Below are 52,825 nucleotides of genomic sequence, written 5' to 3'. Positions count from 1 at the left end.
TGTTTAGTTTTCAAAGATCACTTTATCGCTCTTTAGGCGACTTAAACATCTTAACATTTTCTTTCGAATGTTGTCAATGTTTTTTTAAAAGTTTTTTTCGTTGTTGTTTCGAATTAACGTGACAACGTTTAATAATATAACACCTATAAAAACAAAATACAATACCTAAATTTAAATTCTTTTTATTCAGATAGTTTATAGCAGATTCCAATAAATAAATGATGTCCTTATTCTTTTAAAAAGATACATCAAATCATAAAAAAACTGGCTAAAAGTATTCCTTTAGCCAGTTAATTATAAAATCTTATTTATGTCTCATTAATGGGAACAGTAGAACGTCACGGATTGAAGGAGAATTAGTTAGCAACATAACTAATCGATCAATACCTATTCCAAGACCACCAGTTGGTGGCATACCATGTTCTAATGCTTCGATGTAATCATCATCCATCATATGTGCTTCATCATTACCAAGCTCACGTTCTTTTAGCTGTGCTTCAAAACGTTCTTTTTGGTCAATTGGATCATTTAACTCTGTAAATGCGTTAGCATGTTCACGCGCCACAATAAATAACTCAAAACGATCAGTAAAACGTGGATCGTCAGCATTCTTTTTCGCTAGCGGTGAAATTTCAACAGGGTGACCATAAATAAATGTAGGTTGAATTAATGTTTCTTCAACTTTTTGTTCAAAGAATTCGTTAATAATATGACCAACAGACATATTCTCGTTAATTTCAACATTATGTTCTTTAGCATATTCTCTTGCTTGCTCAACTGACATCTCTGGCCAGAAATCTACTCCACAAGCTTCTTTAATCGCATCTACCATATGAAGTCGAGTCCATTTTGGCTCTAGGTTCACCGTATACTCACCATAAGGAATAGTTGTAGTACCTAATACTTCTTTAGCAATATGAGCGATTAGATTCTCAGTAAGTTCCATGATATCAGCATAATCAGCATAAGCTTCATATAATTCAATCATCGTAAACTCTGGGTTATGGCGAGTAGAAATACCTTCATTACGGAATACTCGACCAATTTCATAAACTTTTTCAAGTCCACCTACAATTAGTCGTTTTAAGTGTAGCTCAATTGCAATACGCATATATAATTCCATATCAAGCGCGTTATGATGAGTGATAAATGGTCTTGCAGAAGCTCCTCCTGCAATAGCATGTAACATAGGAGTTTCAACTTCTAAATAACCTTGGCTATCTAAATAACGTCTCATAGATTGGATAATTTTACTGCGAGCAATAAATGTTTGTCGGCTGTCCATATTCATTAAATCTAAATATCTTTGACGGTAACGTTGCTCAACATCTTGTAAACCATGGAATTTATCAGGAAGTGGCAATAACGCTTTTGAAAGGAATGTATATTCTTTAACTTTAATAGATAATTCCCCTACATTCGTTTTGAATACCACACCAGTAACACCTACAATATCACCTAAATCAGTAATATCAAAGATTTCATATTGTTCTTCGCCTACAGCATCTTTACGTACATAAATTTGAACTTGTCCATTTAAATCTTGAACATGTGCAAATCCAGCTTTACCTTTACCACGTTTAGTCATTACTCGACCTGCAAATGAAACAACAATTGCTTTTTCTTCTAATTCTTCCTTAGAAAACTGGTCAAATTGTGCTAATAGATCACTTGAAGAATGTGTGCGCACAAACTTCTTACCGAATGGATCGATACCTTTTCCTTCAAGTGTTTTTAATTTCTCCCTACGTATAAGGGCTTGATCATTTAATTCTTCGTGACTCATTTTCTCAACTCCACGTCATTATTCAATAAATATTTAAATACAATATGATTTTAATAGAAAAACTGCCAGTAATTCGATCTGGCAGTTTTGTTTACTATAACTTATTATATTTTGTCAAGTTAAACCTGTCAAACTTACAAAGCTTGAGCAGCTTTCATTTTTACTTCCACTTCATTAACGTATGTTGTTAATACTTCGACCATTTGAGCACGAGTACTAACTTCATTAATTTGATTACGGACTAATGCAGTACCTTTCAAGCCTTTTAAATACCATGCAGCATGTTTTCTCATTTCCATTACAGCTACATGTTCATTTTTCAAATTAATTAATCGATCTAAATGCAATAAACATACATCAATTTTTTCACGCGGTTCTGGTTCTGGCATTAACACTCCAGATTCCAAATATTTAACTGTACGATAAATCATCCATGGATTCCCTAATGCAGCTCGGCCAATCATTACGCCATCACAGCCTGTTTCGTCTAACATACGCTTGGCATCTTGAGGAGTCTCTACATCGCCATTACCGATTACCGGAATCGAAACCTGATTTTTAACTTCTTTAATCCAACTCCAATCAGATTTCCCTTCATACATTTGATATCGCGTTCTTCCGTGGATTGCAACTGCTTTTCCACCTGCTGCTTCAACTGCTTTTGCATTATCTACTACATAAATATGATCATCATCCCATCCAAGACGCATTTTAACGGTAACTGGTTTACTTACATTCTGTGCTACAGCATATACCATTTCATGAATTTTATTAGGGTCTAAAAGCCATTTAGCTCCTGCGTCTACTTTTGTAATCTTAGGAACAGGACATCCCATATTAATATCAATAATATCTGCATTCGTATTTTCGTCAACGTACTTAGCAGCTTCAACTAATGTTGATTTTTCACCACCAAAAATTTGTAAGCTTAATGGCTTTTCACGTTCATCCATATAAAGCATATTTAATGTCCTTTTATTATTGAGGAGAATAGCTTTATCACTTATCATTTCTGCGCATACTAAGCCTGCACCAAATTCTTTTACAATTAAGCGGAAAGCAGAGTTACAAACTCCGGCCATCGGTGCTAATACGACGGGATTCTTCATCTCGATGTCACCAATTTTCAGCACATCCCATCCTCCTTCTAATACAATTTAAATCTATATTGATAATTCCTCGACACTCACCTTTAATTGTTTTGCACATTCATGCAAAAACTGTTCTGTTGGCATACGATTTCCTCGCTCAACTTCACCTAACACTGAAACAGAAACTCCAAGGTTTTTTGCAAAGCCTTCTTGGGTATAACCTTTTAATTTTCTAAAAGCCCTAATCCGTCTACCCCACTTTTCAGCTTCCATAATCGAACTCCTTTATCCTCTAAAAATTTAGTTTCAACCTTAATTGTTTGGTTAATTTCTTTTAAGGGGATTAATACAAAGCTTCTTTCAAACATTCTTGGGTGTGGTATTCTTAGGTGCTCAACTTCTATATCTTCGTGATTATAGAGTAAAATGTCAAGGTCTATTGTTCTTGGACCCCAACGCAACTCCCTTTTTCTACCAAGAAAATGTTCAATTCCTTGTGTAACATCAAGTAATTGGTGTGGTGTCAAATTGGTAGAAATTTTAATAACAAGATTTAGAAATGGATCTTGGTCAACGTATCCTACTGGGTCTGTTTCATAGATAGAAGATATTTGTTCTACTTGAATATCGGGATGATTCGCTAATTCCCTAATTGCCTTTGTAAGAAAACCTTCTCGATCGCCTATATTCGTTCCTAAACTTAGAAATGCTTCATTTTTCATATGCGACCTCTTGTTATTTCAACTGCTACAAAATCATAATGTCCTGGTATTGGTGGATCTGGTTTTACGACTTTTACAGTACATTGTTGAATTAAATTGTATGTAGTTAATATTTGTTTGGCAATTTCTTCAGCTACTGATTCAACTAAATCATAAGACTGACCTTGAACTACTTCTTGGCAGGTTTTAAATAAGTCTGCGTAACTTACTGAATACGCCAAATCATCCGTTTCTCCTGCTTTTTTTGTGTCTAATTCGACAATTAAATCAACATTAAATCGTTGCCCTAATGTTTTCTCCTCTTTAAATACACCATGGTATCCATAAAATCTCATACCTGTTACATAAATTTTATCCATTTTTTACTCCTATCTTTAACATCGCATCCATCATTTTAGTCATACGAGAAATCGCTAATACATCGTGTACTCGCACGATTTCACAGCCTTTCGTAATACCTAAACAGACTGTAGCCCCTGTACCTTCCATTCGTTCATGTACTTCAGTTCCAAGAACCTCCCCAATGAACCTTTTTCGAGAAGTACCAAGTAACACTGGGTAATCCAATGCTTTGATTTGCTCCATTTGGTTTAAAACTTCTAAATTCTGCTCAGCTGATTTCGCAAAACCAACACCTGGATCTAATATAATCATTTCGTCCTTAACGCCTGCACGTTTTGCAATCTGAATACTTTCTACTAAATCACAGACGAGATCGCTCATTAAACTATAATAGTTTTCATCTGTTCGATTGTGCATTAAGCAAATAGGTACATTGTACGCTGCAGCCACCTCAGCAATTTTGGGATCTTTCTTTGCTCCCCACACATCATTAATGATTGTGGCTCCTGCTTCAACTGCTTGCTTTGCTACTTCAGATTTATATGTATCAATTGAAATTGGGACATCAATTTCTTTAGCTAGCGCTGTAATAATTGGAACTACTCTTCTTAACTCTTCTTCTACATCAACTGTGGCAGCACCTGGTCTTGTCGATTCCCCACCAACATCGATAATTTTTGCTCCATCAGCAATTAACTTCTTTGCATGTTGAATTGCTAATTCAATTTCGTTGTATCGACCACCATCAGAAAATGAGTCCGGAGTTACGTTTAATATCCCCATCACAATTGTTTCATTTTGAATTGGTAATGAGTAATTTCCACAAATCAAAGGTTTCGTTGCTCTTCTCACACTTGTTCACTTCTTTCCATTTCATTCATGCTTAATAAGGTTTTTCGGTAAAGCCTATAATCCTTTTGCAATTCCTTTATTACACTATTTTCACTAACATTAAAGATGCGCTCACCAATTGTAGTAATTGGAATAATCTCTTGAATTGAGTTTGAAATAAATATTTCATCTGCATTTAGCAGCTGTTGCTCCGTGTAGAAGCCCTCTTCAACCGTAATTCCTTTTAATTTAGCCCAATGAATTACAAACTGTCGGGTGATCCCATTTAAGATTCCTGTATCAACATGTGGTGTATATAATCGGTCTTGTTTAATAAAGAAGAGATTTGAAACGATACCTTCTGAAAGAAACCCATCTTTGTTTAAAAAGATTCCTTCTATTCTTGGTGAGTTACCAATCTCTTTTTTCCCGATTATATTATTTAAATAATGATGAGACTTTAATCGCTCTTTTCCTTCAGGAGAGTTTCGAGGGGTATTTAGTATTACCCCTTCTTTCTCTAAAATATTACTTTCATGCATAGGTTTAATAAAAATGATTGTATTTGGATTCGAATATACACCAGTGTATAAGCCTATTTCACCGTCACCCGCTGAAACATTCAAACGGATATACGCATCTTGTAAGTCATTTAATTCAATTAACTGATTTAAAATCGTTTGTATTTCCTCATCTAGCAAATTCCACTCGATATTTAGGTTTAATAACGATTTTCTTAAACGCTTTAAATGATCAAATAATAAAAATGGATGCCCATTGTAAATCCGAAAAGTTTCAAATACTCCTAAACCATATAAAAAGCCATGATCAAACGGAGAAATTTTCACTTCATGATCATTCAAGAATTCTCCATTAAAATATAGTTTCATACTGTACTCCTAGCCGGTTTGTATGCTTGTAAAAAGTTTCTAAGCATTTCTTTACCGAATTGAGACATAATCGATTCCGGATGAAATTGTACTCCTTCAATCGGCAATGTCTTATGTTTTAAAGCCATAATTTCTCCTTCATTCGTCCAAGCTGTTATTTCAAGCTCCTCAGGGAATGTTTCTTTTTTAACGATTAAAGAGTGATAACGTGTCACGTCAATCGGCGAAGGTAAGTCATTAAACAATCCTAATCCTTCATGCGTTATTGCCGATGTTTTTCCGTGCATTAAGCGTTCTGCACGAACTACGTCACCTCCAAATACTTGAGCGATTGATTGGTGTCCTAAGCATACACCCAAAATTGGAATTTTCCCGGCAAAGTGTTCAATTGCTTTTAAACTAATTCCAGCTTCATTTGGTGTACAAGGTCCTGGTGAAATCATCAAATAAGATGGGGCTAATGCTTCGATTTCTTCTAAAGTTATTTCATCATTTCGTTTAACAATTAACTCTTCACCTAATTCGCCTAAATATTGAACTAGATTATAGGTAAATGAATCATAGTTATCAATCATTAATATCATTTTACATTCCCACCCAACTTTGCTTTTTCTTCACTTACTTTCTTAGCTGTCCATAAAGCTTGAGCTTTCTTCAGGCTTTCTAAATACTCATGTTTTGGATTAGAATCAATAACAATACCAGCACCAGCTTGTACAAATGCTTGCTGGTCTTTTGTAATCATTGTTCGAATCGTTATGTTTAACTCCATATCTCCAGTAAAGCTAATCCATCCTACAGAACCTGTATAAATGCCACGCTTGGTTGGCTCTAGTTCTTCAATAATTTCCATCGTGCGGATTTTTGGTGCTCCTGTTATTGTTCCCCCGGGAAATACTGCCTTTAATAAATCAAATGAATCTTTATTCTTTTGTAACTCACCTCTTACATTAGAAACAAGGTGCATTACATGCGAATACTTTTCGATTACTAATAGTTCGTCTACTTCAACAGTGCCATATTCGCATACTCTTCCTAAATCATTGCGCTCTAAATCAACTAACATAATGTGCTCAGCTTGTTCTTTTTCATTTGAACGTAGTTCTTCCATCAGTTGTTGTTCTTCTTCAACTGTTTTACCGCGAGATCTTGTACCAGCTATTGGTCTTGTCCAAACTTCTTGATCACGTTTTGCTACTAATAGCTCCGGTGAGCAACTAACAATTTGAAACTCGTCAAAATCTAAATAGGACATATAAGGTGAAGGATTTATTTCTCTAAGCTGTTCATATATATACAGTGGATCTGTTACCAGCGTCTCAGATTGTAGTACAGATAAATTCACCTGGAATACATCCCCTGCACTAATATATTCTTTAACATTTCCTACAGCATCCGTAAATTTTTGTTCAGACATGTAAATCGTTTTTTCAATCTCTTCGGTAGAAGTTCTTCTAGATAAATCGATTTGTTCTATTTCACTAATGAAGAATTCTTCTAAAGAGTTTAGTTGTTCTTGTGCCTTAACAGCATTATTCACTTCATCGACAACGATAAAATATAATTGATTTTCTTCATGGTCATAAATAACAACTTCATGGAAAATTAATAAATAAACATCTGGAATATTGTAGACATCCTCAGCCATTGATGGTAAGTCTTCAATATAATGGTTACAGTCATATGTGAAATAACCAATTGCTCCACCTTGAAATGGTGGAAGGTCATTTCTTTTTTTTGCAGTGTATTTAGAAAGATATTCTTTTGCTAAATCAATTGGATTTCCTTCATACTCCACTTTCCCCGAGCTAACTTCGACCGTTAATTTATTACCTTTCCCATATAACTTCGCAACAGGATTAGATGCCATAATTGAATACCTACCGTCACGACCACTTTCAAGAAGTACAGCATTCTTTTTCTCTTTTGCCGTTTCTACAAAGTATTTAAAAAAAGGTGTAGTATAATTGATAACTTTTGAAAAGATTTCATAATTCACGTGAATATCCCCCTCTGATAGCACTTCTTTTTTCATTTTACACAAAAAGTAAGAAGTATACATCAAAGCATTTTATGGAAATACAAAAAACCCCTTTGCAGATTGCAAAGGGATTTTAAAATTACTCAAATTGGTATAATGCTGTACTTAAATAACGTTCTCCATTACTTGGAATAATCGCAAGTACTTTTTTACCTTTTCCAAGTTTTTTTGCAACTTGTAATGCAGCACTAATTGCAGCTCCAGAAGAAATACCAACAAGTATACCTTCTTCTTTTGCTACTTTTCTAGCTGTTTCCATTGCATCATCATTTTTGATTTGAACGATTTCATCATAAATATCCGTGTTTAATGTTTCAGGTATAAAACCTGCTCCAATACCTTGAATTTTATGCGGACCTGGTTTACCACCTGATAAAACAGGAGAGTCTTCAGGTTCAACTGCAACAATACTAATTCCAGGGTAAGCTTCTTTTAAAACAGCTCCCGCACCAGAGATTGTTCCTCCTGTACCAACTCCTGAAATAAATGCATCAAGTTGGTCTCCCATTTGTTCAACAATTTCAGGACCAGTTGTTAAACGGTGGACTTCAGGATTTGCAAGATTATTAAACTGTTGTGGAACGAAATAACCATTTTCCTTTGCTAATTCATCTGCTTTACGAATTGCTCCTCCCATTCCTTCAGGGCCTGGAGTTAGAACTAATTCTGCGCCATAGGCACGTAATAAGTTTCGTCTCTCAATACTCATTGTTTCTGGCATTACCAGAATCGATTTATAGCCTTTAGCCGCTGCTACCATCGCTAATCCAATACCAGTATTTCCACTAGTTGGTTCAATAATTGTATCACCTGGTTTTATTAAACCTTTTTTCTCTGAATCCTCAATCATCGCAAGAGCAATACGATCTTTGACACTGCTACCAGGATTCATAAATTCTAGTTTTAAGTATACTTCCGCGCTGTCCTCATCTACTAATCTGTTAAGTTTTACAATTGGAGTTCTTCCGATTAATTCATAAACTGAATTTGCAACTTTCATTCCATCCACTCCTAATCCCTAGTATATTGACCTGTTTAATATACATTATGTAAAAAACAAAAGAATCTGTCAATTACTTTCTCTTATACATAACTTGTATGAAATTCATAATAAATTATGAAAAGAAAGCTCGACAAATTCCTTCAACTTTCACCTACAATTTGTTAATTAGTTCTTTTAATTGTTCTTCTGAATAATGATAAGGTTGATTACAGAAATGACATGTTACTTCTGCTTCTCCATCCTCTTCTAATATTAATTGTAATTCTTGTTTACCAATACTTAAAAGAGCACCCTCAATTCTCTCTCTTGAGCATTGACATTGGAACTTTACATCCATCGTTTCTAAAACTTTCACTTCTTCTTTTCCTAACACTTCATATAAAATTTCTTCTGGAGTTAGGCCTTCCTCAATCAGTTTAGAAACTGGTTTAATCGTTTTTAAACGATTTTCAATTTGAGTGATACATTCTTCACTTGCACCAGGTAAAATTTGAATAATAAATCCACCACTTGCTAAGATTGAATGATCCGGGTTTACTAATACACCAACACCTACAGATGAAGGAGTTTGCTCAGATACAGCAAAATAGTAAGTAAAGTCTTCTCCAAGTTCACCTGAAACAATAGGTACTGAACCTGTGAAAGGTTCTCTCATACCAATATCTTTAACGACTGAGATTGTACCTACAGTACCAACAGCTCTAGCTACATCAATTTTTCCATGCTTATTAAGTTCAGTTTGTACATGCGGATTTTGTACATATCCTCGCACTTCACCTTTGGCATTACTATCGACTAAAATATGACCAATTGGGCCATTACCTTCAACTTTTAAAGTTAATTTTTCATCGCCTTTTAACATAGCACCCATCATCGTAGCAGCAGTTAGTGTACGGCCTAATGCAGCAGAAGCATTTGACCAAGTATCATGACGTTCTTGTGCTTCTTTTACAATATTTGTTGATCTAACGCTGTATGCACGGACTTCACCGTTAAAAGCTAATGCTTTTACTAAATAATCTTTCATATTGTACCCCTTTTTATGAATTTCGTTTATAAATTAAATGTAGACCTTTTAAGGTTAAATATGGATCCATGACATCAATAATATCTGATTCCTTAGATATTAATGCTGCAAGTCCACCTGTTGCTATAACAGTAGGTTCTACTTTCGCTTGAGCTTTCATTCGTTTTACAATCCCTTCAACTTGACCTACATAACCATATAGGATTCCAACCTGCATTGCTTCTACAGTTGTGCGGCCGACAATATTTGAAGGTCTTGAAAGCTCTATACGAGGCAGTTTTGAAGCCTTTGTATATAGAGCCTCTGTTGAAATGTTGATACCTGGTGCAATTGCTCCACCGATGTAATTTTTATTTTCATCTATATAACAATATGTAGTAGCCGTTCCAAAATCTACAATAATCAGCGGGCTTCCGTATTGTGCAATTCCTGCAACCGCATTAACAATTCGGTCCGCACCCACTTCTTTCGGATTATCATATTTTATGTTTAAACCTGTTTTTATACCAGGACCTACGATTAGTGGCTTTTGTTTAAAGTATTTTGTTGCCATTCTTTCCAATGAGAACATAATCGGTGGGACGACTGAAGAAATAATAACCGCATGAAATTCATCAAATCCAATACCCGCATATTCAAGTAATGAACCAATGACCATACCATACTCATCTTCCGTCTTATAACGATTCGTCTCAATTCTCCAATGATGTATTAACTCATCTTCTTGGTAAACACCTAAAACAGTATTTGTATTTCCTACATCGATTACAAATAACATATAATCCACCGTCTCTCCATTTCAAAAATAAAACATTTATTTTATATTTTTTGTCTCAATTACATTTTTTAACCACTTTAAAAGTAATGATAACATAAGTTGATAGTAGTTTAAAAATAGATGCTTTCTGCCGTGCATATAGGTACACATTGATGCACTAAAACACTTCGATGAACTGATTTCCTCAATAGACAAGATCCTATTTTTCACCAATAAACAAAAGAAAGAGTGTCTAGAAAGACACTCTTAATTTTTATTCTGTGATTTTAGGCTCAGTTGGCTCATCATTCTTTTTAGATATGTTGACTTTAACCTCATCTTTTGAAGTTGGAGATGTAGGAAGAGTGCCTTGTTCCCAAAGACTCTTAATGCCTTTTGCATCTAAAGTTTCAACTTCTAATAATGTGTTAGCAAGCAAGTCTAATTTATCGCGATGCGTCTTAATAATATCAGTTGCTTTTGCATAACACTCTTTAATGATTGTTTGGATCTCTACATCGATCTCATAAGCAATTTTATCACTATAATTTTGTTCATTATTAAAGTCTCTACCAAGGAATACATTTCCTCCTTGAGATTGACCAAACTGTAATGGACCTAGTTTATCGCTCATACCGAACTCAGTAACCATACGACGAGCAATACCTGTTGCACGTTGGAAGTCATTATGAGCTCCTGTACTTACTTCACCAAATACCACTTCTTCAGCAACACGTCCACCAAGTAGACCTGTAATTTTATCAAGTAATTCCGGTTTTGTCATAAAGTAACGATCTTCTTTTGGAAGCATTACTGCATAACCACCAGCTTGACCACGAGGTACAATTGTTACTTTATGAACCATTTCAGCCTCATCTAACACTTGGCCAATAACCGTGTGTCCAGCTTCATGGAACGCAACAATTTTTCGTTCTTTTTCAGATATAACTTTATTCTTCTTAGCAGGACCCGCAATTACACGGTCAGTTGCTTCGTCAATATCAAGCATATCGATTTTCTTTTTATCACGTCGAGCCGCAACTAATGCCGCTTCGTTTAATAAATTCTCTAAATCAGCACCAGAGAAACCAGGAGTTCTTTGAGCAATCGCTTTTAAGTCTACCTCTGGTGATAATGGTTTATTTCTTGAATGAACTTTTAATACTGCTTCACGTCCTACTACATCAGGACGATCTACCGTAATCTGTCTGTCAAATCGACCTGGTCGTAATAACGCTGGGTCTAGAACATCAGCACGGTTTGTTGCAGCGATGATGATGATACCTTCGTTAGCACCGAAGCCATCCATTTCAACAAGTAACTGGTTTAATGTTTGTTCACGCTCATCGTGACCTCCACCTAATCCAGCACCACGTTGACGACCTACAGCATCAATTTCATCTATAAATATGATACAAGGAGCGTTTTTCTTCGCATTTTCAAATAAATCACGAACACGAGAAGCACCGACCCCTACAAACATCTCAACGAAATCAGAACCACTGATTGAGAAGAATGGAACTCCAGCTTCTCCTGCAACAGCTCTTGCTAATAATGTTTTACCTGTTCCAGGAGGTCCTACTAATAGTACCCCTTTAGGAATTCTTGCACCTAATTCAGAAAATTTACGAGGATCCTTCAAGAACTCTACTACTTCAACAAGTTCTTGCTTCTCTTCATCTGCACCTGCAACATCTTTAAATCGCACTTTCTTTTTCTCGTCATTATAAAGTCTAGCTTTGCTCTTCCCAAAGTTCATAACACGGCTTCCGCCACCTTGTGCCTGATTCATTAAGAAGAAGAACAGAATGAAAATAATAACAAATGGAATAAGTGAAGTGAAGATTTGCACCCACGCACTTGTTGTTTCAGCTGGATTCCAATTAGCCTTTATTTTATAGTCAGCAACTGCTTTGTTAACTATTTTTGTCGTTTCGTCACTAATTGGTACTTGAGTTTGGAAAGATTCGCCTTTTTTTACATCTGTAAAGTGACCTCTTACTATGTACACTCCATTTTTAGGTTGGATAGATGTTAAACTGCTAACATCTCCTTTTTGTAACTTAGTATAAAATGTATCGTAACTTACTTTCTTAACTTGAGATTCTGGCCCATTAAAATATGTAACAACACCAATCACAACTAAGAAGATTAATATGTAAAAGACTGTATTACGGAAAATTCGATTCAATTCCAAACCTCCTCTCTTTCAATTTAATTACTTTATATAGTAGCATAGTTATACCATGTAAACAAACGAATAAAACTTGACTTATTTCGTGTAAACTTCAGGCTTTAAAACGCCAACATACGGCAGATTTCGATAACGCTCAATATAATCTAAACCATATCCTACTACGAAAGCATCTGGTACTTCGAAACCAACTAAATCAGCCTCAATATTTGCTTTACGTCCGCTTGGCTTATCTAATAAAGTAACGATTTTAACCGAATTAGCTTTGCGATGTTTAAATAGTTCAACTAAATAATTTAAAGTTAGACCACTATCAATAATATCTTCTAGAATGATTACATCTCTTCCTTCTACAGAAGTATTTAAATCTTTTACAATTTTTACTTCACCAGAAGAAACTGTGCTATGTCCGTAACTAGAAACATCCATAAAATCAATTTCGATATATGTATCAATATGCTTGATAAGATCAGACATGAACGGAAGAGCTCCCTTTAAAACACCCACTACTAGTGGAAAACGGTCTTTGTACTCTTCAGTTAGTACTGCACCTAATTCTACTACTTTTTGTTGTATTGCCTCTTCACTTACTAATACTTCTTGAATGTCTTGTTTCATTTTTTCCTCCTAGAAACTCTTAGAAACCACCTGTATTGCAATGAGTGACTCATCTGTCGAAAAATTTCTTTCAAATGCAGATTTCTTTACGAAAGGTACCCATAATATATTATTTTGACTATCCGTAATTATTGGCCATTCATCACGTAATGATTGTTTCATTTTTTCATCAATAAATATATCTTTTAACTTTTTTGACCCATTCATACCCTTTAATGACATTCGATCACCATTCTTTCGATTCCGTACAATGAGTGGAAAAGAAACATCCTTGATAGAACAAATAAACGTGTCTTTTTTTGGTTCATAACTTTTTAATTCAACTTTTATTGAAAAACCATTTGGTAGTTCGTAAACACCAGGCCCATTAATAGAAATAGTATAATCCTTCACATTCAATTGTTCGAATGTAAACGTGCATTCATTATATGAGCGTGTGACAAAAAGTCCTTCAGGTAAATGCTGCTCCCACGTGGATTTTTCATTTCGTAATAAAGTCAGAATTGAATTAAGATGCCCTTGTGTCAAGCCTTTAGGGATATATAGGTAGACATATTCTAATATTAGTTGAATACATCTCCTTTGTAAAGATATAGGCATATTTAAAAACTGTTTAACATCAATAGTGACTGCTTGCTTTTCTTTATTTTTAATAACTGTATTCATTGCGTCTTCAGTTAATTCCATTAAATATAGTTCATCTTCTAATTGCTGTCTGCTAAACTGCTGGAATCTTTTGTGTGCAGTTGGATTTTCTTCAAAAATAAAAGGTAGAATATGATGTCTAAATCGATTTCTTGTGTATGCATCTTTATCATTACTTGGATCTTTTCGAGGAATAATACCTTGTTCGAGACAATATGTAGTTAATGCTTGTTTTCTTAAATCTAAAAATGGACGAATAATTTCGCCCGTACTAAAAGATCTCTTTTCCCTAATCCCAGCGTAACCGATCTGCGAACTACCTCTTGTTAACCTCATCAAAATCGTTTCAACTTGGTCTTCTCCATGATGACCTAACGCTAAATAGTTCGCTTCGTATTTCTTCATCGTTTCATCAAAAAAACGATATCGACATTCCCTTGCCGCCAATTGACCACTTAATCCCGTTTCATCGATATATTGATTTACGTTTATACTTCTACCTTCAAATTTAACGTTATTTTGGAGGCACCAGTTCTTAACATATTCCAAATCATCTAGAGATTCTTGTCCTCTAAACATATGGTCTACATGTGCGATTATAATCGAAAACCCATAGTCTTCTCTAATTGATAATAAAGAGTGAGCTAACGCCATTGAATCTGGACCTCCAGAAACACCGATCACAATTACACTATTTCTAATAATATTGTTTTGTTTTAGAAATTCCTTTAATTGATTAATTACCATTTATCTATACTCCTAAATGAAAGTAAAATTCATATATATATGTTACCATTCACACTATTGGAGTACTATAATTTACATTTGATAATAAAAATATAATGCATAAGCCAAGCCCATTAATATGAGAATGGTCGATGTTTCGAACCAATGAATCCTTTTCTTCTTTTGCTTTACTTGGACATTGTTCCTTGATCTTGTCTGTGTCGATTGATTAGATTTTTGATTCTGACTAGTTGAATTTCTAGATTGATTTGCTGGCTGACTATGTTTGTTTGATTGTGATGTTTGATTAGCTGTCTGATTTTGCTTTTTTGATTGCCTTGTTTGATTCATTGAATTTGTTTGTGCTGTAGTAGTTTGAACCTTTTTACTCTTCTTCTTTTTTGTAGCATTTATCAATTGCTCATACATTAATAGAGCCTGTTTCATGGCATTTGCACTAACATACTCACCTTTTAAACCTTTCATTAGAAACTCTTTATATGGAATAAGGGTTTGCGTTTGACTAATTACTTGTTCCAATTGTTTTATACCTAGTCCATTTTTTAAAAATTGCTTTTTACAATGCAAGTGGATAAAAATCATCGTAACAGCAAATAAGTCATAGGAAACTTCTGCTTTTCTAGAACCTAAGCCCCAGTAGCCACGATCAAAGAACTCCGTAAACTCTTTAACAGCACGGCCAATTTGAGTAACCCCTCCAAAATCGATCCACTGGATTTTATTCGGCTCTTTCGTAACTAGTAAATTGTCTGTTTTTAAATCTCCAAAAATATAGCCCTTATGGTGCAATTTATCTAACAATGATAAAACTTGTATGATAAAAATACTACTCCATTCCATTCCGTTTCTTTCAATAAATTTTGGTAAACTTACACCATTTACGTATTCCATAACATAGTAATAGTAGCATTCATTTGTACCTGGATTTATATAGTCATCTACATCGATAAAAGAAGGCCCAAGGAATGAATCCTGGACCTGTGTGATTTTTTTTAAAACATTTACTTCATTCGTGATATTAGTAGAATCTTTACTTAGTTTAATAGCAACATCTCCAGTTTTTCCAGAAGCTAGATAAACTGTTCCATTTGCTCCATTTCCAAGTAAACTCTTAATTTCGTATTTGTTTTTATTCCACTTTCCAGTAATGTGAGTCCCAGGCGCTAAATTAATCTGCCCATTCAATTGATTGTTCATCATCACCATTAATACCTCTATTGTAGTTTTGTTCATTAAAATAGTTTAAAGCCTCACGTAAAGCAGGACCAGTTGGTGTCATACCACCCATCGTTAACTTAGGAAAAATTGTATTTAGTTTTTCTAATTTAGGTGTCCAATCTAATAATTTGTCTACATCATCGTGTTTCCCAGGAAATATGAATAATGAGTAGGCATTTTCTCCTGTTCTTGAGTTTAAACTAATTTGTAAATCAAATAATGATTCCTTAACAGTTTCTAGCTTGTCTTTCATACTAGCACTCGTATCTACTAAAATAATAACTTCTAACCCTACAGTTTCACCGATGTCCTCTACAACCTCATATACCTCTTCTCGCTTTGAAGGAGGGAGTGATTCAATCGAATTGCTATTGCCTAAAATTTGCTTTAATTCTTTATTAACAAATCCTTGAATTGTTTGTGTCATCGCTTTTCTAGTAACCATTTGGACTGTTTGAGAAAGTTGCTTTGTATAAACGACTTGGCTAATTCCCCCACCTGCTCTAGCAATCTCCTCGATTTCCTTTAAACCGTCGCCACTTTGTACATTTTCATCTAATATTCCAATTACATTTACAGTAATACCATATTCTTGTGCCAGGCTTGAAACAGCTAACGGATCTTCACCATGGTTAGAATATCCATCAGTTATTAGTAGAATTTGTTTTAACTTTCCTTTATACATAGAAAATCCCCTCCGCGTAAAAGTTGTTACCATTTTGTCCAATTACGGGAGGGGATAAACCTTTATTTATTTTATTTTACTATGCCATCGCACTATATGATGAGATAGACGACCATTCTGGCAAGTTTCGTTTAACAACCGCAACCACGACCGTCATATCATCATTAATATCACCTGTATTCGAACGAATTACTTCCTCCAGTAACAGCTCTGCTACTGATTGTGGATCATCTGTTTCAAATTCACTTATTTTACGTTTCATCCACATTTCGTAATTTTCAACATGTTTTGGTCCTTCAAAAATACCATCACTCATCATAATTAATAAGTCTCCAGCTTTTAATTGCTCACTTACTACTTCTACATCAAATTCATCAATAATCCCGATTGGCAAATTACTCCCTTCAATCTTAATAACTTGCTTGCCTCGTTTCACAAAACTTGGCGACGAACCAATTTTTAAGAACTTTGCTGAAGCATCGTGTAAATCAACCATTGCTAAATCCAATGTAGCAAACACTTCCTCAGTAGTACGTAAAGATAGAATCGAGTTAATCGATTTAATAGCGACTGTTTCTTCAATACCTGAGTTTAATATTTTTTGAAGTAGTTTTAGTGTCTCATTACTTTCAATATGTGCTCGCTCTCCATTTCCCATTCCATCACTAATTGCAATAGCATGCTTTCCTGCTCCTACATCCATTATTTTAAATGCATCTCCTGAAATAAAGCCTCCACCTTTAGCTGCAGTTGCAACCCCGGTTTCAATAACAAAGGCTTTATCTGATCCAAAAGTAACTAAGTAATTACCTCCATTTGGTATTGTAGCTGCCTCTTCTTTTAATACAACAATTGTCTCTTTTAAAATATCTGATAGAATCGGCGCGATTAACTTTTGGCATTCACCATACTCGTTTTCAAACGGTATTAATATATCTATATCAATATTACCTTGCTCTAAGTTATAAATTTCTACTTGGCTAACGTCAATTCCAAAGTTTAATAAAGCCTGTAAGATTTGATCTTCCTGTAATTGATGGTTTTCTTTTTCTCGTTGAATTTCTTTTGCAAAATCGACCATAACTTTTGAAACCCCGCGCAATTGCTCTGCCACTAATCTTCTACTTTCTTGCACTTGTTTTTTAAGTCTTTGATTTGCACGGAAGTAGAAAACCTCTTGCTTCATCAAATCTGCCATTTTTGAAGAACGTTGGCAATATTTTTCCCACTCTCTCATAAATTGGCCATTTTTAATGAGCTGATCCTTTTCAACTAAATGCATCATATTTTCCATGTATTGATATGTTCGGTCTCCGTTGTTTGACCAGCAATGGTCCTTTTTCATACAACTATTACAGCACTTGTTTGAAATACTACAAATGAACAGTTCTTCATCAGTTAATTCGTCTTCAATTTGTGCATACTGACTAGGCTGTGAAAAACTTGCAGATAAAGCTTCAAACACGTTTGAAAATTGAGTAATTCGATTAGCTGTCAAATCTCTGATTTTACGCAAGTATTGTTGTTGATCTGTAGAGTGTTCTTCTGTTCCCGGTACTAGTTTAGCCAATTGTTTTAGTAGGAATGATGGGGTAATTAAGAATAAGACAATCGCAATCACAGATTCAATGATTGAAAAAATGATATCTGACTGTTTCTCAGCATAAAAGCTGATTAGGCATGTCCCTATTAATAGTCCGGCTGCCGCACCTAATCTTTTTCCTTCTTTAAGAAGGCCACCAAGTAGGCCAGAGAATGCTAATAGACTCATTTGATATAGACTTGAAACACTGGCTAGACTTAGTATAAGACCCGTTACAACTCCTACTGTACAACCGACCGTTCCACCCGCTACAAAGGCAAATAGCAAGACAATATATCTAGTAACGATATGCTGAATAGATAAATCTTGAATATACCAATCAGTTGTCCCCGTCACAACCGAAGCTAAAAGAATAACTAAACATACGATTTCTTCAACACCTAAAAGCTGTTTTCTTTTAGGAACCGCAAGTAAAGGTACACTTTGGAAAAAGATCATCGTTAAAATAAAACTCAACCCTGCTTCAACTGAAGCCATCAAAACATCATACATCAGAACTTCTTGTTGAAAAGCATATGCAATTAATAGGTGACTAATAAATACGGATAAAAAAACTTGAAAAGGTACAAGACCTATATAATGTCTCTTAACTCTAGCGAAGAATATATTAAGGATAAAAAATAGGATAATTGTGGCGAATGCATAACTAACCGTTTCAACTGACACAGTTAATGAACCGATCATAAGAGCAACAAAGGCTATTCCTGTTCGCTCGCGCTTCATCATATAAACTGAGGCAAAAAACGGTAATACAAACGGGAGTATATGAGATAGTATCAACGCTCGTCCTAATAAAAATCCCGTTAAAAAGATTAGTAGCCCAAAGTCAAAGAATGCTCGCTCTAATTTGGATTTAATTGATTTAGAAGATTGCCGAAATACTGATTGAAATCCATTCGTAGGGACCAAGCTTGCTGAAGAATTAGAAGATCCTCTTTGTAGTTTCGTCATATTTCCACCTCATCCGATTTGGTTTATTGAACATATTTTAACTTGTCCAATTGAAGGAATATGTCAAAATGACAAAGGCAAAAAAAAGTTTTCTTCGACGGAAAAAGCATCTACGTACAACTGTTTTACAAAATATGAGGAAAGCTTGCAGCATAATTTCTCTAATAGGGTAAAAGAAACGCAATTATTAAATTTTATGTCAATCGAAATTCAGAATAAAGAGAGAACAGTTGGAATGAAGAATAGGATTAAGAGGATGGATACATGTTCCTAGAAAAAAGTTTATGTAAAATGTTAGGTGAGATGACCATTCACTTCATCCAATATAATTTCCAATATCTAATACTGATGCGCTAGAACTATCTTTGATCGAAAGCGCTTGAAGGACTTAAATCCAAAAGCGTTTCTTTTTATGACTTTTGTATGATTCGTTATTTATTCAAGAAACCATTTGACTCGTAATATGCAAAACAATTGAATACTTCATTTTGCCAGTTTTATAACGTTTTTATTACTCGGTTAAATTTTGGAATATCAATTTCTTTTACTTCTTAGTAGAACGATTCGATTGCTTCTTTCGTTTTAAGAATATCCTTCGATTCATTTTCTTTACCCTTTTACTGGTTTCCACTAACGCTTCATGAACAACAGCTTCAAATGAAAGGCTCATGCCCATGATGACAATTTATTCCCTTGAAATCTGACAAACCTTCTAATTGCTGTCATATGAGATACCCCGAAAATCTCGCTCGTTTCATTAAAACTTTACTTTAAATCGCTATGATCGATTGAGCCTTTTTTATAGCTGGAGACAAACGAATTGCTTTCTAAAGAAGAGCTTACCACATTTACAACCATAACAACGTCTTATATACCAACTCTCAGGGCAAAAAAAAAAACGCCTAGCCTCTCTTAAAGAGACTAAACGTTTTTGTATGACCCGTACGGGATTCGAACCCGTGTTACCGCCGTGAAAGGGCGGTGTCTTAACCACTTGACCAACGGGCCGTTAAAGGGAATGGTAGCGGCGGAGGGAGTCGAACCCACGACCTCACGGGTATGAACCGTACGCTCTAGCCAGCTGAGCTACACCGCCATTATCTTTAAACGACAAGATTTATAATATCATGGTACTAATTTATCGTCAACAGTTTTTTTAAATGTTATTTTATTATTTTTTCATACAAAAACGCACCCCATCAAAGAGTGCGTGTTCTATATACCTATTTATGTCCTGACAAGGTAGGAAATTAGCCTCGACGAGCTCCACGACCACCACGTTTAGATTCTGTGTTACGTTTTAATGAAGCTAGACGATCTTCACTGTCTTTTAAAAATTTACTCATTTTTTGATCAAATGTTTCTTTAACCGGACGTTGATCTGAACGGTTTTGATTTTTTCCACGGTTTCCACCACCGCCGCCTCCATATGAAGGTCTGCTTTGACGAGGTCTTTGCTCACGCTCTCCCTCTTTTACTGGTGGACGTTCTTTCGCTTTTTTAATTGAAAGGCCGATTTTACCGTCTTTTTCAACATTGATTACTTTTACTTCTACTTCATCGCCAACTTTTAAATGTTCATTAATATCTTTAACATAGTTGTCAGCTACTTCACTAATGTGAACAAGTCCAGTTACTCCTTCTGGTAACTCAACAAAAGCACCAAAATTTGTAATTCCTGTAACTTTCCCACTAACTTTGCTGCCTACCTCAATTGACATAAAAAAAATGCTCCTCCTTAAAAATGTTTAACTGGATTTACTATATTATATAAAATTATAAAAACAAGTGTCAATGAAACGATAATTACTTGATATTTGGAAAAATTATTTCTCCCTTTTTAGAAAAAAATAAATTCTTTCTAGCTAACTCAATAATATATTGATCATCGTTTAATTGTTCAATCATACGCTTCGAATCTTCTACCGAACTCTTTGTTTTCTTTAGATCAGCCTTTGCTAGTTTCAATTGTTTTACTTTAGTTGAATATACATGTTGTTGTGTTTCTAAATGAGACTGTAATAAAAAAAATAGGGGGACAGTTAAAAAGCAGAATAATGAAATACGCACTAAAAACTTTTTAAAACTCCTTCTCCTAGGCTTAACACTACGCTCCTCAACTAAAGTAATATTTTGTTTATCTTGAACTTGTCTAGTTAAATCCAACTTTCTCGCATGTTCCACCTATTTCTTCCTCCTATCTAAAAGGTTCTTTACTTTTTTAATAGTAGTAAGGAAGATATTCTTGAATTTTCCGAAAACTCCTTTAAATTGCATTAAATAGTTTTTGACTCGTTTTGGCACAAAAAACCAACATACTCTGCCGAAAAACAAAAGAATTGATAGTACAACGTTGTAAACTAAACGGATTAGTCGAATAAGGAGTCCATAAATAAACAAAAGAATAATGATTATTACCTGAATAATCCACTTTATAGGTTTTACAATAAATATTACGATTAACTTGACAATAATGCGGTAAAGGCTAATAACCAGCTTAATAACAAGTTCTAATAATTTTTTATAAATCGTTCGAAAAAGACTTTGATATGCCGCATAACCACATAATAAGGCTAATAGTAAATAAAACCTGAGTGCACCTTCATTAACTAAGTATAATACATAAAAAACTAATAGAGCCTGAAAAACCCAAAATAAAATATCAGTTGCAAATACAATCAATCGATTACGAGTACCTCGATATAAAAAACGATGGTATGTATCTAGTGCCATACCAAGATATGCACCCATACCAACCATCGCTATCATTGAGTAGAACTGAACGTTTAAGCTCATTTAAATAGCTTGCTAAAGATTCCTTTAGCTTTCCCTGAATTGTATTCGTCAATATAACAAAGTTCATTAATCTTTCCCTTTATTGCTACATGACCTTTTTCTACATCGAGGTTTTTCATTTGTAAATTATGACCTTTAATATGCAAAAAACCTAAAGCTGTTTCTAATAGAAACTCTTCACTATCAAAGCTCTCAACCTGTTTAACTCCAGTAATTTCAAGATATCTTCTACTTTTTAACGATAAATCTTGCTCGATTATTTGGCTTGTATTTTTGGCATTTAGCTCATACGGATTATTCATACTAGTCCCTCCATTTACATAAACTGTACCTCTAGTAAATCGATTCCTAATACAGTGTTATTTGTACAAGTATATGAAGGGACAACTTTTTTAGAACAAGCTATCTGACAGTTTTTCCTCACTTATGATCGTATACATTGAATCTGCTTCTTCTTTTCGAACGGTCTCTTTAAGTAAATTAATTTTTGCTGTAACAATTTTCTGTCCGAAACGAATTTTTAATTCATCATTTACTTTAACTTCTGTTGATGCTTTTGCAACTGTTCCGTTAATCGTTATTCTTCCTTGGTCAGCTACTTCTTTAGCAAGAGTACGACGCTTAATAATTCTCGATACTTTTAAAAATTTATCAAGTCTCATAATTTATTCTCCTCAATTCTCATTCAATTAGACATTATTCATATTTTTTAGCTTCATTCCATATCTCATCCATTTCATCAAGAGATACATCAGAAAATGTCTTATTTATTTCACGAAGTCTTGATTCAATATATTGAAAACGATTTGTAAATTTCATATTAGTTTTTAAAATCGCCTCTTCAGGGTTTACATCAATAAAACGTGCTAAATTAACAATACTAAATAACAAATCACCAAGTTCCGCTTCCATTTTAGATTGATCATTCAATTTGATGGCATCAAGAACTTCGGTTAACTCTTCCTTAACCTTATCTACCACTGGCGGTAGTTCCTTCCAGTCAAACCCTACTTTCGCAGCTTTGCCTTGCAGTTTCTCTGCTTTTAATAATCCTGAAAGATCCTTTGGTATGCCTGAAAGAACCGACTCAACTACATGTCCTTTTTCAGCTTGTTTTAATTCTTGCCAATTTTTTAATACGTCTTCCTCATCATTCACATGAACTGTTGAAAATACATGCGGGTGACGATAGATTAACTTACTCACTAATCCTTGAATTACGTCTTGGATTGAGAAGTAACCTTCATCTTCTCCGATTTGGGCGTGTAACATGACTTGAAGTAATACATCTCCAAGCTCTTCAATAATATGATCGTCATCTTCTTCATCGATTGCTTCAAGTAGCTCATAAGCCTCTTCTAATAAATACTTCTTCAGCGATTCATGGGTTTGCTTTTGATCCCATGGACATCCATTAGGGCCTCTTAGGGTTGCAATGACTGAGCGAAGTGTTTCAAATTGATGATATAGATCCTCTTCATTTTTAACTGGCGGTACATAAACACTTGTCAAATTATTGATGGATGTATCACGATCCAACTCAAACAATGGTACTCTTCTTATTATTTCATGCGAACTACCTGCTGCTGTAACAATTACGACTTCATAATCATCGGGAAGCTGCTCCATTAGCTTTAATTTCGCATGTGAGGCAGTCATTTGATCGTAAACTTGGCAAATGATTAAATGCTGTCTAAATGTAATCGATTCCTCTTCTAAGTCTGTTGCATCAACAAACTGGAAGCCTTCGATTGGATCAATCTTCAAACTAGTAAACATTGCATCTAGAAAGCTTTGTCCACCTTTGATATCTAGCTGAATATTGCCTTTTTCTGCAAGCTCTATTAAAAGCTGAACAGTTTTTTCCGCTACAAGTGGGTGGCCTGGAACAGCATATGTAATTGCCGCATTTTCAGAGGCTTTCACCAATAGTTGAACAATTTCTTGATAAACCTCTTCAAAGCGATCATGTTTTTCATATATTTCATCGAATGACAGGAATGTTAATCCTTCTGTTTCTAATTCACTTATAACAGGGTGGTCTTTTGTACGTAAATAAAGATTGTCAGTTTTTTGTAACAATTTATAAATACCAAACGGAAGCTGATTAAGGTCACCTGCTCCTAAACCTAAAACTGTAATCTTGTTCATTTTGATCCTCCTGTTCTTTTAAGAAAGCCATTTCTGCAGTTTTTTGCTTTTAACGATTGAGCATAGCTCTTCTACTGTAAATAACTTAATTTTTATTAACACAACCGCAAATACGATTGCACCTACAACCGCTGAAGATAGTGCCTCGACTAACATTCTTAAACGGAGCGGATTAATAAACATTGCATATTTTTCAAAAATGTACTCATAACCATATACACAACCATACATAATGGCTACAGATACTAGTAATTTTCCAATAAACTGAACGTCAAAAAATGTTACTTTTGACAATTTATATATATAAGCTAAGTTCAAAATCGTAACAATAATTAAAGCAGATACTGTTGAATAAGCTGCTCCTTTTGATCCAATTTGCTCCATTAAAATAACATTTCCAATAAATTTAACACATCCTCCAGCAATTACATTTAAAGCCGGGATTAAACTTTTACCTAATCCTTGCGCGATTGAAGATGTCGTAATTGATACACCTGCAAAGAAAATCGATATACATAAAACAGCAAGGACATCCGTCCCTAAATCATTTCGATAAAGCATTATATTGGTTGGATGAATAATTGAAATTAAACCAATTGTGGCTGCTGCACCTACTACAATACTTACTCTAATGGCACCTGAGATTCGATTATTAATAGAAAGATGTTCTTTGCGAACTAATTCACTAGATAAGTACGGAATTAAAGCAAGTGAAAACGATGAAGCAATGACAGAGCCTAATTGAATTAGCGGAAATCCACGGTCATATATACCCTTTACTAGCTTAGCACCTTCAACATGATATCCATATTGTACTAGTAACGGATAAAAAGTGAGTGAATCGATAAACTGAATGAATACAAGTACTAAGCTACTTAAGCTTAGTAAGATCCCTTGATACAAAATTGTTTTTAATTCTAAACGATAGGTTTTTAGTAAACCGAATGATGGTATGGTTAATCCAGAGCCACGAAAAGAAACCCAATAAAAGAAGTACATTATCGCTGCTATACTACCTAGTATCGAACCTGAAACAGCCCCTGCACCTACAATATAAAGATTGTCGGTCGTTTGCATTAAATAAAGAGATAAGACTAAAATCGTAATAACTCGGATTAATTGCTCAATCACCTGACTAACTGAAGTAGGTCCCATATCACCTAAACCTTGATAATATCCTCGAAATGCTGAAGTTATTGGAACAAATAAAAAGCCAACACTAACAACACGGATTAACATCGCTAGGTGATCATCACGCATAAACTTTGCTATACTATTACTTCCTATGTATAAAGTAAAGAAACACAACAACCCAATGACTAACAACATCATAAATGTTGCATAAACCAATTCTTTAGCCCCTTTGTCATCTTTTTTCGCCAATCTTTCAGCAACATAAGACGATAAAACTAATGGAAAGCCATATGTAGAAAAAGCTAGAGCAATCGCGTAGACTGGATATACCTGTTGGTAAATATAATAACCTAAATCGCCGGCAATATTTTGATACGGAATTTTATAAAACGCACTTAATACTTTCGATAATAATGATGCTATCGTTATGAACAATGCCCCTTGTAGGGCTGCTTTTTGCTTGGCTTTTTGCAAAAGGATAACAACTCCTTTGTTAGACGGTTCACCCTTTAATGTATTACATAATTAGGGCTTATGTAAAGAGTTGCCAAAAGAAAAACCCTCCCTTTCCCAAATTTGGCAAGTAGTGGTTTTGTTTAAAGGTGTATCCTGTCGTTAATAGCCTCAAAAAACAAAGACCAGTTAAGGTATTATTCCTCACTGGTCCATGTTTACTTCATATATGATTATTGCTCCATTTGTCTAGCTAAGAAATTAGTAGCAGTATCGATCGCTTTCTTTTCAACTTCGGAAATAGTTTTATCTTTTGAAAAGATAACAACAGCTCCAATTGGATCCCCACTTGCGATGACTGCTCCTACTGCATAGGATTGATATTTTTCAATTACACTTTCGATAAATGAAGCTTCCCCAGGATCGCTAACTACTTTTGAGTTACGCTCTGCCATCGTTTTCTCGATAATATCACCAATGTTTTTGTTTAAGTATTCTTTTTTGGAAGCCCCTGCAACTGCTACAACAGAATCTCGGTCACTTATTATGACAGTATGTCCAAGTGTGTCGTAAAGTGCATCAGCGTATTCCTTCGCAAAATCGCTTAATTCACTAATTGGTGAATATTTCTTTAAAATGACTTCTCCATCTCGGTCCACAAATATTTCTAATGGGTCACCTTCACGAATCCGTAAAGTTCTCCTAATTTCTTTTGGTATTACTACTCGACCTAAATCGTCAATTCGACGAACAATACCTGTTGCTTTCATACTTGTAAAGCGCCTCCTCACTTACTTGCATGTCTACGTTGATGAAAGATATCCGAGTGACAATGAGGTAAGGTCACCCTTAATTAATGATAGTATCCTACACAACGAAAGTTCTATACAAAATAAGTGAGATTTTTTAACACCTTTACTAAAAATATAGTACTATAAGCACTTTTTGGTAACTTATAAATACTTTATCGCAATATTAAAGCAGCCATTCAGATTATGTTCCTAAGCATTTACGCTCTCTTTTTTAACGTTCTTTAACCCATTAATTAAACCTTCTAGTGTAGTAAGCCAGTCAGCTGGATTTTTTCCTTTAACGTCTAGTGTTACTTTTAATTTTGATCCATCCATTCCTAAGCCAATACCTCGACCGAATGAGTTACATAGTTGGAACAACTTCCCGCCATCGATATTAGCACTTGCCTTTTCAGAAAAATAGACACTTACTTCTGATTTAACTTGTTTAATCAGTTCAATCTTCTCTGCAATAGCTAAAAGTTTAATATGAGCAACTTGACATAGATAGCCAACTTCTAGCGGGAAATCACCAAAACGATCCATTAATTCATCTTGTAAATCATTTAATTCTTCAAAAGTTTCAATACGTCTAAATTGCTTGTACATCTCAATTTTTTGCTTACTATCTTGAATATACGTATCAGGTAAATAAGCATCTACTTCAATGTCAATTTCAATTGAAATGGTATCTTCTTTCTTAACGCCTCTACGCTGCTCAATTGCATCTTTTAACATTTGAGAATATAAATCAAAACCAACCGAATCAATAAATCCGTGCTGTTGTGCACCTAGTAAATTCCCTGCACCTCGTATTGATAAGTCACGCATAGCGATTTTGAAACCTGAACCTAGTTCTGTAAATTCTTTAATTGCTTGCAGACGCTTCTCGGCAACCTCAGTCAACACTTTATCTTGTTTATATGTGAAGTAAGCATATGCCACTCTATTCGAACGTCCTACGCGCCCTCTTAATTGATAAAGAGTTGATAGCCCCATTCGATCTGCATCATATACAATCAATGTATTAACATTAGGAATATCTACACCTGTTTCGATAATCGTCGTGCTGACTAATACGTCATATTGGCCATCTAAAAAGGCATACATAACTGATTCTAGTTCCCCTTCATTCATTCGACCATGAGCTACAGCTACTTTTGCATCTGGTACAAGCATTGAAATCTGTTCAGCCATACGTTCAATATCTTCCACTCGATTATATAAGAAATAAATTTGTCCATCTCGAGCAAGCTCTCTTTCAATCGCTTCCCTCACTAATGCAGCATTATATTCAACTACATATGTCTGAACTGGAAAACGATTTTCTGGCGGTGTTTCAATAACTGATAAATCTCTTACTCCTAGCATCGACATATGCAATGTACGAGGTATTGGAGTTGCTGTTAACGTTAAAACGTCTATATTTGCTTTTAGTTGTTTTATTTTTTCTTTATGGGATACACCGAATCTTTGCTCTTCATCAATAATTAAAAGTCCTAAATCTTTATATACAATATCTTTTGATAATAGACGATGTGTTCCAACTACTATATCGACAGAACCTTCTTTTAAGCCTTTCATCGTTTCAAGCTGCTGCTTGCGAGTTCGGAAACGATTTAACAGACCGATATTAATTGGATGATCTTGAAACCTCTCTCTTAATGTTTCGAAATGCTGCTGTGCCAAAATTGTAGTAGGAACTAGTATAGCAACTTGCTTACCTTCAACAATTGCTTTAAAAGCCGCTCGAATAGCTACTTCTGTTTTTCCGTATCCTACATCACCGCAAAGCAGTCGATCCATTGGACGTTCTCTTTCCATATCCTTTTTAATTTCTTGAATTGATCTAAGTTGATCGTCAGTTTCCTGATAAGGGAATGAAGCTTCAAATTCTTGTTGTTCGAGTCCATCAGGTGAAAATGCATAGCCTTTTGATGCTTCGCGTTCTGCATAAAGCTTAATTAAGTCATCAGCTATATCTTGAACTGAACCTTCAACCTTCTTCTTAACTTTTTTCCAATCAGTCCCACCAAGCTTATAAATCTTTGGCTCTTTACCTTCAGATCCAACATACTTTTGTACTTGATCAATTTGTTCAATCGGTACGAATAATTTATCATCACCATGATATCGAATATGTAAATAATCTTTATGAATTCCATTAATCTCTAGTGTTTCAATTCCTAAAAATTTACCAATACCATGATTTACATGAACAACATAATCTCCAACTTTTAATTCTGAGTAATTTTTTATTCGTTCTGCATTTGATAATTTTGTATTGACTCTTTTTTTCTTCTTAGCTTTTTTTGTGAATAACTCACGCTCTGTTATGAGAACAAATTTTTCTAAAGGAAGTTCGAACCCAGAACGGAGATCACCTTTCATAATGTATACTTCACCATTTTTTATTTGTTCCAGTGAAGAAACAATTTTACCCTCAATTTTATAATCTGCTAATATATTTTCAATTTTACTTGTTCTTTCTTCACTTTCGCCGAGCATAACAATGGTATATTTATTTTTCTTCCAACGATCTAATTCATTTTTCAACAGATTCATTTGTCCATGAAACTCTTGCATCGATTTACATTGAATTGAGACTACCTGTTCAGGATGCGTATGAGGTACTCTTCTTGGAAAAAGACTCGTGTGAATTTGTTGGCGCTTTCTTGATTGCAGTAAATCAAAAAAGTCATGTGAAAAACTTACTCCATGTAATGCATTTCCTTCAGCTAGTAAGGATGTATACCACTCTGCTTCATCCTTTTTAAGCTGCTCTACAATTTCATGAACCCTCGAAATCTCATCAATAACAACGACAGTTTCCATAGGAACATAATCTAGTAAACTAAATTGGTTTTCATAGATTAGACCAAAATATTTGTATATTTGATCAATCAATTGCCCTTGTTTTAGTTGTTCAAGATCATAAGTTACCTTTTCAACCAATAACTCTTTTACTTGTTGATCACTTATTTTTGATAGAGTTGTTTTGAATGCTTGTTCGATTCGTTGAACGCCTAATTGCAAATCAGTTTTTGAAATAATCCTTTCAGTCGCCGGACCAATATGGACACTCTCATATTTTGTAATAGATCTTTGAGAATCAGGAGAAAACGAACGGATTGAGTCGATTTCTGTGTCAAAGAGCTCAATTCGAATAGGGTCTTCATACGTTAGCGGATAAATATCTAGAATTCCTCCGCGTACGCTAAACTCCCCTTTACTTTCAACCATCCCAACACGTTCATAGCCCATTTGAACAAACTTTGAAATCAAATTCGATAAGTCGATTTCTTCACCAATTTCAAAATTGATCTGGTTGTTAGACCATAACTCTGGAGATGGCAAATAGCCAATTAATCCAGAAACAGGCGTAACGACTATCGACGGTTTTTTTGACATCAAACTATTTAACGCAATTAGTCTTTGTGATCTAAGCTCCGGACTTGATACTGCAATCTCTGAAGCAATCAATTCATTTGCAGGATATAAAAAAACTTTATCTTCCCCAACAACCGATTTTAAGTCTTCCGATACTTTTTGAGCTTGAAGAAGATTATTTGTCACAATTAACTGAGTTTGCCCAGTTTCTTTAAAAACGGCTCCAGAAAGCAACGTTTTCGCAGACCCCGTTAAATTTGTAACCAATTGTTCTCTTAGCCCATTTTTTAGGCCACTTATTACTTTCTTAATATCTTTATACTGGTTAAATTGTTCAATTAAACCAATCACGAAGTCAATCTCCCCTAACAGTCAATCTAAGTAACATTAATCTTAGTTGAAGTTTATATTTATAATTTTTTTAACTTTATCATTTTAAGTATCATTCATAGCTAAACATACTAAATCTTAACAGAGTCTAGAAAAAAACAGAAAAACGCCTCAGTTATAAACCAAAGGCAATTTAATTTATGAAATTCTTATATTCATGATAATGTGGAAACTCAGATAGAGTCATTTCGCAATCCTCGCACACAATATAAATTACTTGATTAGGAGATTGAATAAAATTTACAAAATCGCTTAATTCTTCCTCGAAAGAATGACAATACGAAGATGAAACTTGTAACAATTGTTGTTTTTCAATACTACCCATTTGTTTTTTACAATACCGACACTGACAATCTAATACTTCCATTACTTCCTCCATACTACAAAAAAATTCATATATACAGTATGGATTGTACTAACTATACTTATTCAATGTGAAAGCTTAAATTCCTGTTTTTTATTTTTTATTATATTGATTCATTACATCCACGAATGAATGCTTTAAAAAATATTCACATGCATCTGCAGCTCTTTTTACGCCAGCAACTACTTCTGCAATTTCTTCTTCAAAAAAGTTTGATAATACATGATTAACGACACTCATTCCATTTGACGGACGATCAACACCAATTCGAATACGTTGGAATTCTTGAGTTCCTAAGTGCTGAATTAATGACTTTATACCATTATGCCCCCCGGCACTTCCTTTTGTACGTAAACGTAACTTCCCTGTTGGAATATCCATTTCATCATATAAGACAACAAGATCTTCTATTTCAATATTGAAGTAATCCATGAATGGTCTTACACATTCACCTGACAAGTTCATATATGTTAAAGGTTTTAATAAGAAAACTTTTTCTCCGTCCACAATTCCTGAAGTATAAATTCCATTAAATTTTTGTTGGGTTAACGATAAACCCCATCGGTGAGCTAATTCATCGATTGCAATGAACCCGATATTATGTCGCGTTCTTTCATATTCTCTACCTGGGTTGCCTAATCCTACAAACAACTTCATTTCATGATCCTCCATTCTAACTCACTTGGTTATATTGCGAAAAGACGTAACCACTTCTGGTTACGTCCTCTTATAATTTTTAAAGCAAAGATGTAATTTTTATATTAATCAAATAAAGTACTTACTGATTGCTCTTCATATACACGAATAATCGCTTCACCTAATAGGCCAGCAACTGATAATTCAACAAGTTTATCAGTCTTTTTATCTTCAGTAAGACAAATTGAATTTGTTACAACTAATTCTTTAATACAAGAGTTTTCGATACGATCAATTGCCGGTCCAGACAATACAGGATGTGTACAACATGCATATACTTCTTTTGCACCATGCTCTACTAATGCATTAGCAGCAAGTGTAATTGTACCCGCTGTATCAATAATATCATCAATTAAGATAGCCGTTTTACCATCAATATTACCGATGATGTTCATAACTTCAGCAACATTTGGTTTTGGACGACGTTTATCAATGATAGCAATCGGAGCTTTTAGGCGATCTGCCATTTTTCGAGCTCTTGTTACTCCACCATGGTCAGGAGAAACAATTACGATATCTTCAAGCTGTTTTTTTCTAAAGTAATCTGAAAGGATAGGTACACCTAATAAGTGATCAATCGGAATATCAAAGAATCCTTGAATTTGTGGAGCATGTAAATCAAGTGTAATCACTCGAGTTGAACCCGCAGTTTCAAGAAGATTTGCAACTAATTTTGATGTAATCGGCTCACGTGAACGAGCTTTACGATCTTGACGAGCGTAACCATAATAAGGAATTACGATGTTAATTGTTTTAGCTGATGCACGTTTTAAAGCATCAATCATAATTAATAATTCCATAATACTTTCATTTACAGGGAAACTTGTTGATTGAATGATAAACACATCACAACCACGGATACTTTCCTCTATGTTAATTTGCACTTCGCCATCGCTAAAACGAGAAACCGAACATTTACCAAGCTCTACACCAATGTGCTTTGCAATTTCTTCTGCTAATTTAGGATTCGAGTTTAGAGTAAATACTTTTAAATGCTTGTCTGGATAATGATTAGGCATGTTTCGTGTACCCTCCGCTTTTTTTCTTTTCTTTTGTCTATAATTAATTTTTATAGTAACCTTCTTTATTCACTTGTCTTGCTCTTGCAATTGCTAGTGAATCTTCTGGAACTTCATGAGTAATCGTTGAACCTGCTGCAATATATGAACCTTTTTTAACCGTTACAGGTGCAATTAAATTTGAATTACACCCAACAAAGACGTTGTCTTCTATCGTTGTTTTAAACTTATTCTTACCGTCATAGTTCACAGTGATTGAGCCACAACCAAGATTAACACCTTGACCAATTTCCGCGTCACCAATATAGCTTAAATGTGATGCTTTACTTCCGTTACCAAAAGTAACTTTTTTAGTTTCAACAAAATTACCAATTCGAACTTCATCACCTAAAGTTGATGCCGGACGAATGTGAGCAAATGGTCCCACTGTAGTTGAATGACCAATTTTACTCTCATGTACAACAGATTGTTTAACCACTGTATCATTACCAATTTCACTATCGATAACTTCAGTATTTGGGCCTATTGTACTACCCGTTCCAATTATACTATTTCCATAGATCATTGTGCCAGGGTAAATAATTGTATCAGAACCAATTTTTGCATCTGCCGAGATATATGTGCTAGCTGAATCAATAATCGTTACACCGTTCAACATATGCTTTTTGTTTATATTTTTGCGCATGATTGATTCTGCAATAGATAATGCATATCGATCATTTACACCTAATGTTTCATCGAAATTTGCCGTTTTATATGCAGCTACTATTTCGCCCTTTGCTTTTAGTATCTCTATAACATCTGGTAAGTAATACTCACCTTGAGCGTTATTATTATTTACTTCGCTTAATGCTTCAAATAATGCTTTATTATCAAAGCAATATGTACCTGTATTTATTTCTTGAACTGTTAGCTCTTCAGGACTTGCATCCTTATGCTCAACAATTTTCAATACAGACCCATTTTCGCCCCTAATTATTCTACCATAACCAGTTGAATCCTCAAGATGGGCTGTTAATATTGTAGCTTTTGCCTTTAATCTTTCGTGCTCGTCGAATAACGCTTGAATTGTCTCTGGTGAAATTAAAGGTGTGTCACCACAAATTACTAAAGTAGTGCCTTCTTTATCTTTTAACATTGGCGCTGCTTGAATAACAGCATGTGCAGTACCTAATTGCTCAGCTTGTAGAGCATATTCACTATGATCACCTATTTGTGTTTTAACTAGTTCCGCTCCGTGACCTACAACGGTTACAATATTTTGTACACCTACTGATTTTACGTGGTCTACAACATGTTGAACCATAGGTTTCCCACAAACAGGGTGAAGTACTTTATATAATTTTGATTTCATTCTAGTACCTTTTCCTGCAGCTAGAACAATCGCATATTTACTTGACATAGTCATCCTCCATCAATCTAAATACCTATACCTGTTAGCTCAAAATGCTAATTTTAATATTTTTCCACAAAATACATCCATTTTATTATACCATAAAAAAAGAACCCATTATACATTAATGGGTTCTTTTTGGTCATATTTTTAAGAAGCACCTGCTTCTTCAAAGTCTTCTTCCAACTCACCTACTCGGTGATATTCAGCTAATACAGAATCCTGTATTTTGCTACGAGTTGAAGAGTTAATCGGATGAGCGATATCACGGAACTCTCCATCCGGAGTACGTTTACTTGGCATTGCTACAAATAAACCGTTATTACCATCGATTACGCGAATATCATGAACAACAAATTCATGATCTAATGTAATCGATGCAATAGCTCTCATTCGACCCTCCGTATTTACGCGGCGTAGTCTTACGTCTGTCACTTCCATCTTGTTCACCACCTTTATCAACTTAAACCATAATTAGTAAGTTTCAACAATTATCAATAATTTCCTTCTTTTTGGAAAATTTTTTATTTAAATTATTTAATTTTTACAAATGTTTACTAAATTAAAGTCCTCAACTTATTTATCGGAATATTTTAATTGGATTTTAACGAATATAAAAAAACCTGAAAAAGTTTCAGGTTTTTGGCTTATACAACTGCGATACACTCGATTTCAACTAGCACGTCTTTAGGTAGTCTTGCAACTTCCACACAGCTTCTTGCAGGCTTGTGTCCATTGAAAAATTCTTCGTATATACCATTAAATTCAACGAACATTGTTAGGTCTTTTAAAAATACAGTTGTTTTAATAACTTTTGACAAGTCTGTACCAGCTTCTTCTAGAACAGCCTTAAGGTTCGCAAACACTTGCTTTGTTTGTTCTTGAATTCCACCTTCTACAAGATTTCCCTCTGCAGTTAATGGAATTTGACCAGAAGTGTATAATAATCCATTAGCGATTATTGCTTGAGAATATGGTCCAATTGCTTTTGGTGCATGATCAGTATGAATTAATTGCATTATGTATCTTCCCCTTCTTCACTATATTTAGGTAGCTTATTCAATAAGCAACTATCAGTTTTCAGTTTTAATAAATGACTCTTCTTGGAAATTGCCTCTTTCGACACGAATAAGCTGTTCTCTTTCATTTACCTCAGATAACTTTACAAGTGATATATAATCTTCAACTAATCTTTCTTCAATATTTACTGCTTCAACTAATACACCAATTCCTGCAACATTTGCCTGAAATTCCTTCAGTAAATTTTTCATCCCAGTAACCGTTCCACCAGCTTTCATGAAATCATCGATAATTAAAACATTTGAACCTGCCTCGATGCTTCTTTTTGCCAATGACATTGTTTGTATACGTTTTGTTGATCCAGATACGTAGTTAATACTTACTGTTGATCCTTCTGTAACCTTGTTATCTTGACGAACAATTACAACTGGTACATTTAAAAAATTTGCAACTGCGTACGCTAAAGGAATTCCTTTTGTTGCGATTGTCATAACGATATCTATTTTTTGATTACTGAATATTGATGCAAACATACGTCCTACACTATTAACATAGTTAGGATTGCTTAATATATCAGTCATGTACAAGTATCCACCAGGCAACACTCGGTCTGGTTTTTGAAGTAGATCACATAATTCTTCAATTACTGTATTTACTTCTTGATTGCTAATACTAGGAATATACTTTACACCACCAGCTGCTCCTGGGACAGTCAATAGTGTCCCAATACCTTGCTGTTCGAACGTTTGCTTAATAATACCTAAATCCTCACTGACAGATGATTTAGCAGACGCATATAAATCAGCAAAAAAAGTTAATGATACTAATTGTTGTGGATGATGCAACAAATAGTGTGTCATACCTACAAGACGAGAGCTTCTTCTAATTTTCATGCAGCACCTCAAATCACGAATATTTTATAAAAATTTTATAATAATATTCGTATTTAATCAAGTTTTTCCCTTTCACCTAACATCCGAACGGCGTATACTTGATCGCAGAAACCTTTTAGACCGTTATAAACGCGATTCATCCTAGAATCATGGCGAACTAATCCGAACACCGTAGGACCACTTCCACTCATTAAAACGGCATCTGCACCAAAGCGTTTCATTTGATCTTTAATCATTGCAACCTCAGGGTGTAGTTGCAGTGTAACAGTTTCTAATACGTTTCCTAAAGATAGACAAATTTCATCGTAATTTTTATTCGATATGGCATCGACCATACGATCTACATCAGGATGCTGAATATTATCTAATTTTAGCTTTTGATAAACAGTAGCTGTTGAAACGCCCTGTGTTGGTTTCGCTAAAATAACCCAACAAGGTGGTGGTGTATCAATATGTTTGATCTTTTCGCCACGACCTGTAGCAATAGCAGTTCCGCCATAAACACAAAACGATACATCCGACCCGATTTTTGAACCAATTACCGCCAATTCATCCAACGAACAATTTAAATTCCAAAGCTTATTTAGACCTCTCAGTACGGCCGCTGCATCTGAGCTACCTCCAGCTAAACCAGCAGCTACAGGAATATTTTTTGTTATAAAAATATGCGCTCCTAATTTAACTCCGAACATTTCTTTGAGTAGCATTGCAGCTTGATAAGCTAAATTGCGTTGATCATCTGGTACGTAACGATTATGTGATGTAACGACAATCTTATCTTCTTGAATAAGCTCTAATTCAATTCGATCAGCTAAATCGATCGTTGTCATGATCATTTTTACATCATGATATCCGTCGCTTCTTTTCCCTACTACATCTAATGAAAGATTTATTTTCGCGGGAGCCTTCACCATTAATTTCACTATTCTCACCTTCTTATGAACACTTACTTTTTTGCTATTGTATCATAATTAACTCATAAGAAAAATGTACCCCAATGAATGTGAGCTCCAATCATTCTATTTTATTTATGGAAGATTCACAAAAACCGAAGCAAAATGCTTCGGTTTGATGTGTAGACAAATTCGTTTGTCGAAGTGAAGATTGTTTATTGTTGCTTATTAGATAATTGTAACTCAGCTAATTCGATTGCCCTTTTAACCATGTTGCCGGCATCCTTCACTCGAATGCCTCCCCAGCCTTCTTTTTGAACGACGTCATAGAAACCAAGATCTTTTGCAAGTTCCTCTTTAAAGCTCTGTGACATTATACCTCTTTTTCTTCTACCCAAAAAAAGCAACCCCCTTTTTCCACTTCGACATTGTTAGTATGTGTAAATCAGTTTCATTTCATGAATTATAAAAAGAAAAGGGACAGTAGAAAATTCTACTGTCCATTCGCCATCAGTCCACTTGTATGGTCATCACAGAAAAACAATTCAACTGTTTCTGTTAAGATATCAGCATAACTAAAAGATAAGCGTTCAAATGCGTTCTCTTCTTGATCTAATTGTACTACGAATATGGATGGATATGTTTCTGCTAATACACCGGAACGTTCCACAGTCTTTCTACGTCCGCTATTTGCTTTTAATGTAAGTCGTTGTCCAACATGACTATCTAAAGTATCCTTTATTTCAGATAATTTTTTTGCCATTTCATACCACCTCACTAAGACAAGTATACCATCTTATGTAAACTAAGTCAAAAAAGATAAAATTATACCAACGTTACTGGCTACCTGTCAATATTTTTTTGCAACACCTGTTTATTATTTGTGAAAATCTGAAAATTTATGTATGAAAAAAAAGATTTTCTACATACGAGTTCTCTCGTTAATGTAGAAAATCTTTTCCTTACTCCTCTTCCATCGATTGGAATGGCAGTCCTGTTCTTAAAATTCCTTTTGTTTCTACTCCACCTAGTCCCTTTTCACCTGTAATTGTATTACGAACCACATCATATACATTTACACGATCCATAAATGAAGTGAAACTTATCTTTCCAACTACATAAACAGGATCTAACGCATGTATGTTTACCCTAGTTGGTGAACTTGCAAAGTTTGCTCCTGCACGTATAATCGCCTCAAAGTGAGATTGACATGCTCCAGCAAATATTACAAGATGGTCTAAAGACGGAACCTTTTTTCGTGCCTCTTTTACAGCATCGACAAAATATCTTGAATGTCTGTAAGCATCTAAATCAGTAACGACACCTTTTGCTTTTGTGTATGCATCGTGACCAGTTATAACTAATATATCAGGGCGATAATGATCTAAATAATAACCAATTTTCGTTGGTAACTCTGTTTCCTTACAATAAATCCCTTCAACGGGAACACCCATCTTATTATACATTTCAAGACATTTTTTTAAATAAATTGGATCCCCATCGATGTGTAGAACCCGACCTGGTATTTGAAAAAGATTTACATCTGTTCTAAATCCATTTGTTGCTTGAAATCTTCTTTTTTCTTTTTGTTCCATAGCTTCTCTTTTAAATAGTTTGTAGTTTTCCTCAATTTGAACAGATGATCTTTTACCTTTTTCTCGATACTCTGATTCAATGATTACTCGCAGGTCGGATAAAGGCGCATCAGCAATTAAACGAAAATCGTCACCATATAAGACAGCAATGACTTCATCCCCGATTTGTTTTACCTCCACTACTCGAAAAACTAGGTCATATTTATAAGATGCTCTTTCTACTATATCTCCTACATTAATATTCACATGCCTTCCCCTCCAAAAAAGCTTAAGTACACTACGAGTTCGCTCTCTTTTTTTAGATTATGTATGGACAAAAAAAAGGGTGAAAAGAAGGTTTATTGAACTTTTGTAGGGCATCAGAACTAAAATAAAATATCAAATAAAAAAGATGATTACAAACTAGTTGTTAAATTAGCTTATAATCATCTTTTCATTATTTTACTTGCTTATATAGACTATTACTTAATGTTGCAAATTCTTGAATTGATAAAGTTTCGCCTCTTCTCGTTCCTTCAATACCTGCCTCTTGAAGGCAAGCTTCAAGAATTGCCTTATCTTTTTTCAGTTGAGAAAAATTATTTAATAAATTATTATTTAATGTTTTTCTTCTTTGAGCAAAGCTCGCTCTAACTACTTCAAAAAAGAATGATTCATCAATTACCTCTGCTGCTGGTTCTTCACGTTTTACTAGCTTGATAACAGCGGAATCCACATTTGGTTGTGGCATGAAGACCGTTCTAGGTACAGTCATAACCGTTGAGGCATGTGTATAAAACTGTATTGCAATTGATAGTGAACCATAATCCTTTGTCCCCGGCTTTGCGGCGATGCGGTCAGCTACTTCTTTTTGTAGCATACAAACAATTCCTCTAATTGGTAAACCTTCTGTTAATAGCTTCATGATAATTGGTGTTGTTACATAATAAGGTAAATTTGCAACTACCATTATATCTGATTCATTAGGCAAATACTCATTAATCGCTTTTTCAACATCTGCCTTTAGTACATCTTCATTAACAATTTGTATATTATCATATGGGGAAAGTGTATCTTCTAAGATTGGGATTAGTCTATTATCAATTTCAAAAGCTAATACTTTCTTAGCACGCTTAGCAATCTGCTCTGTTAATGCCCCAATTCCCGGTCCAATTTCAATTGCGCAACTTTCTTCAGTTAAATCTGCATAACTTACAATGTTTTCTAGTATATTTGTATCAATTAAGAAATTTTGACCATAACTTTTTTTAAAGAAGAAATCGTACTTGGCTAATATTTCTTTCGTTCGACTAGGTGTCGCGATATCCTTCATTATTTTTCCTCCATTAAAACTTTTTTTACTGCTTGCCCAAATTCATCTTTTGATATTTGAAACATTTGCAGTCTTTTCTCTAGTTGCTTACCGTTTGTATAACCTATATTAAGAATTTTACCAAGTTGATCTCGCCTTTTACTTGAAGAGGGATGTCCAATTAATCCGGCATCTATTAAATCTTCTTTTGTAATTTCTGATTCGACCTCGATAAATTCTTGCTTAACATGAATTAAAGCATTTCGAATAGATTCTCTAGTAGCATGCTCGATTCCTAATCCTTTTTTACCTGAACGAACAGCTTCTTCCTTTGGTAAAAACGCATGTTTGCATCCTGGTACATGCTCTTTAATTATCGAGCGAATACGTTGACCAGGGTAATCAGGATCTGTAAATACGATTACGCCTCGAGTCTTTTGAGCATGCTTTATTAAATTTAAAGTATCCTTATTTATAGCAGAACCACTTGTTTCAATTGTATCTGCATCAACAGCTCTTTTAATTGCCGCCGTATCATCTTTACCTTCAACAACAATAATTTCTTTAATTTTCATTTGTTCCTCCAACCAATACAAGTATATGTAATCATACCATAAGGATAATAAAACTTCATACTCTCTTAAAAGTAGTATAAAAAAAGCAGAAGGACTTATCCTTCCACTTTCTTTCAAACAACGATCTATTTAAAAAATATTAACTAATAATACGAATTTTTACCGTACGACGACCAAAATCAAAGCAATCGTCTTTTGTAGGCATTAAAATATCAATTCTTTTGCCTTTAATTGCTCCACCAGTATCACCAGCAATAGCAACGCCATACCCTTCAACCCAAACTTTAGAACCTAAAGGAATAACCTTTGGATCTACTGCAATCAGTTTCTTGTTCGGATTTTTACGGATATTAATACCTATAGCTGTTATACCAGACATTCCAGCATCATAAGGAGAATATGCAGTTGCTTCAACATACATTTCTTTTACTTTGCTACTTGATTTAGGCGCACTAGATTTAGACGTACTAGATTTTACTAAAGCACTTGATGATGGTACAGACTTAGTTCCTACTGCAACTACTCGATCAACAGGTTCTTTTAATAGAGTTTCATCCACTAGTGTTTTAGAAACTACTTTACCATTTTCTTTGATCAGTTCAAAGTTACGTTTAACAAGTCCTTTTACACCTTCTGAAATGACCGAAGATTCATTTTTAAGCATAGAAGAATCTTTTTGCTCTTTTACTTTAAAATCTACAGGCTCTTCCACCACATCGTTGACTTTTTCGACACGGATAACTCGAACTGTATCATTTTGTTTGATCATTTCGCCAGCACCTGGTTCAACTCGGTCAAATTCGTTTAAAGTAATGTTCTGCTTTTCTAAAAAGTCAGCGACAGTAGTCGAAGTTGTAAATACTTTTTTAGAAACTCCTCCGTCATTTAATACCATTGGGAATGATTTTTCGTAAGATACTTTACCGTTTTCCTCTAATGGTGTCGACAGTGCAGGCATTATAACATCATCAGGATTGATGTTAATATTTTGTTCTTTTAATAATTCCTTTACCGTTTGAGCAGTTGTCATAATGACTTTTTCTTGCCCATCGATCGTAAGTTTAACAGGTTTCGCTAAATGAACTGTAATATCCATATCATCTGATATTTTCGTTTTAGCTGACGGATATAATTCATCTGCATTTGTAATATTAATATTTTGTTCTTTTAATAATTCAGCCACAGTATTTGCATGTGTTTGAATAACCTGTTCCTTCCCGTCTACCTCAAGAGTTACTTGTTCTTTAAGTCCCTCATATGCTCCTGTACCTACTGATCCAGTGAAAACTAAAGCTCCTGCAAGTTGTACTGCTAGTTTTTTACTACTCCCAAGTCTAGAAAGTAACCTATTCGCGTCTATCACGATTATACTCCTCCTTTTTGCCTGAGAAAAAAGATTGACTAGCTCCAAACCTATTAACTAGTGCTTCTACTCTACTGAATGTATGTTTACTAGATTTAGAAGTAGAAGAGTTTTCTTTCGACAAATTCTTCAACTCTTCATACGTGAACTGTGACAAATATGATCTATTCGTACTAGTTCATAAGATCATTTGTTAATCTGAAAAATATTACACGCATTTTCAAAAGTTCGTTTTTGAACTTCTTCAACTGATAGATCTTTTAAACGTGCAATTTCTTCAGCAACAAGTGATACATAGCTAGGTTCATTTCTTTTTCCTCTATACGGATGTGGTGTTAAGTATGGACAATCCGTTTCGATTAATAGATTTTCTAACGGAATTTCTGTCGCTACTTCTTTTGGTTTTTTTGCATTCTTAAATGTAACTGGTCCTCCTAGTGAAATATAGAAGTTCATTTTAATACATTCTTTTGCCGTTTCCACACTTCCGCTGAAGCAGTGCATAATGCCACCTACTTCTGATGCATTTTCTTCTTTTAATATAGTTACAATGTCTTCTGTTGCGTCTCGATTGTGAATGACAATCGGTAGTCCGCATTCTTTTGCTAATTGAATTTGTTTACGAAATACTTCTTTTTGGATTTCTTTTGGAGACTTATCCCAGTAGTAATCTAATCCAGTTTCACCAATTGCTACTACTTTAGGATGTTTTGATAATTCTTTAATCCATTCAAAATCTTCCTCAGTTGCGTCAATTGCATCAACTGGATGCCAGCCAATCGCTGCATAAAGAAAATCGTATTTCTCGATTAATTCCATTGCTTTCGTAATTGTCGGTCGATCAAAACCAACAACTACTTGATGAACAACTCCTGCTTCTAAAGCTCTATTAATTACTTCTTCAAGGTCTTCTTTATATTGATCTGCATTTAAATGTACATGTGTATCAAAAAGCATTTTTACTTCCCCTTTGCTCATCTGAGATTTAGTCTAGCATACCGTAAAATTTCTTACCTAACGCACAGTTAACAATTCCGTTACAAAAAGAAACAGTCAAATTTAAGCAGTTTCTAATAGTTTTTTTAAAATGTTTTAAATTAATTCCATGTTATATCAAGACTTTTTACCTTTTTAAACTAAATTCTGATAATTTTTTTAGTTTACTATTGTAATCATTCTGTAATATTTTCTTCATATAATGACATTTTCTAACAATAACTTGTTAACACCTGCCATAAATCAACAAAATATTATCATATTTGTGATTCTTATGTTATTTTTACAATTTTCTGCACAATACAACAATTATTCCAATAAAACAAATAAAAAAAGAAAAGCATTTCATGTTAGTTTTTACACGAAATACTTTTCCTAGTAACATTATTTAATAATCGTACCGTTTGGTAATGATTGATCGATTGTTGCAAGTGATAGCTTACCTTCAATACTTCCTGCTAGGATCATCCCTTCGGATAATTCCCCTCTAAGCTTAACAGGCTTTAAATTCGTCACACAGATCACTTTTCTACCGATTAAGTCTTCTGGTTTATAGTATTCCGCTATACCCGAAACAACTTGTCTTGATTCATTCCCTAAATCTAATTGAAGTTTTAGAAGTTTTTTTGCTCCTTTTATTGCACCTGCTTCTTTTACTTCAGCTACCTTTAATTGAACTTTAAAGAAATCATCAATTGTAATCTCAGGAACAGTTTCTTCCACTTTCTCTTCTACCACTGGTTTAACAGTGCCTTGCATTTGTTCTTTAATATATGCAACTTCAACCTCTGTCTCGAGTCTTGGGAAAATTGGTTCACCTTTTTGTACTCTCGTATCCTCTTGAATTGCTCCAAATTCATTCAAGCTATCCCATGAAAGAATTTTCTCATCAACTAGTCCTAATTGATTGAAAATTTTTGCTGGAGTTTGAGTTAAGAAAGGTTTTAATAAAATCCCAACTTGACGTAAAGATTCCGCTAGATGCGCCATTACTGAAGCTAGTTCTTGTACACGGCTCTCGTCTTTAGCAAGTACCCACGGTTGCGTCTCATCAATATATTTATTTGTACGACTAACGAACTGCCAAATATTTGTTAACGCAACTGAAAACTCCATATTTTCCATTGCTTCTTCTACAGTTTCTTTCGTGTTTTTTGCCACCTGTTGAAGATTTGCATCAAAATCCGTTACTGTTCCATTAACTGCAGGAATATTACCATCAAAATATTTTTGGATCATTGCAATCGTTCGATTTAATAAGTTACCTAAATCATTCGCTAAATCAAAATTAATACGGTCAACGAATCCTTCAGGCGTAAATATTCCGTCTGATCCAAAAGGTACTTCACGTAATAAGTAGTATCTTAAAGCATCTAAGCCGTATCGATCGATTAAAACTACTGGATCTACAACATTTCCCTTTGACTTACTCATTTTGCCGTCTTTCATTAATAACCAACCGTGGGCAAAAACCTTTTTAGGTAATGGTAAGTCTAATGCCATTAACATGATTGGCCAATAGATTGTATGGAAACGTACAATTTCTTTACCAACTAAATGAACATTTGCTGGCCAATATTTTTTATAGTTCTCTTCATTATCTGAACCATATCCTAACGCTGTAATATAATTAGATAAAGCATCAATCCATACATAAATAACGTGCTTAGCATTACCAGGTACTTTTACACCCCAATCGAATGAAGTACGGGAGACTGCTAAATCTTCTAAACCTGGTTTAATAAAATTATTTATCATTTCATTTTTTCTAGATTCAGGTTGAATAAATTCTGGATTTTCCTCATAATACTTCAATAAACGGTCGGCATATTTACTCATTTTAAAGAAATAAGACTCTTCTTTAACTAATTCTACTGGATGACCGCTGTCGGGACTTTTTCCACCAATAATTTTTCCTTCTTCATTATATAAAGGATCTACAATTTGTGTTTCAGTATAGAACGTTTCATCCGGTACGGAATACCATCCTTCATATTCGTCCAGATAAATATCACCTTGATCAAGTAATTGCTTGAAAATCTTTTCAACAATTTCTTTATGTCTGTTTTCTGTTGTACGGATAAAGTCATCATATGAAATATCTAATTTCGTCCATAAGTCCTTGATACCAACAACGATATCATCTAAGTATTTTTGAGGTGTGACATTTAATTCTTCAGCTTTACGTTGAATCTTTTGACCGTGTTCATCTGTACCCGTTAAATAAAAAACATCAAAACCTCTAAGTCTTTTATATCTAGCCATTGCATCCCCAGCAACAGTCGTATAAGCATGACCTATATGTAATTTTCCGCTCGGATAATATATTGGGGTTGTAATATAAAAAGTTTTATTACTCATTGACCAAAAATCCTCCTTCAAAAATTTCTAAATATTGACACTAAATTATTCGCATGATTTTGTATTTCATTATAAAATGAAAAATGAGTTATCTGCATATACCCATCTACTATTACAACTTCATACTAATTTTATAAGTTAAATTTTACACAATAGTAACATCTATTTCTATTATTTCTCGTAATTATACATACATTTTCTCTTTAATTAACCCATTTTGGCATAGTAGCATTACGTAGCTCTTTCTTTTGAACTACATATTACATTTATTTTCATAAAAACTTTATAATAGGAGGATTAATTATGAAATCTACAGGAATTGTCCGAAAGGTAGACGAGCTTGGCCGTGTAGTAATTCCAATTGAACTGAGAAGAACACTAAATATCACTGAAAGAGACACACTTGAAATATTTGTTCAAGATGATCGAATTATCCTAAAAAAGTATGAGCCAAATATGACTTGTATGATGACGGGAGAAATTTCTCAAAATAATCTTGAGGTTGCTGATGGTAAAATTGTTTTAAGTAAAAAAGGCGCTGAGCTTCTAAAATTCGAGATAGAACAATTTATAGCTAATAATAATTAAATCGAAGAGGCTGCTTATTTTAATTGCATTCTCTAAATTAAAAGCAAGTAAAAATGAGTAGAGAATTACAAATAAGTAAGACAGCCTAACTTCATTTTTAAACTAGATTAAATCTCGTGATATTCTGCGTAGACGTCCCTTTTATTTAATGAACGATCCTTCGCAACAAGTTTTATTGCATCTTTACTTTTTTCATTTTTTTCATTTATGTACCAATCGACATGCTGGTTAATGGATAGTTCTTGCCACCAACATTCCTCATTGTTTTTCACATCTTCTTCTGATGCCCCTTCTAAAACAACTACAAACTCTCCACGTACTTCTTCATTCGTTGCCCAGTCTATTGCTTCACTTACTGTCCCTCGTAAAAACTCTTCAAATTTCTTTGTTAATTCTCTACAAAGTACAACTTTTCGGTCACCTAATACTTCGAGAATAACGTGTAGTGTTTCTTTTAAACGATGTGGAGACTCGTACAAAATGACTGTACTACGTTGCCCCTTTAACGGTTCCAATTGCTTCTTCTTATCTTTCTTTTGACGAGACAAGAAACCTATGTATAAAAATGAATCGGTAGGTAGTCCAGATGATATTAAAGATGTTAAGGCAGCATTTGCTCCAGGTAATGGGACGACAGAAATACCTTCTTCCAAACAAAGTTTTACAAGCTCATAACCTGGATCATTTATGCACGGCATACCTGCATCACTTACTAATCCAATTTTTAATCCTTGTTTTAAGTCTTCTACAAGTTTTAATCCTGCTTTTTCTTTATTATGCTCATGATAACTCACTAATGGTGTTGGTATTTCGAAATGATTACAAAGCTTTTTCGTATTACGAGTATCCTCTGCTGCTATATAATCTACTTCCTTTAGTATTCGTACTGCTCTAAACGTCATATCTTCTAAGTTGCCAATAGGTGTTGGTACTAAATAAAGACAGCCTAATTCTTCATTTAAGAAACTCTTTTGACTTTTAATCATTGCTTGTTCCTCCTCTCATATATTTTTCTTTGTTCTCTCTTGATAATTGCTTAAAAGCATATTCAGCCTGCATCGCTTCTCTTTTTGTCGGGTATTTCTCAAAAAATATACAAATTACAGGTGTTCTCCCCCTAGTATATTTTGCACCCTTACCATCGTTGTGTTGTTTTACTCTACGCTCAATATTTGTTGTATATCCTGCATAGAAAGTTGCATCAGAACATTCTAGCACATATAAATAGTGTTTATGATCTTCCATATAGAATTTCCTTTAACTCTGATGTATACTCGTTATTTTCCTCGTAAACGTAGATTGGAGGCAAAATTTTAAGGTCTGCCTTACCACCTTTAATACCTTCAATTAAAAGTGTATTGGCTTCTTTACCCATTTTAGGATAGACAAACTGAATTCTTTTCGGCTCGATACCATGTTTACGCATTGTCGTAACAATATCCAACATACGTCCTGGACGATGAACCATCGCTAATTTCCCACCATGCTTCAAGAGTTGTTTACTTGCATTAATTACTTCCTCTAAATTCGTTTTAATCTCATGTCTTGCAATTGCATAATGCTCATTCATGTTCTGTTCAGAAGTCGGAATATCTTGAAAGTATGGTGGATTACACGTAACAACATCTACAAATTCTCTACCTATTTCGTTTGGTGCATTTTTTAAATCATCATGAATCATTGATATTTTTTCAGCTAACTTGTTATATTCAATGCTTCTTTTAGCCATATCAACTAATCGCTCTTGTATTTCTACACCAATTATATTTGCATTAGATCTGCGGTGTAGCATCAATGGAATCACTCCATTACCAGAGCATAAGTCAACAATCGTACCCTTTTGGATTGGGACATATGTAAAATTAGATAAAAGGACTGCATCTAATGAAAATGAAAAAACAGATGGGCTTTGAATAATCCTCATATCATCAGTTAATAAGTAATCTAATCGTTCGTCACCTTTAAGCATAATTAGTTCCTTTCAAATTCACACCAATATTATCTTTTAGCATTGCCTAATTGTATAACAATTAACTAACATTGCATAAAAAGAAGCTATTCCAATTGGAAGTGCGCGTACTTTACCTTTTTTACCAGTTTATTTAAAAGCTGGGTATTAAAAAGGTAATCGCTCGCTTCTTCCGGAATAGCCTACCATTACTTTTTATCAAAGAAGGATAAACAAAACAGACAGTCCTCGCCATGACGTACGCTTCCATAATGTAGATTACAAATATGGAAACCTTCTTGGTACAATCTTGCTAAATTATCATAGCCTTCCCCAAGATCCTTATCCTTTTGTACTTTTTTCTTCTTTGAGTCTTTTATTTGCTCTTTCTCTTCTATACGTTTATTTAGACCTAATCTTTCTCGCAAGTGATCATTCTCAATTTTCGTATAGTGATTTTCTTCTAGTAGCTCAGCAATATATTGTTTTAAGTCACTAAGCTGTGTTGATAAATCTTGAATTTGTTCTTCCATATTGGAAAGAGATAAGAATATATTCTTCTTGTCCAATCTTACCACCTCTTAATCTGTGGTTTGTATTGACACGACTCCCTCGTGAATTAAATCATCTAGGGTATACTCCACAACGCGTTCTTTTTTAATCAATTCTACCTGAATAACTCGTTCTAAGATGTTCAATCCTACTACTCTTCCTGGACCTTCAGCTGTTTTAATAATATCCTCTAAGTCTGGAAGTTGTTCTTTTGCGGCCTCATACTCATCATTTTCATATTTTAAGCAGCACATTAATCGGCCACAAAGTCCTGATATTTTCGCCGGGTTAAGAGAAAGATTTTGATCTTTAGCCATTTTAATAGACACTGGTTCAAAATCTCCTAAGAACGTTGAACAACACAACATTCTCCCACAAGGTCCAATCCCACCAAGCATTTTAGCTTCATCACGTACTCCTATTTGTCTTAGTTCAATTCGAGTACGGAATACCGCAGCTAAATCCTTTACTAATTCCCTAAAGTCTATTCTACCATCTGCTGTAAAATAAAAGATGACTTTATTTCGATCAAACGTATATTCGACATCAACTAATTTCATGTCTAGTTCATGTTGCATAACTTTACTAGAACAAACTTCATAAGCCTCTTTAGCTGATTGTTTATTCTCTTCAACAATCATACGATCATGCTCATCAGCTAATCGCATAACTTTTTTTAATGGAAGGACTACGTCATTTTCTCCGACCTTTTTGTTTGGTACCACTACTTTTCCAAATTCAATCCCTCTCACCGTCTCAACGATGACAAAAGTATCTTTAGGGATTGCTAATCCATTTGGGTCGAAATAATAGATTTTACCAGCTTTTTTAAAACGTACTCCGACTACTTCGTACACAATCTACAATCCCTCCTGTAGCTCTATAATCATTTGCTCTAGAACCATTAACATATTTGCGTTGGATGTTAACCGCTTTTTAGCAAAAAGAATAATTTCTAAACAAGTAGTTATTTTCTCTAATGAAATACGGTTTAATGCTTGTCTCATTAATGGTTCTTCATTTTTAAAAACAACGTTCTGCTCTTGCTCAGCATATATATATAACATATCTTTAAAGGCTAATACAAGCATATCAAGCATCATTTGTAACTGTTCCTTCGTATCAAAATGACGAGAAACATTTTGTTGTATGACTAGAAGACTATCTTTTTTTGTCGTTAATAATGCTTCATATAATTCTATCACTAAATCTCTAGCTTGTGCAAACCATTCTTCTTCAGCAATTTGGAGTGCGACTGCCTCACTATTTGTTAATCTTGCCAATAGCGGTACTAAGTTTGATTGGAGCTCGATATTAACTAAATGTTCTTCAAAGTATTTTATTGGTAATGGATTAAAATGGATTGATTGACAGCGTGATTGTATTGTTGGCAATATTTGTTGTACTTGTTCAGTTAATAAAAATGCAGTTGTAATTGAGACCGGCTCCTCTAAAAATTTCAATAAAGAATTAGCTGCATTTGTCGTCATTCGATCAGCATGGTCGATTATATAAATTTTCCGATTCGATTCAACAGCTGTTTTAGAAAATTCTTCTTGTAATTGTTGAATTTGATGTTTCTTAATAGAGGCTTCTTCGGGCTCAATTAGATAAACATTTGGGTGATTACCAGAATCAACACGCTTACAATTCCGACAAGCTCCACAAGGTGTAGCGCCACTTACATTCTCACATAGTAATACTTTTGTGTAGTATAATGCAAGTTCGCGTTTACCTGTTCCTCTTGGGCCTTCAAATAAGTAAGCATGAGCTACCCTGTTTTTAATTACTGCATTTTTTAACATTTTTGTAGCAACTGGCTGACGCTCGCTTAGTTTCTCCCAAGATGTTTTCATATTTACACCTACTCATATCTATAAATTAATCAATTTTTTTAACCTGGCTTATGACCTAATTTTATTATATTTGATACAAATAATTTTCAGTTAAGTTCCGAAAGTATCCTTTCATCTATTATACCAGTTCCGTCATGTTATTGTTCATGTAATCAATTTTTGCAAAAAATTAAATTTCTCCAATCTTTTCTAAAATAACCTTTAAAGTATCATTAAACACTTGATTGATCTGGTTTGACGCATCAATTCGTTTAAAGCGCCATGGTTCTCTCTTCATAATTTCAGCATATCCACTTTGGACTTTTAAATGAAAGTCTAATTCTTCTAAATCCAATCGGTTAATTTCTCTCTTATCTGCTTGGTGAACTCTATTTAATCCAACTTTAGGATCTAAATCAAAGTAAATTGTCAAATCAGGCATTAAACCATCTATTGCAAATTGATTAATATTATAAATTTCATCTATTCCGATTCCTCTACCGACACCTTGATAGGCAAGCGAACTGTCTACAAATCGATCACATAACACGATTTTTCCTTCAGCCAATGCAGGGATGACTTTCTCTGCCAAATGCTGTCTTCTTGCTGCAGCATAAAGTAATGCCTCCGTACGCTTGTCCATTTCAGTATTCTCTGTGTCTAATATAATATTTCTAATATTTTCAGCAATCCGTATACCACCTGGTTCACGAGTAGATATAAAATTTACACCTCTTTTACGAAGTTCCTCCGATATCATATTTATAATTGTTGTTTTCCCTGCACCCTCTGGTCCTTCAAATGTAATGAATAAAGATTTCAAATGTGTTCCTCCTAAATCAATACTTCTATTTGTAATTTTTTATCTTCAATCAGATTTTGAATCGTCATTCCATATTTATATACATCATGAATATAATCAACGTGCTTAGTAGTAACTAGTTCACCTTTTAGTAAAATTGGAACGCCTGGTGGATAAGGAACTATATTTTCCGCCGAGATTTCTCCTACTGAATCTGCCAAATCTTTTACCGACTTCCTTTTTTTCTTTAAATCAGCGTAACTGTGTAAAACTGTACTCGTAAAATTAGGTACGTTAAGTTTAGGTTGTTTATTTTCAATATATACCATCGATTCCGTTGCTTTTTTTATACGATGAATAAGATCATTAAAATTCATTCTTTCATCTAGTGGAAGGATAAACAGAACATGTCCCCAATCTGATAGCTCTGAATAGATACCCTCCGTTTCAAATATTGCCTGTAATTGTTTACCGGTATGGCCTTTTTTACTTTTTACGATTACTTTTAACATATCTTGTCTATAGTTTATATGACTTGAAGTTACAATTCGGATACTAGATAAGTTATTTACTTCTTCTTTAAATAAGGCAATTTTCTCTTGAAGTATTTTTACTTTATCTAAGGAAAATGTTTTAACAAAACTTCTTGCGTAATCTAAGGAAGCCATAATTGGATAAGATGGGCTGCTGCTTTGTAACATTCTCAGCATTTCTCTAACTTTATCTTTACAAACAAGTTTTGATTTTATATGTAAATATGACCCCATTGTCATTGCGGGTAAAGTTTTATGCGCCGATTGTATGACAATATCGGCGCCCATAGAGAGTGCGTCATTAGGAAAAGGCTCCCCAACTATAAAATGTGTTCCATGAGCCTCATCCACGATCGTTGGAATCTCCATACTATGTGCGAACTCAATTATACTTTTTAAATTCTGAGACATTCCATAATAATTTGGATTCGTTAAAATCATTGCTTTTGCCTTTGGATAATTTTTTATTACATGCAAAGATTGTTCAGTGTTTATCCCGAGTGGCTGTCCTAGCTCTTCGTCGATATCTAATGGCAAGAATATCGGCTTAGCACCAGCTAGTAAAAGACCATGAAAAATTGACTTATGACAATTGCGTTGTACCAATACTTCATCATTTTCGCCACATAACGCTAAAATTGCAGCGAGGTTACCCACGGTTGATCCATTTACTAAAAAGAAACTTTCTTCTGCTTTGTATACACTAGCCAACATTTCTTGAGCCTCACTAATCACCTCTGAAGGATAATGTAAGTCATCTAAGCCATTTAATTCTGTCACATCATAATTTAATATATTTGGTAGTCCTAATTCATTTATAAAAGTGTGTTTTCCATTTTTATGACCTGGAACATGTAGAGATATTGTTTTTTTATTAACGAACTGTTTCAGTGCATTTAGTAATGGCATTTCATTCATCATTAACGCTTCCTTTAATTTATGTAAGTTATTTATCTATGTCGCTTACTAGTCTATTTTTTATAGAATTTTTAATTTAGACAATATAAAAACCGATTGTATTTACAAGTTCTCTCCATTACTTAAAGGTTCAGTCACTAAAGAGGAGACCAAACAGTAATAAATTATGGCAGAGGTACCTGTATATAGAATCGGTCCTACACTATATATCTTATTTTAACTTACAAAAACTTATTAGACTACTACTATTAGTCTATCACGTTTATACTTATCCCTAATTTGCAATTTCCTCTTTCACTGTACTAATACATCTTAACTTCTCTACGAAGGAATTATATATAGGTGAATCTGTTTCGGTTTTTACGATTTTCTTTTCACACTCTTCACATACAAATGCTTTAATAATATGAATGCCATTTTCCTTTTTCTCTTCACAAACTATACACTTTGATAAACCATTCACCTTTATTCCTCCTCTAAGTGTTTTTCCAATGTAATTTGAGATTGATTAAACAATTTCGTTTATTATTTAGTTTTGCATATTAAAAACTTTTTATACAATTTAGGGCCTATTTTTTTGTAATATATGAAAATAGTTCTAATTTTGTGCTCTATATTTTTAAATTTTTTTCTAATGTGATATTACTTTCCTGACTTGATCTTATGATTGCTCCTTTTAACTACTAAAAAAGGACTACAATTAGTTTAGTTTGTAGTCTTTAATTACCGGCCAAACGTTCGTTATCTTCGTTACTTTTCCTGAGTCTTGGTACTCACCTACTGCTATATGGAGTAACCCCGTACCTTTACAGAATATCCCCTTAAACAAAACGATTAAGTGAACAAGCGGTTAAATTAGCTTTGGTTAAATCGAAATGTAAAGTTTCACATTATTTAACTTTAATTTGTAAACAAAAAAAAGCATCAGCCAAAT

Annotated in this window: 53 protein-coding genes and 2 tRNA genes; 1 reads left to right on the top strand and 54 read right to left on the bottom strand. The window is 34.2% G+C overall.

Annotation, left to right across the window (positions count from 1 at the left end):
- Positions 1-304 precede the first annotated feature (304 nt).
- The 45 genes from lysS to metG form a co-directional block, all read right to left on the bottom strand.
- A complete protein-coding gene (lysS, locus tag CN925_RS10720) occupies positions 305-1,786 on the bottom strand; it encodes a lysine--tRNA ligase (protein WP_098846241.1) in 1,482 nt (493 codons plus the stop codon).
- A gap of 134 nt (positions 1,787-1,920) precedes the next feature.
- Positions 1,921-2,919 (bottom strand): tRNA dihydrouridine synthase DusB, encoded by a 999-nt coding sequence (gene dusB / locus CN925_RS10715; protein WP_098846240.1) that lies wholly within the window; start codon positions 2,917-2,919, stop codon positions 1,921-1,923.
- Between the two features lie 30 nt (positions 2,920-2,949).
- Complete coding sequence (locus CN925_RS10710) at positions 2,950-3,150, bottom strand: helix-turn-helix domain-containing protein (RefSeq protein ID WP_098846239.1); 201 nt, start codon at positions 3,148-3,150, stop codon at positions 2,950-2,952.
- On the bottom strand, positions 3,102-3,599 hold the full coding sequence (folK, locus tag CN925_RS10705) for a 2-amino-4-hydroxy-6-hydroxymethyldihydropteridine diphosphokinase (protein ID WP_098846238.1): 498 nt from the start codon (positions 3,597-3,599) through the stop codon (positions 3,102-3,104). Before folK ends, CN925_RS10710 begins: the two co-directional genes overlap by 49 nt.
- Entirely contained in the window at positions 3,596-3,958 is a 363-nt protein-coding gene (folB, locus tag CN925_RS10700; RefSeq protein ID WP_098846237.1) for a dihydroneopterin aldolase, read from the bottom strand. The genes folK and folB overlap by 4 nt, the downstream gene beginning before the upstream one ends.
- Positions 3,951-4,793, bottom strand: a complete 843-nt coding sequence (gene folP, locus CN925_RS10695; RefSeq protein ID WP_286138324.1) for a dihydropteroate synthase — start codon at positions 4,791-4,793, stop codon at positions 3,951-3,953. Before folP ends, folB begins: the two co-directional genes overlap by 8 nt.
- Positions 4,790-5,662 (bottom strand): aminodeoxychorismate lyase, encoded by an 873-nt coding sequence (pabC, locus tag CN925_RS10690; RefSeq protein ID WP_098846236.1) that lies wholly within the window; start codon positions 5,660-5,662, stop codon positions 4,790-4,792. The genes folP and pabC overlap by 4 nt, the downstream gene beginning before the upstream one ends.
- A complete protein-coding gene (gene pabA / locus CN925_RS10685; protein WP_098846235.1) occupies positions 5,659-6,246 on the bottom strand; it encodes an aminodeoxychorismate/anthranilate synthase component II in 588 nt (195 codons plus the stop codon). Before pabA ends, pabC begins: the two co-directional genes overlap by 4 nt.
- A complete protein-coding gene (locus CN925_RS10680) occupies positions 6,243-7,661 on the bottom strand; it encodes an anthranilate synthase component I family protein (protein WP_286138323.1) in 1,419 nt (472 codons plus the stop codon). Before CN925_RS10680 ends, pabA begins: the two co-directional genes overlap by 4 nt.
- A 121-nt stretch (positions 7,662-7,782) precedes the next feature.
- Positions 7,783-8,703, bottom strand: coding sequence for a cysteine synthase A (gene cysK / locus CN925_RS10675; RefSeq protein ID WP_098846234.1), 921 nt, complete (start codon positions 8,701-8,703; stop codon positions 7,783-7,785).
- A 154-nt stretch (positions 8,704-8,857) separates the two neighbouring features.
- Positions 8,858-9,733: an Hsp33 family molecular chaperone HslO gene (gene hslO / locus CN925_RS10670; protein WP_098846233.1), complete on the bottom strand. Its 876-nt coding sequence runs from the start codon at positions 9,731-9,733 to the stop codon at positions 8,858-8,860.
- A 13-nt stretch (positions 9,734-9,746) separates the two neighbouring features.
- Positions 9,747-10,511, bottom strand: a complete 765-nt coding sequence (locus CN925_RS10665; protein WP_098846232.1) for a type III pantothenate kinase — start codon at positions 10,509-10,511, stop codon at positions 9,747-9,749.
- A 253-nt stretch (positions 10,512-10,764) separates the two neighbouring features.
- On the bottom strand, positions 10,765-12,681 hold the full coding sequence (gene ftsH / locus CN925_RS10660; RefSeq protein ID WP_098846231.1) for an ATP-dependent zinc metalloprotease FtsH: 1,917 nt from the start codon (positions 12,679-12,681) through the stop codon (positions 10,765-10,767).
- A gap of 81 nt (positions 12,682-12,762) precedes the next feature.
- Positions 12,763-13,302: a hypoxanthine phosphoribosyltransferase gene (gene hpt / locus CN925_RS10655; RefSeq protein WP_098846230.1), complete on the bottom strand. Its 540-nt coding sequence runs from the start codon at positions 13,300-13,302 to the stop codon at positions 12,763-12,765.
- A 9-nt stretch (positions 13,303-13,311) separates the two neighbouring features.
- Positions 13,312-14,694, bottom strand: a complete 1,383-nt coding sequence (tilS, locus tag CN925_RS10650) for a tRNA lysidine(34) synthetase TilS (protein ID WP_098846229.1) — start codon at positions 14,692-14,694, stop codon at positions 13,312-13,314.
- A gap of 72 nt (positions 14,695-14,766) precedes the next feature.
- A complete protein-coding gene (locus tag CN925_RS10645) occupies positions 14,767-15,894 on the bottom strand; it encodes a protein kinase domain-containing protein (protein ID WP_098846228.1) in 1,128 nt (375 codons plus the stop codon).
- Positions 15,863-16,597: a VWA domain-containing protein gene (locus tag CN925_RS10640; RefSeq protein WP_098846227.1), complete on the bottom strand. Its 735-nt coding sequence runs from the start codon at positions 16,595-16,597 to the stop codon at positions 15,863-15,865. The genes CN925_RS10645 and CN925_RS10640 overlap by 32 nt, the downstream gene beginning before the upstream one ends.
- A 79-nt stretch (positions 16,598-16,676) precedes the next feature.
- Positions 16,677-19,151, bottom strand: coding sequence for a stage II sporulation protein E (gene spoIIE / locus CN925_RS10635; RefSeq protein WP_098846226.1), 2,475 nt, complete (start codon positions 19,149-19,151; stop codon positions 16,677-16,679).
- Between the two features lie 936 nt (positions 19,152-20,087).
- Positions 20,088-20,159 (bottom strand) — tRNA-Glu (locus CN925_RS10630).
- Between the two features lie 11 nt (positions 20,160-20,170).
- Positions 20,171-20,247 (bottom strand) — tRNA-Met (locus tag CN925_RS10625).
- A 154-nt stretch (positions 20,248-20,401) separates the two neighbouring features.
- Positions 20,402-20,872, bottom strand: coding sequence for a S1 domain-containing RNA-binding protein (locus CN925_RS10620; RefSeq protein WP_056474447.1), 471 nt, complete (start codon positions 20,870-20,872; stop codon positions 20,402-20,404).
- An 85-nt stretch (positions 20,873-20,957) separates the two neighbouring features.
- The gene (locus CN925_RS10615) at positions 20,958-21,335 is read right to left on the bottom strand and encodes an FtsB family cell division protein (protein WP_098846225.1); all 378 of its coding nucleotides are present in this window, start codon (positions 21,333-21,335) and stop codon (positions 20,958-20,960) included.
- Positions 21,336-21,947, bottom strand: a complete 612-nt coding sequence (yabQ, locus tag CN925_RS10610; RefSeq protein WP_098846224.1) for a spore cortex biosynthesis protein YabQ — start codon at positions 21,945-21,947, stop codon at positions 21,336-21,338. It abuts the gene before it with no gap.
- Complete coding sequence (yabP, locus tag CN925_RS10605; protein WP_056474457.1) at positions 21,944-22,249, bottom strand: sporulation protein YabP; 306 nt, start codon at positions 22,247-22,249, stop codon at positions 21,944-21,946. Before yabP ends, yabQ begins: the two co-directional genes overlap by 4 nt.
- Positions 22,250-22,339: 90 nt before the next feature.
- A complete protein-coding gene (locus tag CN925_RS10600) occupies positions 22,340-22,609 on the bottom strand; it encodes an RNA-binding S4 domain-containing protein (RefSeq protein WP_098846223.1) in 270 nt (89 codons plus the stop codon).
- Positions 22,610-22,643: 34 nt separating this feature from the next.
- On the bottom strand, positions 22,644-24,098 hold the full coding sequence (gene yabN, locus CN925_RS10595; RefSeq protein ID WP_098846222.1) for a bifunctional methyltransferase/pyrophosphohydrolase YabN: 1,455 nt from the start codon (positions 24,096-24,098) through the stop codon (positions 22,644-22,646).
- An 18-nt stretch (positions 24,099-24,116) separates the two neighbouring features.
- Positions 24,117-25,706, bottom strand: a complete 1,590-nt coding sequence (locus CN925_RS10590) for a putative polysaccharide biosynthesis protein (RefSeq protein WP_098846221.1) — start codon at positions 25,704-25,706, stop codon at positions 24,117-24,119.
- Between the two features lie 212 nt (positions 25,707-25,918).
- On the bottom strand, positions 25,919-26,455 hold the full coding sequence (gene spoVT, locus CN925_RS10585; RefSeq protein ID WP_098846220.1) for a stage V sporulation protein T: 537 nt from the start codon (positions 26,453-26,455) through the stop codon (positions 25,919-25,921).
- A gap of 231 nt (positions 26,456-26,686) precedes the next feature.
- Entirely contained in the window at positions 26,687-30,217 is a 3,531-nt protein-coding gene (mfd, locus tag CN925_RS10580; RefSeq protein WP_098846219.1) for a transcription-repair coupling factor, read from the bottom strand.
- Positions 30,218-30,389: 172 nt separating this feature from the next.
- Positions 30,390-30,623, bottom strand: coding sequence for an anti-sigma-F factor Fin (locus CN925_RS10575; protein ID WP_180232930.1), 234 nt, complete (start codon positions 30,621-30,623; stop codon positions 30,390-30,392).
- A gap of 90 nt (positions 30,624-30,713) precedes the next feature.
- Entirely contained in the window at positions 30,714-31,277 is a 564-nt protein-coding gene (gene pth / locus CN925_RS10570) for an aminoacyl-tRNA hydrolase (RefSeq protein ID WP_098846217.1), read from the bottom strand.
- A 104-nt stretch (positions 31,278-31,381) separates the two neighbouring features.
- Entirely contained in the window at positions 31,382-32,335 is a 954-nt protein-coding gene (locus tag CN925_RS10565; RefSeq protein WP_069033957.1) for a ribose-phosphate diphosphokinase, read from the bottom strand.
- Between the two features lie 43 nt (positions 32,336-32,378).
- Positions 32,379-33,737, bottom strand: coding sequence for a bifunctional UDP-N-acetylglucosamine diphosphorylase/glucosamine-1-phosphate N-acetyltransferase GlmU (gene glmU, locus CN925_RS10560; RefSeq protein WP_098846216.1), 1,359 nt, complete (start codon positions 33,735-33,737; stop codon positions 32,379-32,381).
- Between the two features lie 141 nt (positions 33,738-33,878).
- A complete protein-coding gene (gene spoVG / locus CN925_RS10555) occupies positions 33,879-34,169 on the bottom strand; it encodes a septation regulator SpoVG (protein ID WP_056474486.1) in 291 nt (96 codons plus the stop codon).
- Positions 34,170-34,375: 206 nt separating this feature from the next.
- The gene (locus CN925_RS10550) at positions 34,376-34,747 is read right to left on the bottom strand and encodes a RidA family protein (protein ID WP_098846215.1); all 372 of its coding nucleotides are present in this window, start codon (positions 34,745-34,747) and stop codon (positions 34,376-34,378) included.
- Between the two features lie 54 nt (positions 34,748-34,801).
- A complete protein-coding gene (gene purR / locus CN925_RS10545; protein WP_098846214.1) occupies positions 34,802-35,641 on the bottom strand; it encodes a pur operon repressor in 840 nt (279 codons plus the stop codon).
- A 53-nt stretch (positions 35,642-35,694) separates the two neighbouring features.
- Positions 35,695-36,564, bottom strand: a complete 870-nt coding sequence (gene ispE / locus CN925_RS10540) for a 4-(cytidine 5'-diphospho)-2-C-methyl-D-erythritol kinase (protein ID WP_098846213.1) — start codon at positions 36,562-36,564, stop codon at positions 35,695-35,697.
- Between the two features lie 185 nt (positions 36,565-36,749).
- The gene (locus CN925_RS10535; protein WP_098846243.1) at positions 36,750-36,908 is read right to left on the bottom strand and encodes an alpha/beta-type small acid-soluble spore protein; all 159 of its coding nucleotides are present in this window, start codon (positions 36,906-36,908) and stop codon (positions 36,750-36,752) included.
- A gap of 119 nt (positions 36,909-37,027) precedes the next feature.
- Positions 37,028-37,297, bottom strand: coding sequence for a biofilm formation stimulator Veg (gene veg, locus CN925_RS10530; RefSeq protein WP_069033953.1), 270 nt, complete (start codon positions 37,295-37,297; stop codon positions 37,028-37,030).
- A 199-nt stretch (positions 37,298-37,496) separates the two neighbouring features.
- A complete protein-coding gene (gene yabG / locus CN925_RS10525; protein WP_098846212.1) occupies positions 37,497-38,375 on the bottom strand; it encodes a sporulation peptidase YabG in 879 nt (292 codons plus the stop codon).
- Positions 38,376-38,565: 190 nt separating this feature from the next.
- Complete coding sequence (gene rsmA / locus CN925_RS10520; protein ID WP_098846211.1) at positions 38,566-39,441, bottom strand: 16S rRNA (adenine(1518)-N(6)/adenine(1519)-N(6))-dimethyltransferase RsmA; 876 nt, start codon at positions 39,439-39,441, stop codon at positions 38,566-38,568.
- Entirely contained in the window at positions 39,441-39,995 is a 555-nt protein-coding gene (rnmV, locus tag CN925_RS10515; RefSeq protein ID WP_098846210.1) for a ribonuclease M5, read from the bottom strand. The genes rsmA and rnmV overlap by 1 nt, the downstream gene beginning before the upstream one ends.
- Positions 39,996-40,134: 139 nt before the next feature.
- A complete protein-coding gene (locus CN925_RS10510) occupies positions 40,135-41,358 on the bottom strand; it encodes a G5 and 3D domain-containing protein (protein ID WP_142339218.1) in 1,224 nt (407 codons plus the stop codon).
- 186 nt (positions 41,359-41,544) lie between these two features.
- Entirely contained in the window at positions 41,545-42,315 is a 771-nt protein-coding gene (locus CN925_RS10505; RefSeq protein ID WP_098846208.1) for a TatD family hydrolase, read from the bottom strand.
- Positions 42,316-42,738: 423 nt separating this feature from the next.
- Positions 42,739-44,715 (bottom strand): methionine--tRNA ligase, encoded by a 1,977-nt coding sequence (metG, locus tag CN925_RS10500; RefSeq protein ID WP_098846207.1) that lies wholly within the window; start codon positions 44,713-44,715, stop codon positions 42,739-42,741.
- A 303-nt stretch (positions 44,716-45,018) separates the two neighbouring features.
- Here metG and CN925_RS10495 point away from each other — a divergent pair, with 303 nt between their 5' ends.
- Positions 45,019-45,303, top strand: coding sequence for an AbrB/MazE/SpoVT family DNA-binding domain-containing protein (locus CN925_RS10495; RefSeq protein WP_088014761.1), 285 nt, complete (start codon positions 45,019-45,021; stop codon positions 45,301-45,303).
- A gap of 107 nt (positions 45,304-45,410) precedes the next feature.
- Here CN925_RS10495 and rsmI read toward each other — a convergent pair whose 3' ends face one another.
- The 9 genes from rsmI to CN925_RS10450 all read right to left on the bottom strand — a co-directional run bounded on the left by rsmI (position 45,411) and on the right by CN925_RS10450 (position 52,354).
- Positions 45,411-46,286 carry a 16S rRNA (cytidine(1402)-2'-O)-methyltransferase gene (gene rsmI / locus CN925_RS10490; protein WP_098846242.1) on the bottom strand — a complete coding sequence of 292 codons (876 nt, stop codon included), beginning with the start codon at positions 46,284-46,286 and terminating at the stop codon, positions 45,411-45,413.
- Positions 46,282-46,548 (bottom strand): GIY-YIG nuclease family protein, encoded by a 267-nt coding sequence (locus CN925_RS10485; protein WP_098846206.1) that lies wholly within the window; start codon positions 46,546-46,548, stop codon positions 46,282-46,284. Before CN925_RS10485 ends, rsmI begins: the two co-directional genes overlap by 5 nt.
- Complete coding sequence (locus CN925_RS10480) at positions 46,535-47,275, bottom strand: tRNA1(Val) (adenine(37)-N6)-methyltransferase (RefSeq protein WP_098846205.1); 741 nt, start codon at positions 47,273-47,275, stop codon at positions 46,535-46,537. Before CN925_RS10480 ends, CN925_RS10485 begins: the two co-directional genes overlap by 14 nt.
- Positions 47,276-47,460: 185 nt before the next feature.
- A complete protein-coding gene (gene yabA, locus CN925_RS10475) occupies positions 47,461-47,820 on the bottom strand; it encodes a DNA replication initiation control protein YabA (protein WP_069033942.1) in 360 nt (119 codons plus the stop codon).
- Between the two features lie 12 nt (positions 47,821-47,832).
- Positions 47,833-48,660, bottom strand: coding sequence for a PSP1 domain-containing protein (locus tag CN925_RS10470; RefSeq protein ID WP_097979278.1), 828 nt, complete (start codon positions 48,658-48,660; stop codon positions 47,833-47,835).
- A gap of 3 nt (positions 48,661-48,663) precedes the next feature.
- On the bottom strand, positions 48,664-49,659 hold the full coding sequence (holB, locus tag CN925_RS10465; RefSeq protein ID WP_098846204.1) for a DNA polymerase III subunit delta': 996 nt from the start codon (positions 49,657-49,659) through the stop codon (positions 48,664-48,666).
- Between the two features lie 169 nt (positions 49,660-49,828).
- Positions 49,829-50,461, bottom strand: a complete 633-nt coding sequence (tmk, locus tag CN925_RS10460; RefSeq protein ID WP_098846203.1) for a dTMP kinase — start codon at positions 50,459-50,461, stop codon at positions 49,829-49,831.
- An 11-nt stretch (positions 50,462-50,472) separates the two neighbouring features.
- Positions 50,473-51,894 carry an aminotransferase class I/II-fold pyridoxal phosphate-dependent enzyme gene (locus CN925_RS10455; protein ID WP_098846202.1) on the bottom strand — a complete coding sequence of 474 codons (1,422 nt, stop codon included), beginning with the start codon at positions 51,892-51,894 and terminating at the stop codon, positions 50,473-50,475.
- A gap of 271 nt (positions 51,895-52,165) precedes the next feature.
- Positions 52,166-52,354 (bottom strand): sigma factor G inhibitor Gin, encoded by a 189-nt coding sequence (locus CN925_RS10450; RefSeq protein ID WP_286138319.1) that lies wholly within the window; start codon positions 52,352-52,354, stop codon positions 52,166-52,168.
- Positions 52,355-52,825: the final 471 nt, after the last annotated feature.

The sequence above is a fragment of the Bacillus sp. AFS055030 genome (assembly GCF_002574545.1).
Lineage (GTDB): Bacteria > Bacillota > Bacilli > Bacillales > Bacillaceae_G > Gottfriedia.
Note: the sequence above shows the minus strand (reverse complement) of the source record. Positions and strands in the feature narration are given on the sequence as shown.

Coding starts and splice junctions, on each gene's coding strand:
- lysS (WP_098846241.1), bottom strand. CDS start 1,786: ATGAGTCACGAAGAATTAAATGATCAAGCCCTTATACGTAGGGAGAAA.
- CN925_RS10710 (WP_098846239.1), bottom strand. CDS start 3,150: ATGGAAGCTGAAAAGTGGGGTAGACGGATTAGGGCTTTTAGAAAATTA.
- folK (WP_098846238.1), bottom strand. CDS start 3,599: ATGAAAAATGAAGCATTTCTAAGTTTAGGAACGAATATAGGCGATCGA.
- folB (WP_098846237.1), bottom strand. CDS start 3,958: ATGGATAAAATTTATGTAACAGGTATGAGATTTTATGGATACCATGGT.
- pabC (WP_098846236.1), bottom strand. CDS start 5,662: ATGAAACTATATTTTAATGGAGAATTCTTGAATGATCATGAAGTGAAA.
- pabA (WP_098846235.1), bottom strand. CDS start 6,246: ATGATATTAATGATTGATAACTATGATTCATTTACCTATAATCTAGTT.
- cysK (WP_098846234.1), bottom strand. CDS start 8,703: ATGAAAGTTGCAAATTCAGTTTATGAATTAATCGGAAGAACTCCAATT.
- hslO (WP_098846233.1), bottom strand. CDS start 9,733: ATGAAAGATTATTTAGTAAAAGCATTAGCTTTTAACGGTGAAGTCCGT.
- CN925_RS10665 (WP_098846232.1), bottom strand. CDS start 10,511: ATGTTATTTGTAATCGATGTAGGAAATACAAATACTGTTTTAGGTGTT.
- hpt (WP_098846230.1), bottom strand. CDS start 13,302: ATGAAACAAGACATTCAAGAAGTATTAGTAAGTGAAGAGGCAATACAA.
- tilS (WP_098846229.1), bottom strand. CDS start 14,694: ATGGTAATTAATCAATTAAAGGAATTTCTAAAACAAAACAATATTATT.
- CN925_RS10645 (WP_098846228.1), bottom strand. CDS start 15,894: ATGATGAACAATCAATTGAATGGGCAGATTAATTTAGCGCCTGGGACT.
- CN925_RS10640 (WP_098846227.1), bottom strand. CDS start 16,597: ATGTATAAAGGAAAGTTAAAACAAATTCTACTAATAACTGATGGATAT.
- spoIIE (WP_098846226.1), bottom strand. CDS start 19,151: ATGACGAAACTACAAAGAGGATCTTCTAATTCTTCAGCAAGCTTGGTC.
- CN925_RS10620 (WP_056474447.1), bottom strand. CDS start 20,872: ATGTCAATTGAGGTAGGCAGCAAAGTTAGTGGGAAAGTTACAGGAATT.
- yabQ (WP_098846224.1), bottom strand. CDS start 21,947: ATGAGCTTAAACGTTCAGTTCTACTCAATGATAGCGATGGTTGGTATG.
- yabP (WP_056474457.1), bottom strand. CDS start 22,249: ATGAATAATCCGTATGAGCTAAATGCCAAAAATACAAGCCAAATAATC.
- CN925_RS10600 (WP_098846223.1), bottom strand. CDS start 22,609: ATGAGACTTGATAAATTTTTAAAAGTATCGAGAATTATTAAGCGTCGT.
- yabN (WP_098846222.1), bottom strand. CDS start 24,098: ATGAACAAGATTACAGTTTTAGGTTTAGGAGCAGGTGACCTTAATCAG.
- spoVT (WP_098846220.1), bottom strand. CDS start 26,455: ATGAAAGCAACAGGTATTGTTCGTCGAATTGACGATTTAGGTCGAGTA.
- CN925_RS10575 (WP_180232930.1), bottom strand. CDS start 30,623: ATGGAAGTATTAGATTGTCAGTGTCGGTATTGTAAAAAACAAATGGGT.
- pth (WP_098846217.1), bottom strand. CDS start 31,277: ATGAAGTTGTTTGTAGGATTAGGCAACCCAGGTAGAGAATATGAAAGA.
- CN925_RS10565 (WP_069033957.1), bottom strand. CDS start 32,335: ATGCCTAATCATTATCCAGACAAGCATTTAAAAGTATTTACTCTAAAC.
- glmU (WP_098846216.1), bottom strand. CDS start 33,737: ATGTCAAGTAAATATGCGATTGTTCTAGCTGCAGGAAAAGGTACTAGA.
- spoVG (WP_056474486.1), bottom strand. CDS start 34,169: ATGGAAGTGACAGACGTAAGACTACGCCGCGTAAATACGGAGGGTCGA.
- CN925_RS10550 (WP_098846215.1), bottom strand. CDS start 34,747: ATGCAATTAATTCATACTGATCATGCACCAAAAGCAATTGGACCATAT.
- purR (WP_098846214.1), bottom strand. CDS start 35,641: ATGAAAATTAGAAGAAGCTCTCGTCTTGTAGGTATGACACACTATTTG.
- CN925_RS10535 (WP_098846243.1), bottom strand. CDS start 36,908: ATGTCACAGAGCTTTAAAGAGGAACTTGCAAAAGATCTTGGTTTCTAT.
- veg (WP_069033953.1), bottom strand. CDS start 37,297: ATGGCAAAAAAATTATCTGAAATAAAGGATACTTTAGATAGTCATGTT.
- rsmA (WP_098846211.1), bottom strand. CDS start 39,441: ATGAAGGATATCGCGACACCTAGTCGAACGAAAGAAATATTAGCCAAG.
- rnmV (WP_098846210.1), bottom strand. CDS start 39,995: ATGAAAATTAAAGAAATTATTGTTGTTGAAGGTAAAGATGATACGGCG.
- CN925_RS10505 (WP_098846208.1), bottom strand. CDS start 42,315: ATGCTTTTTGATACACATGTACATTTAAATGCAGATCAATATAAAGAA.
- metG (WP_098846207.1), bottom strand. CDS start 44,715: ATGAGTAATAAAACTTTTTATATTACAACCCCAATATATTATCCGAGC.
- CN925_RS10495 (WP_088014761.1), top strand. CDS start 45,019: ATGAAATCTACAGGAATTGTCCGAAAGGTAGACGAGCTTGGCCGTGTA.
- CN925_RS10485 (WP_098846206.1), bottom strand. CDS start 46,548: ATGGAAGATCATAAACACTATTTATATGTGCTAGAATGTTCTGATGCA.
- holB (WP_098846204.1), bottom strand. CDS start 49,659: ATGAAAACATCTTGGGAGAAACTAAGCGAGCGTCAGCCAGTTGCTACA.
- CN925_RS10455 (WP_098846202.1), bottom strand. CDS start 51,894: ATGATGAATGAAATGCCATTACTAAATGCACTGAAACAGTTCGTTAAT.